This is a genomic window from Blautia glucerasea (assembly GCF_020537505.1).
Classification (GTDB): domain Bacteria; phylum Bacillota; class Clostridia; order Lachnospirales; family Lachnospiraceae; genus Blautia_A.
Map to the genome: position 1 here is coordinate 1 of NZ_JAJBMO010000011.1, position 57671 is coordinate 57671.

Annotated in this window: 55 protein-coding genes, 2 pseudogenes and 1 other annotated feature; of the genes and pseudogenes, 45 read left to right on the forward strand and 12 right to left on the reverse strand. The window is 43.2% G+C overall.

Annotated features, from left to right (window positions below):
• The first annotated feature begins 238 nt into the window (after positions 1–238).
• From LIQ05_RS10455 to LIQ05_RS10545, 19 genes are all read left to right on the forward strand, one after another.
• Complete coding sequence (locus LIQ05_RS10455; protein WP_226820485.1) at positions 239–1651, forward strand: MATE family efflux transporter; 1413 nt, start codon at positions 239–241, stop codon at positions 1649–1651.
• A gap of 146 nt (positions 1652–1797) precedes the next feature.
• Positions 1798–3348 (forward strand): sensor domain-containing diguanylate cyclase, encoded by a 1551-nt coding sequence (locus LIQ05_RS10460; protein ID WP_226820486.1) that lies wholly within the window; start codon positions 1798–1800, stop codon positions 3346–3348.
• A 16-nt stretch (positions 3349–3364) separates the two neighbouring features.
• The gene (locus LIQ05_RS10465) at positions 3365–3619 is read left to right on the forward strand and encodes a kinase (protein WP_226820487.1); all 255 of its coding nucleotides are present in this window, start codon (positions 3365–3367) and stop codon (positions 3617–3619) included.
• Between the two features lie 8 nt (positions 3620–3627).
• Positions 3628–4500, forward strand: coding sequence for an aldose 1-epimerase family protein (locus tag LIQ05_RS10470; RefSeq protein WP_226820488.1), 873 nt, complete (start codon positions 3628–3630; stop codon positions 4498–4500).
• A gap of 19 nt (positions 4501–4519) precedes the next feature.
• A complete protein-coding gene (locus LIQ05_RS10475) occupies positions 4520–4708 on the forward strand; it encodes a DUF6472 family protein (RefSeq protein WP_226820489.1) in 189 nt (62 codons plus the stop codon).
• 131 nt (positions 4709–4839) lie between these two features.
• Positions 4840–4975, forward strand: a sequence feature (ribosomal protein L10 leader region).
• A gap of 31 nt (positions 4976–5006) precedes the next feature.
• A complete protein-coding gene (gene rplJ, locus LIQ05_RS10480) occupies positions 5007–5519 on the forward strand; it encodes a 50S ribosomal protein L10 (protein WP_226820490.1) in 513 nt (170 codons plus the stop codon).
• Positions 5520–5585: 66 nt separating this feature from the next.
• Positions 5586–5957 carry a 50S ribosomal protein L7/L12 gene (gene rplL / locus LIQ05_RS10485; RefSeq protein ID WP_226820491.1) on the forward strand — a complete coding sequence of 124 codons (372 nt, stop codon included), beginning with the start codon at positions 5586–5588 and terminating at the stop codon, positions 5955–5957.
• A gap of 88 nt (positions 5958–6045) precedes the next feature.
• Positions 6046–8370, forward strand: coding sequence for a right-handed parallel beta-helix repeat-containing protein (locus LIQ05_RS10490; protein WP_226820492.1), 2325 nt, complete (start codon positions 6046–6048; stop codon positions 8368–8370).
• Positions 8371–8521: 151 nt separating this feature from the next.
• Positions 8522–12376 carry a DNA-directed RNA polymerase subunit beta gene (locus tag LIQ05_RS10495; protein ID WP_226820493.1) on the forward strand — a complete coding sequence of 1285 codons (3855 nt, stop codon included), beginning with the start codon at positions 8522–8524 and terminating at the stop codon, positions 12374–12376.
• Positions 12377–12393: 17 nt separating this feature from the next.
• Positions 12394–16122, forward strand: coding sequence for a DNA-directed RNA polymerase subunit beta' (rpoC, locus tag LIQ05_RS10500; RefSeq protein ID WP_226820494.1), 3729 nt, complete (start codon positions 12394–12396; stop codon positions 16120–16122).
• Between the two features lie 602 nt (positions 16123–16724).
• Complete coding sequence (locus LIQ05_RS10505; RefSeq protein ID WP_226820495.1) at positions 16725–17960, forward strand: glutathione S-transferase C-terminal domain-containing protein; 1236 nt, start codon at positions 16725–16727, stop codon at positions 17958–17960.
• A gap of 46 nt (positions 17961–18006) precedes the next feature.
• On the forward strand, positions 18007–18864 hold the full coding sequence (locus tag LIQ05_RS10510) for a transporter substrate-binding domain-containing protein (RefSeq protein ID WP_226820496.1): 858 nt from the start codon (positions 18007–18009) through the stop codon (positions 18862–18864).
• Positions 18865–18965: 101 nt separating this feature from the next.
• Positions 18966–19493 carry a GNAT family N-acetyltransferase gene (locus LIQ05_RS10515; protein WP_226820497.1) on the forward strand — a complete coding sequence of 176 codons (528 nt, stop codon included), beginning with the start codon at positions 18966–18968 and terminating at the stop codon, positions 19491–19493.
• Positions 19494–19615: 122 nt separating this feature from the next.
• Entirely contained in the window at positions 19616–20359 is a 744-nt protein-coding gene (locus LIQ05_RS10520; RefSeq protein WP_226820498.1) for an amino acid ABC transporter permease, read from the forward strand.
• Positions 20356–21114 (forward strand): amino acid ABC transporter ATP-binding protein, encoded by a 759-nt coding sequence (locus LIQ05_RS10525; protein ID WP_226820499.1) that lies wholly within the window; start codon positions 20356–20358, stop codon positions 21112–21114. The genes LIQ05_RS10520 and LIQ05_RS10525 overlap by 4 nt, the downstream gene beginning before the upstream one ends.
• 138 nt (positions 21115–21252) lie before the next feature.
• On the forward strand, positions 21253–22362 hold the full coding sequence (locus tag LIQ05_RS10530) for a M20/M25/M40 family metallo-hydrolase (RefSeq protein ID WP_226820500.1): 1110 nt from the start codon (positions 21253–21255) through the stop codon (positions 22360–22362).
• Positions 22363–22661: 299 nt separating this feature from the next.
• Positions 22662–24398 carry a serine/threonine-protein kinase gene (locus LIQ05_RS10535; protein WP_226820501.1) on the forward strand — a complete coding sequence of 579 codons (1737 nt, stop codon included), beginning with the start codon at positions 22662–22664 and terminating at the stop codon, positions 24396–24398.
• 32 nt (positions 24399–24430) lie between these two features.
• Positions 24431–25234 carry a PP2C family protein-serine/threonine phosphatase gene (locus LIQ05_RS10540; RefSeq protein ID WP_226820502.1) on the forward strand — a complete coding sequence of 268 codons (804 nt, stop codon included), beginning with the start codon at positions 24431–24433 and terminating at the stop codon, positions 25232–25234.
• A gap of 62 nt (positions 25235–25296) precedes the next feature.
• Positions 25297–26526 (forward strand): hypothetical protein, encoded by a 1230-nt coding sequence (locus LIQ05_RS10545; protein WP_226820503.1) that lies wholly within the window; start codon positions 25297–25299, stop codon positions 26524–26526.
• A gap of 118 nt (positions 26527–26644) precedes the next feature.
• On the opposite strand, the gene LIQ05_RS10550 is transcribed toward LIQ05_RS10545, so the two are convergent.
• On the reverse strand, positions 26645–28048 hold the full coding sequence (locus tag LIQ05_RS10550; protein WP_226820504.1) for a serine hydrolase: 1404 nt from the start codon (positions 28046–28048) through the stop codon (positions 26645–26647).
• Between the two features lie 51 nt (positions 28049–28099).
• On the reverse strand, positions 28100–28897 hold the full coding sequence (locus LIQ05_RS10555; protein WP_226820505.1) for an N-acetylmuramoyl-L-alanine amidase: 798 nt from the start codon (positions 28895–28897) through the stop codon (positions 28100–28102).
• A gap of 420 nt (positions 28898–29317) precedes the next feature.
• On the opposite strand from LIQ05_RS10555, the gene rpsL reads away from it, so the two are divergent.
• From rpsL to tuf, 4 genes are all read left to right on the forward strand, one after another.
• Entirely contained in the window at positions 29318–29737 is a 420-nt protein-coding gene (rpsL, locus tag LIQ05_RS10560) for a 30S ribosomal protein S12 (protein WP_117854826.1), read from the forward strand.
• 158 nt (positions 29738–29895) lie between these two features.
• Entirely contained in the window at positions 29896–30366 is a 471-nt protein-coding gene (gene rpsG / locus LIQ05_RS10565) for a 30S ribosomal protein S7 (protein ID WP_207664929.1), read from the forward strand.
• 17 nt (positions 30367–30383) lie between these two features.
• The gene (gene fusA / locus LIQ05_RS10570) at positions 30384–32507 is read left to right on the forward strand and encodes an elongation factor G (RefSeq protein WP_226815287.1); all 2124 of its coding nucleotides are present in this window, start codon (positions 30384–30386) and stop codon (positions 32505–32507) included.
• 155 nt (positions 32508–32662) lie between these two features.
• Positions 32663–33856, forward strand: a complete 1194-nt coding sequence (gene tuf, locus LIQ05_RS10575; protein ID WP_226820506.1) for an elongation factor Tu — start codon at positions 32663–32665, stop codon at positions 33854–33856.
• Between the two features lie 212 nt (positions 33857–34068).
• Here tuf and LIQ05_RS10580 read toward each other — a convergent pair whose 3' ends face one another.
• A complete protein-coding gene (locus LIQ05_RS10580) occupies positions 34069–34683 on the reverse strand; it encodes a helix-turn-helix domain-containing protein (protein ID WP_070100139.1) in 615 nt (204 codons plus the stop codon).
• 159 nt (positions 34684–34842) lie between these two features.
• Here LIQ05_RS10580 and LIQ05_RS10585 point away from each other — a divergent pair, with 159 nt between their 5' ends.
• The 8 genes from LIQ05_RS10585 (at position 34843) to LIQ05_RS10620 (ending at position 40278) form a co-directional block, all read left to right on the forward strand.
• Positions 34843–35037 carry a hypothetical protein gene (locus LIQ05_RS10585; protein ID WP_055053915.1) on the forward strand — a complete coding sequence of 65 codons (195 nt, stop codon included), beginning with the start codon at positions 34843–34845 and terminating at the stop codon, positions 35035–35037.
• Positions 35038–35051: 14 nt separating this feature from the next.
• A complete protein-coding gene (locus LIQ05_RS10590) occupies positions 35052–36269 on the forward strand; it encodes a site-specific integrase (RefSeq protein WP_117468400.1) in 1218 nt (405 codons plus the stop codon).
• Positions 36241–37242, forward strand: coding sequence for an AAA family ATPase (locus tag LIQ05_RS10595; RefSeq protein WP_173770107.1), 1002 nt, complete (start codon positions 36241–36243; stop codon positions 37240–37242). The genes LIQ05_RS10590 and LIQ05_RS10595 overlap by 29 nt, the downstream gene beginning before the upstream one ends.
• A gap of 127 nt (positions 37243–37369) precedes the next feature.
• Positions 37370–37591 carry a complexin-2 gene (locus tag LIQ05_RS10600; RefSeq protein ID WP_117468423.1) on the forward strand — a complete coding sequence of 74 codons (222 nt, stop codon included), beginning with the start codon at positions 37370–37372 and terminating at the stop codon, positions 37589–37591.
• A 150-nt stretch (positions 37592–37741) separates the two neighbouring features.
• Positions 37742–37969, forward strand: a complete 228-nt coding sequence (locus tag LIQ05_RS10605; RefSeq protein WP_055053912.1) for a DUF5348 domain-containing protein — start codon at positions 37742–37744, stop codon at positions 37967–37969.
• 219 nt (positions 37970–38188) lie between these two features.
• Complete coding sequence (locus LIQ05_RS10610; RefSeq protein ID WP_118224604.1) at positions 38189–39610, forward strand: plasmid recombination protein; 1422 nt, start codon at positions 38189–38191, stop codon at positions 39608–39610.
• A 3-nt stretch (positions 39611–39613) separates the two neighbouring features.
• On the forward strand, positions 39614–39988 hold the full coding sequence (locus LIQ05_RS10615; protein ID WP_117468397.1) for a TnpV protein: 375 nt from the start codon (positions 39614–39616) through the stop codon (positions 39986–39988).
• 98 nt (positions 39989–40086) lie between these two features.
• Positions 40087–40278: a DUF6019 family protein gene (locus LIQ05_RS10620; RefSeq protein ID WP_008373533.1), complete on the forward strand. Its 192-nt coding sequence runs from the start codon at positions 40087–40089 to the stop codon at positions 40276–40278.
• A gap of 138 nt (positions 40279–40416) precedes the next feature.
• Here the strand turns inward: LIQ05_RS10620 and LIQ05_RS10625 are convergent, their stop codons facing one another.
• Both LIQ05_RS10625 and LIQ05_RS10630 read right to left on the reverse strand, forming a co-directional pair.
• Positions 40417–41712: a tyrosine-type recombinase/integrase gene (locus LIQ05_RS10625; RefSeq protein WP_003505396.1), complete on the reverse strand. Its 1296-nt coding sequence runs from the start codon at positions 41710–41712 to the stop codon at positions 40417–40419.
• Positions 41713–41798: 86 nt separating this feature from the next.
• Positions 41799–42428: a helix-turn-helix domain-containing protein gene (locus LIQ05_RS10630; protein WP_003505395.1), complete on the reverse strand. Its 630-nt coding sequence runs from the start codon at positions 42426–42428 to the stop codon at positions 41799–41801.
• Positions 42429–42602: 174 nt separating this feature from the next.
• Here LIQ05_RS10630 and LIQ05_RS10635 point away from each other — a divergent pair, with 174 nt between their 5' ends.
• From LIQ05_RS10635 to LIQ05_RS10670, 8 genes and pseudogenes are all read left to right on the forward strand, one after another.
• The gene (locus LIQ05_RS10635) at positions 42603–42833 is read left to right on the forward strand and encodes a helix-turn-helix domain-containing protein (RefSeq protein WP_003505382.1); all 231 of its coding nucleotides are present in this window, start codon (positions 42603–42605) and stop codon (positions 42831–42833) included.
• A 144-nt stretch (positions 42834–42977) separates the two neighbouring features.
• The gene (locus tag LIQ05_RS10640; protein WP_014080633.1) at positions 42978–43292 is read left to right on the forward strand and encodes a hypothetical protein; all 315 of its coding nucleotides are present in this window, start codon (positions 42978–42980) and stop codon (positions 43290–43292) included.
• Positions 43292–43597 carry a hypothetical protein gene (locus LIQ05_RS10645; protein WP_005345966.1) on the forward strand — a complete coding sequence of 102 codons (306 nt, stop codon included), beginning with the start codon at positions 43292–43294 and terminating at the stop codon, positions 43595–43597. The genes LIQ05_RS10640 and LIQ05_RS10645 overlap by 1 nt, the downstream gene beginning before the upstream one ends.
• Positions 43573–45294 (forward strand): MobA/MobL family protein, encoded by a 1722-nt coding sequence (locus tag LIQ05_RS10650; protein WP_173685576.1) that lies wholly within the window; start codon positions 43573–43575, stop codon positions 45292–45294. The genes LIQ05_RS10645 and LIQ05_RS10650 overlap by 25 nt, the downstream gene beginning before the upstream one ends.
• A complete protein-coding gene (locus tag LIQ05_RS10655; RefSeq protein WP_138344492.1) occupies positions 45272–45982 on the forward strand; it encodes a DUF6040 family protein in 711 nt (236 codons plus the stop codon). The genes LIQ05_RS10650 and LIQ05_RS10655 overlap by 23 nt, the downstream gene beginning before the upstream one ends.
• Before the next feature lie 88 nt (positions 45983–46070).
• Positions 46071–46664, forward strand: coding sequence for a type IV toxin-antitoxin system AbiEi family antitoxin domain-containing protein (locus LIQ05_RS10660; protein WP_003505367.1), 594 nt, complete (start codon positions 46071–46073; stop codon positions 46662–46664).
• Positions 46665–47528: a nucleotidyl transferase AbiEii/AbiGii toxin family protein gene (locus LIQ05_RS10665; protein ID WP_003505363.1), complete on the forward strand. Its 864-nt coding sequence runs from the start codon at positions 46665–46667 to the stop codon at positions 47526–47528. It begins immediately after the preceding gene.
• A 148-nt stretch (positions 47529–47676) separates the two neighbouring features.
• Positions 47677–47955 (forward strand): annotated as a pseudogene (locus LIQ05_RS10670) (response regulator); the annotation flags it as partial.
• Between the two features lie 10 nt (positions 47956–47965).
• Here LIQ05_RS10670 and LIQ05_RS10675 read toward each other — a convergent pair.
• The 6 genes from LIQ05_RS10675 to LIQ05_RS10700 all read right to left on the reverse strand — a co-directional run bounded on the left by LIQ05_RS10675 (position 47966) and on the right by LIQ05_RS10700 (position 52668).
• A complete protein-coding gene (locus LIQ05_RS10675) occupies positions 47966–49639 on the reverse strand; it encodes a recombinase family protein (protein WP_069989194.1) in 1674 nt (557 codons plus the stop codon).
• Between the two features lie 77 nt (positions 49640–49716).
• Positions 49717–49890 (reverse strand): transposon-encoded TnpW family protein, encoded by a 174-nt coding sequence (locus tag LIQ05_RS10680; protein WP_002604472.1) that lies wholly within the window; start codon positions 49888–49890, stop codon positions 49717–49719.
• A gap of 455 nt (positions 49891–50345) precedes the next feature.
• On the reverse strand, positions 50346–50588 hold the full coding sequence (locus LIQ05_RS10685; RefSeq protein WP_002604473.1) for a helix-turn-helix domain-containing protein: 243 nt from the start codon (positions 50586–50588) through the stop codon (positions 50346–50348).
• Entirely contained in the window at positions 50572–51009 is a 438-nt protein-coding gene (locus LIQ05_RS10690) for a sigma-70 family RNA polymerase sigma factor (protein ID WP_003502131.1), read from the reverse strand. Before LIQ05_RS10690 ends, LIQ05_RS10685 begins: the two co-directional genes overlap by 17 nt.
• 473 nt (positions 51010–51482) lie before the next feature.
• Entirely contained in the window at positions 51483–52466 is a 984-nt protein-coding gene (gene rlmN, locus LIQ05_RS10695; RefSeq protein ID WP_002584956.1) for a 23S rRNA (adenine(2503)-C(2))-methyltransferase RlmN, read from the reverse strand.
• 16 nt (positions 52467–52482) lie between these two features.
• Complete coding sequence (locus tag LIQ05_RS10700; protein ID WP_003431289.1) at positions 52483–52668, reverse strand: cysteine-rich KTR domain-containing protein; 186 nt, start codon at positions 52666–52668, stop codon at positions 52483–52485.
• A gap of 398 nt (positions 52669–53066) precedes the next feature.
• On the opposite strand from LIQ05_RS10700, the gene LIQ05_RS10705 reads away from it, so the two are divergent.
• The 4 genes and pseudogenes from LIQ05_RS10705 to LIQ05_RS10720 all read left to right on the forward strand — a co-directional run bounded on the left by LIQ05_RS10705 (position 53067) and on the right by LIQ05_RS10720 (position 55193).
• Complete coding sequence (locus LIQ05_RS10705) at positions 53067–53423, forward strand: helix-turn-helix transcriptional regulator (protein ID WP_002584957.1); 357 nt, start codon at positions 53067–53069, stop codon at positions 53421–53423.
• A gap of 201 nt (positions 53424–53624) precedes the next feature.
• Positions 53625–53954: a plasmid mobilization protein gene (locus LIQ05_RS10710; protein WP_002584958.1), complete on the forward strand. Its 330-nt coding sequence runs from the start codon at positions 53625–53627 to the stop codon at positions 53952–53954.
• Positions 53915–54118, forward strand: a pseudogene (locus LIQ05_RS10715) (endonuclease); the annotation flags it as partial. The gene LIQ05_RS10710 and the pseudogene LIQ05_RS10715, both read left to right, overlap by 40 nt.
• On the forward strand, positions 54117–55193 hold the full coding sequence (locus LIQ05_RS10720; RefSeq protein ID WP_226820507.1) for an ABC transporter permease: 1077 nt from the start codon (positions 54117–54119) through the stop codon (positions 55191–55193). The pseudogene LIQ05_RS10715 and the gene LIQ05_RS10720, both read left to right, overlap by 2 nt.
• A 209-nt stretch (positions 55194–55402) precedes the next feature.
• On the opposite strand, the gene LIQ05_RS10725 is transcribed toward LIQ05_RS10720, so the two are convergent.
• The gene (locus LIQ05_RS10725; protein WP_003505342.1) at positions 55403–55642 is read right to left on the reverse strand and encodes a DUF6061 family protein; all 240 of its coding nucleotides are present in this window, start codon (positions 55640–55642) and stop codon (positions 55403–55405) included.
• 323 nt (positions 55643–55965) lie between these two features.
• Here LIQ05_RS10725 and LIQ05_RS10730 point away from each other — a divergent pair, with 323 nt between their 5' ends.
• Positions 55966–56286, forward strand: a complete 321-nt coding sequence (locus LIQ05_RS10730; RefSeq protein WP_008373534.1) for a DUF3784 domain-containing protein — start codon at positions 55966–55968, stop codon at positions 56284–56286.
• Positions 56287–56436: 150 nt separating this feature from the next.
• Positions 56437–57378 carry a helix-turn-helix domain-containing protein gene (locus LIQ05_RS10735; protein ID WP_226820508.1) on the forward strand — a complete coding sequence of 314 codons (942 nt, stop codon included), beginning with the start codon at positions 56437–56439 and terminating at the stop codon, positions 57376–57378.
• Positions 57379–57671 lie beyond the last annotated feature (293 nt).

The window sequence follows — 57671 nt, forward strand, 5'->3', positions numbered from 1 at the left end:
TGGAAGTGTGGTAACACATGGAGCTGACTGTTACTAATAGGGTGAGGGCTTGACCAATAATCGCAAGGTTAAAAAATGATTCCATTAGGATGTAACATGTATGTAGTTTTGAAGGTACAGAACCTAAACGGTAGCCGGTTGGTTATCGTTTTTTTTTGCTTTTTCCCATTCCCTCTACCTTTTTCTTCTATATTCTGTTAAAATAAAAGTAATTTTTCACATAACAGGAAGATATAAGATGAAACTAAATAAAACCAAATTGAATCTGGCAGATCAGGAAACAAAGAAAATGCTGCCAGTAATTTTTTCCCTTGCGTGGCCGACCATGTTGGAGCAGCTTATGCAGACTGCTGTGCAGTATATGGATACAGGCATGGTGGGAGTCCTTGGAACAAGCGCCACTGCAGCTGTTGGGGCTACCAGCACCGTAAACTGGCTGATCGGAAGTACCATTTCTGCAATCAGTGTAGGCTTTCTGGCCTATATTTCCCAGTCTATGGGAGCTGGAAAGAAAGAACAGGCAAGAAAAGCCTCCGGCCAGGCGGTACTGGCTGTTCTTGTAGTAGGAATCTTTTTTACCATACTTACTATGGGACTTAGCAGTAAGGTTCCGGTGTGGATGCAGGTGGATCCTTCTATTCAGAAGCTGGCATCCAGCTATTTTCTTATCCTGTATGCACCAATGCTTTTTCGAACCGCAAATATTATTTTTGGAACAGTGCTGCGTGCAGTTGGAGATACCAAAACACCTATGCAGGTGGGAATTGCCTTTAACGTTATCAACATTGTTCTGAACTTTTTTCTCATTTATTCCACCAGAAGCGTGCTGATAGGTGGAAAAGAGCTGCTGGTCCCAGGTGCGGGATGGGGTGTGCAGGGAGCCGCAGCAGCAAGTGCGATTGCCTATACCATTGGCGGAATTGCCATTACATATAAATTGTGGAAACATACAGAGATTTCCCCGAAAGGCCAGAGCCTCAGGCCGGATCTGGCAGTACTGTGTCCCTGCCTGAAGGTAGCTGTTCCAAATATGTTTCAGCGCTTTGCCACATCCCTTGGATACGTAGTATTTGCATCTATGATTAATTCACTGGGCGAGACAGCTACAGCAGCCCATACCATTGCAAATACAGTGGAGTCAGCCTTTTATATTCCAGGATATGGAATGCAGACTGCGGCAGCCACACTGGCAGGAAACGCACTTGGTGCCAATGATAATAAGAAACTGAACAGTCTTGCAAGGGCAATTATTCCGTTGGAAGTAGGACTGATGATCATTTCCGGAAGTCTTTTGTTTATTTTTGCGCCGGTACTGATCAAATTGTTTTCCTCAGATGCACAGGTGATCAGCCTTGGAAGTACAGTGCTTCGTATGGTGGCTGTATCAGAACCATTTTACGGGGTACCGATCGTGATCGAGGGAATGATGCAGGGTGTGGGAAAAACAATAACTCCTTTCATATTCAATGTAGCTGGAATGTGGGGGCTCCGGATCCTGGGAACTTTTATTTGTATTCATTTGCTGGGACTGGGACTTGTTTCTGCATGGGGATGCATGATCGGGCATAACATGCTTTTGTTCATTCTGTTTACAGTGCACTATATAAGTGGAAAATGGAATCCAATGAATAAACAAAAAAGGCTTCTATGAACTTTGTTCACAAAAACATCTGGGGGAATATTACCTGCGGACAGTAAAAAAGCGCAACTTGACAGAGCATAACCAAGAACTTATACTGGAAATTGACGAAAAATGTACAGAACTTGGAATGGATGTTGATTACCATGGAGCAAAACATGAAAGCTAATCCGGAAAACAAAATGAAACGGCAATGGATCGCAGTAGTAGGGATCTGCCTTGCTGTAATGGCTTTCCTGACGGTGTTTCTTATGAAAAGATACCAGGTGAGAACAGAGAGCATTTTTGCAGAGCTGATGGAAGAATCTCTGTTATCTTCCCATTCAGAAGCACTGGCAGAGATGGAGAATTTTCTGAATGCACCAGATGATCCTGATGATGTGGAAGCAGCATGGGAAGCGCTTTCAAAAGACGAGAGCAATATTTTTCACTATGTATGCAATTCGGAAGGCGAGATCCTGGCTGGCGATATGAGGATTTTTGATATCAAATATACGGTGGCTGCAGAATTACGTTCAGCGAAGGTGAAGGATAAGAGGATTTCTGAGGCGTTAAAGGCATTGAAGAATCTGACCTCCGGAAGTCCTTATATTTTCTATGAACTGGAGAAATCTGATGTTTATCTGGTTGCATCCAAATTGGAGGACAGAGATTGTATCCTGATCTCAGGTTACCGGTCTGGCAAGATGAAGAACTATAAAGGTGTGATCATTAAGGGAAACCGTATGCTGATCTTTACTCTGCTGGGGTGTGTGGCGATCATGATCTTCCTGACCGTACGTTTATACATGAAGCAGCAGAAGCGGGTGATGAAGGGACAGGCCAGATACGATATTTTGTCAGAGTTTTCGGATACTGTACTTTTTGAGTATGACTGTCTGGATAAAACACTGGTATTTACGCCGAATATTACCACTCTGTTTGGTCTAAAGGAGATCGGGCAGATCCGTCCGTTTGATAAAGAAACAGATTTTACCATGGTGCATCCTGATGATGTTCCTAAAGTAAAAACTCTTCTTTCCACCATTGGAGATAATAAAGATGAAGTGGACGATTTTGTGATCCGATTCAAGGACAAAAACGGCAATTACCGCTGGGTACGCTGGATGGGACGACTGGTAAGAGGGCGTCTTGGCACTCCCCAGGTATTTCTCGGCAAGATCTCAGATGTACAGGATGAGATGACCAAGGAGCAGGATCTTCTGGAAAAAGCCTCTATAGATGGGCTTACAGGTGCACTTAACCGGAAGTCCGCAGAACAGAGAATCGCAGCTCTCATGCAGAATCGAGACTGCAAGGGTTATCTGTTCATGCTTGACATTGATGATTTCAAGACGGTAAACGATACCATGGGACATGCCATCGGAGACCTTGCACTGATCACTCTTGTGAAGTATTTGAAAGAGCATTTTCGCAGGGACGATATTGTGGGACGTCTTGGAGGAGATGAGTTTATTGTGTTTATGACCAATACGGAAGCAGCCGCTGTAGCGCAGGCAAAGGGGGAAGAAATCCTGAAGATCCTTGCAGCGGCAGAGACTACCCCTCATTTTACCGTGAGCATTGGTGCTGCCGCTTATCCAGCAGCAGGTAAAGATTACGAAAGTCTGTATCTGGCTGCAGATCATGCCATGTATGTGTCAAAGAAATCAGGTAAAAACAGGATTCATGTAGATGATGGTACTACTGTGACAGAAAAAGAAGTCTAAAAGGAAGGTGACAAAAATGCGGTTGCAGATTGTACAGGAGGCATTAAAAAAGAAAAATATTAAATATGAATACACAGAAATTGACGGTTGCGGAAGTCTTGATTTCCTTTTCCGCGGACTGAAATTTCACGTGTGGGAGTATGAAGACCGTGACTGGGGGGCTGAGACGAACATTTATGAAGCCGGACGCAGTCAGGATATTGAAGGCAATTACGAAGAAGTGATCGCGAAAGAAATTCTGTCATGGCCAGATATGATGCCAGGAAGTTGAGGAATGGGATGAGACACGAGATCAGCAATGAATTTCTTACAGTGCAGGCGGATACAGCAGGTGCTGTTCTATGGTCTGTGAGGGACCAGGACGGATTTGAGTATATCTGGCAGGGAGATGAAAGATACTGGAATGAACATGGCGCCAATCTTTTCCCTTATATTGCAAGAATGTGGGAGAAATCCTATACATTTCAGGGAAAAACTTATCATATGGATATCCACGGTTTTGCTAGGAATTCTGAATTTAAGTGTGTAAAAGCAGAGAATAAAGAAATGATTTTTGTACTTAAAGACAGTGAGCAGACGCTGGAACAGTATCCTTTCCATTTTTCTCTGGAGATCCGGTATCTGCTTGAAGGAAAAGCACTGAAGGTCCTCTATTCGGTGAAGAATAAGGATGAAAAGACCATGTACTTTGGAATCGGCGGACATCCGGGCTTTAATCTTCCCATGGAAGAGGGACTTTCCTTTGACGATTATGAACTGAAGTTTTCGGATTGCTGTGAGCCCAAGAGGATCCTTTTTTCCCAGGAGTGTTTTGTGGAGGGAAAGAAAGCTTACGAGCTTACAGACAGAAACCGTATTCCTCTTCAACATAATATTTTTGATGAAGATGCCATTGTACTGGAAGAAACCTCTGGACAGGTGCTGCTTCATAGCTTAAAGGGGAAAAAGGGTGTAAGGGTAGATTACCCGGATATGCCGTATATTGGTTTCTGGCACATGCCTTGTACCGATGCACCTTATGTGTGTATCGAGCCCTGGTGTTCCCTTCCATCCAGACAGGGGATTACAGAAGACCTGGAAAAACAGGAGAATCTTCTTTCCCTGGAGTCCGGTAAAGAGCGCCAGGTTTCCTGGACAATGGAAATTATTTAGGAAGGCAGGTCATTGGATCATGAAAAAGAAGCAGGGTGCAAACTGCGAATATTGTGTAAACTATTCTTATGATGATGATTATGAATGTTATACCTGTGAGATGAACCTGGATGAAGATGAAATGTACCGCTTCATCACAGGAACCTACCATGACTGCCCATATTTCCGTATAGGAGATGAGTACAGGGTAGTCCGGAAACAGATGTGATATTGTTTAAGGAAAGTAACATTCCTTGAAGAAATTAATGATCACGATTTGAACAGTAATACAGTGATACAGATGTAGAAAATTTTTGAAAAAATAAAAATAATAGTTGACAAATAAAATCGAACGTGGTATTTTATTATAGAACGCTGCCGAAGACAGTAGGTGCCGCAAGGCATAAGGATTAAAACGCCTACCGAGGACTAAGTATTCTTAAGTAAGAATTACGTTAAGCCTTGCTGTCTTACAGCAAGGTTTTTTTTGGCGGTATATCAAATTCTATAAGGAGGTGTACCATTTCATGGCAAAAGTAGAACTTAAACAACCAATCGTAGAAGAAATCGCTAACAACATTAAAGACGCTCAGGCTGTTGTTCTTGTAGACTACAGTGGTCTTACCGTTGAGCAGGATACTATTTTACGTAAAGAGTTAAGAGAGTCCGGCGTACAGTACAAGGTTTACAAAAACACTTTAATGCGTCGTGCATTCGAAGGTACTCCATGTGCAGATCTTGACAAGCACTTACATGGAACAAACGCTATTGCAATTTCTGCAACAGACGCTACTGCTCCTGCAAGAATTCTTGCAAAATTTGCAAAACAGTATCCGGCGCTTGAGTTAGTAGCTGGTATTGTTGAGGGTAACTACAACGATCAGGCAGGAATCCAGGCACTGTCCCAGGTTCCATCCAGAGAAGAACTTCTTGGCAAACTGCTTGGAAGTATCCAGTCTCCTATTACCAACTTTGCTCGTGTGCTTAATCAGATCGCAGAGCAGCAGGGCGGAGAGACTGAGGCACCAGCTGCAGAATAATTTAAGGATCTGTCGCTGAATCGAATCATTGATTCCACAAAATAATTTAAATGGAGGAAAATTATAATGGCAAAGTTAACAACAGCTGAGTTTATCGAAGCAATCAAAGAGTTATCTGTATTAGAGTTAAATGATTTAGTAAAAGCTTGCGAGGAAGAGTTCGGTGTATCCGCAGCAGCAGGCGTTGTTGTAGCAGCAGCTGGAGCAGCTGAGGCAGCAGAGGAGAAAGATGAGTTTGACGTAGAGCTTACAGAAGTAGGTCCTAACAAAGTTAAAGTTATCAAAGTTGTTCGTGAGATCACAGGCTTAGGTCTTAAAGAAGCTAAAGAAGTTGTTGATGGTGCTCCGAAAATGGTTAAAGAGGGCGCTTCCAAAGCTGAGGCTGAGGACATCAAAGCTAAACTTGAGGCTGAAGGCGCTAAAGTTACTCTTAAATAATTTAAGCGTATTTAAGCGAACCAAGCTCCCCGCAGAAGTCTGTCTGACAGGCCTCTGTGGGGATTTTTTTTGTAATAGGGATCTGAATATGAAGAAGATTTTTATTGGAACATTGCTGGGAATCGCGCTGTGTCTGGGAGGTGGACAGACCGTATTGGCAGAAGGGGATATTGTGGAAGAGGTAACCGCAAACGAAGATTTTGCCACAGACGAAACAGATGAATGGGAAGCAACGGATGATCCAGAGGGGAGCTTCCAGGGAGACGCTTCGTTTGGAACTGTGGAAAATGACGGAAACTCTACTGAGAACGCAGATGTGCTTCCCCAGGAAGCGGAAGACGGCTTTTACAGCGGGACCGAAGAATTAGCATTTTTTTTGTCAGAAGATTCTGAAAACGCCCAGGAGAATACGCAAGACGAAGAACCAGATCCATCTTCCGATATGAGGAGCATTCTTGACGCGCTTCCGTCGGATGCAACCAGTGTTACGCTGAATGCGCAGGATGGAAGCGACATTACAGATAGCCTGAACCTGGCTCTTAAGTTTATGGGAGAGCGGGCAAGTGATACCGCTCTGTGTTCAGTGATTATTCCACCTGGAAGCTATACAGTATCAGATATCATTCATATGTACGGCAATCTGACACTTTATGCCCGCGGTGCGGTTATCACCAAGGCATGTACAGATAAGCATGTGATATTGCGGTTGGGAGACCAGGATACTTCCGCAGGTGGTTATGATGGCTATCGGAATGTTACCATTGAAGGCGGAACCTGGGACCTGAATTATCCGGTTGTAGAGGATAAGGAAGGTGAGGGCGGTTATGTTGGATTCAGAATCGGTCATGCCAGCCATGTAATGATAAAAGATGTGACCTTTTTGAATAATCTGAAGTCCCATTTTCTGGAATTTGCAGGTGTAAAAGATGTAACCGTCACGGGTTGTACCTTTAAGGGTTACTGGCAGAAATACGAGGGTGGCGGACAGGAGTGCATCCAGCTGGATGCCTGCCTGGACTATATTTTTCCCGGGTATCCCCCCTTCGATGGCGCTGTCTGCGAAGACGTGAGGATTGAGAACAATACCTTTCAGGATGTTTTTGCAGGGGTGGGAAGCCATAGCATGGTCTATGACCGCCCTTACCAGAACATTGTGATAAGGGGAAATACTTTCCGAAATATTCGAAAGAGAGCAGTCTGGTGCCTGAATTATATAAATGGGACAGTAGAGAATAACCAAATGGAAAATGTAGGCGGCGGAGTGTTGGTGAGCAATCTGTATCTGCCAAATACACATCTGGTGCCGGGAACAATTTACGGAGCATCTGCGAATCATCAGGCAGCAGGTATTCTGGTAAAAGGAAATCAGATTTCCATTTCCTCGGTTTCCAGGGTGAATGGAGACAGCTGGAACGGCTATGGAATACAGGTTCAGGGTGCCAGGGTGAGCAACTCTGCAAATGGTATTCCGTCTGATCTGTATCAGGAAACGGCTGTCACGGTTTCCGGGAACAGGATCACAGGAACTGGAAACGGAATCCGCCTCTATCTTGCTGATAATTGTAAGGTAAGCGGCAATGAACTGGCTTTGTCCAGGACCACTTGGTTTTCCAATATGGGAATCTATCTGAGCGCATCGTCTGGCAACAGCATCTGCAATAATAAGGTGTCAGGCTGCAAAAACGTAGGAATCTATGCCTATAATGGCGGTAGTCTGAAGATTCCCTCCAGTCAGAACCAGATTACGGGAAACATAGTTTCCGGAACTGGTGGGGATGGAATTTACATTTCAGCCGACAGCACAGGTACCCTTCTTTCCAGAAACCGGGTTTTGTCTGGGAAAAAGAACGGAATGGTAGTTCTGGGGAGCAAGAGCTGCCAGATCACGTCTAATCAGGTATCAGGCTGTGCCCTGGATGGAATATACATGGAAAATCTTGGAAATGCTGTTGTTAAGTCAAATAAGATCAGCAGCGTAAAAGGCAGGGGAATACAGGTGATATCCAGCACCACCAAAAGCCTTTATGGGAATGTTATTACAGGAAGCAGAAAATGCGGTCTGTATGTATACAAATCCAAGATTAAAGGAAACAAGAAAAACCAGCTGGAAAATAATGGAAGCACCTATGCCATATATGCAAAAGGCAGTTCCGGCATTACTGCCGTGAAGCTTCCAACCTTTTCGAAGATCACCAAAAAGACAGTGAAGATCACAGGAAAGGCAGCTGGCGGAAAAACACTTACTGCATACGTGGTGAGAAAAGCCGGGAATAAGAAGATTGGCAGAGGGACCATTAACGCAAAGAAGAAATACCGTATTACCATAAAGAAACAGAAAAAAGGAACGGTACTCCGGTTTGTATTAGCCGACAAATACGGAAACACTTCCTATACAAATAAAAAAGTAAAATAATTTAAAAAAATAACGGGGAATTTGCTTGACAGGCTTTTTTTGTTGTGCTATAGTGAAGAATGCTATATTATGGCAAGATATGCCTACTATGCGTTGCCCGCAAAGCAGGCTGATGTTGTAATAAATAAAATAAAACAGGGGTGAAACGTCAATGGAAAAAAACAGAATTCGTTCTGTAAAAACTGGAAAAAGCATGCGAATGAGCTACCAGAGACAAAAAGAAGTCCTGGAAATGCCGAATTTGATCGAGGTCCAGAAGGATTCTTACCAGTGGTTTCTCGACGAAGGATTGAATGAAGTATTCGACGATATTTCTCCAATCGCAGACTACGGCGGAAAGCTCAGTCTTGAATTCATCGGCTTTACATTTGATGAAAAAGAGGCCAAATACACCATCGAGCAGTGTAAAGAACGTGACGTAACTTATGCCGCACCTTTGAAGGTTAGAGTGAGACTGATTAACAAGGAAACAGAAGAGATCAAGGAACACGAGATTTTCATGGGAGACCTGCCGATCATGACTGCGACAGGAACTTTCGTCATTAACGGTGCTGAGCGTGTTATTGTCAGCCAGTTAGTACGTTCCCCTGGAATCTATTATGCCATTGCACACGATAAAATTGGTAAAAGACTGTTTTCCTGTACAGTAATTCCTAACAGAGGAGCATGGCTGGAATATGAGACCGACTCCAACGATGTATTTTATGTACGTGTGGACAGAACCCGTAAGGTTCCGATCACTGTGCTGATCCGTGCGCTTGGTGTTGGTTCCAATGCAGAGATCATTGATCTGTTTGGTGAAGAACCGAAGATCCTTGCAAGTTTTACAAAAGATACTTCTACAAATTATGAAGAAGGTCTTCTGGAACTGTATAAGAAAATCCGTCCAGGTGAGCCGCTTGCAGTTGAGAGCGCAGAGAGCCTGATCAATGCGATGTTCTTTGATCCGAGAAGATATGATCTTGCCAAGGTCGGACGTTATAAATTTAATAAGAAACTTCATTTCAATAAACGAATTGTTGGTCATAAGCTGGCTGATGATGTGGTTGAGGGCTCTACAGGAGAAATCCTTGCAGAGGCAGGTACCATCGTTACCAGAGAACTGGCAAATGCCATTCAGAACGCTGCAGTTCCATTTGTATGGATCCAGGGTGAAGAAGACCGCAGAATTAAAGTTCTTTCCAACTTAATGGTAGACATGCATCATTATCTGCCGGAGATCGAGAACCTGGAAGAGCTTGGTGTTACAGAGTTAGTATACTACCCTGTACTCGAAAAAATTCTGGAAGAAAATGACTCACTTGAGGACAGAATTGCTGCTATCCGCAGAGATATCCATGATCTGATTCCGAAGCATATTACAAGAGAAGATATTTTTGCTTCTATTAACTACAATATGCATCTGGAATACGGTATTGGAAATGACGACGATATCGATCACTTAGGAAACCGTCGTATCCGTGCGGTTGGTGAGCTGCTTCAGAACCAGTACCGTATCGGTCTTTCCAGACTTGAGCGTGTGGTTCGTGAGAGAATGACAACACAGGATGTGGAGACAATCTCCCCACAGACACTGATCAATATCAAACCAGTAACAGCTGCAGTGAAAGAGTTCTTTGGTTCTTCCCAGTTGTCACAGTTCATGGATCAGAACAACCCTCTGGGTGAGCTGACCCATAAGAGACGTCTTTCCGCACTGGGACCTGGCGGTCTGTCACGAGACAGAGCCGGATTCGAGGTTCGAGACGTTCATTATTCCCATTACGGAAGAATGTGCCCGATCGAGACACCTGAGGGACCTAACATCGGTCTGATCAACTCTCTTGCATCTTATGCGAAGCTGAATCAGTACGGATTTGTTGAGGCACCTTACCGTAAAATTGATAAGACTGATCCTATGAATCCGCGTGTAACCGAAGAAGTTGTTTACATGACAGCAGATGAAGAGGATAACTACCATGTAGCACAGGCGAATGAGGCTCTGGACGCAGAAGGACATTTCGTTCGTAAGAACGTTTCCGGTCGTTACCGCGAAGAGACTCAGGAGTACGAGCGTCAGATGTTTGATTACATGGACGTATCTCCTAAGATGGTATTCTCTGTAGCTACAGCCCTGATCCCATTCCTTCAGAACGACGATGCGAACCGTGCGCTGATGGGATCTAACATGCAGCGTCAGGCTGTTCCGCTTCTTACTACAGAGGCACCAGTTGTTGGTACAGGAATGGAAGCTAAGACCGCTGTTGACTCCGGTGTTTGTGTGGTTGCAAGAAAGTCTGGTACTGTACTTCGCTCCACATCTACCGATATCAGCATTAAGAATGATGACGGAACGAAAGATGATTATCATCTTACCAAATTCATGCGCAGTAACCAGAGCAACTGCTACAACCAGCGTCCGATCGTAAATCAGGGCGAGCATGTAGAAGCAGGTGATGTGATTGCTGACGGTCCGTCCACTTCTCAGGGAGAGCTTGCTCTTGGTAAGAACCCACTGATCGGATTTATGACCTGGGAAGGTTATAACTACGAGGATGCTGTACTGTTAAGTGAGAAACTTGTACAGAACGATGTTTATACATCTGTTCACATTGAAGAATATGAGGCAGAATCCCGTGACACCAAGTTAGGACCGGAAGAGATCACCCGTGATGTTCCAGGCGTTGGTGATGATTCCCTGAAGGATCTTGACGAGCGCGGAATCATCCGTATCGGTGCAGAGGTTCGTGCCGGTGATATCCTTGTTGGTAAGGTAACTCCTAAGGGAGAGACAGAGCTTACTGCAGAGGAGAGACTCCTTCGTGCGATCTTTGGTGAGAAGGCCCGTGAAGTACGTGATACTTCTCTTAAGGTACCGCATGGTGAGTATGGTATCGTTGTGGATGCCAAGGTATTTACAAGAGAAAATGGTGACGAACTGTCTCCAGGAGTAAATCAGTCTGTACGTATTTATATCGCACAGAAGAGAAAAATCTCCGTTGGTGATAAAATGGCTGGTCGTCATGGTAACAAGGGTGTCGTTTCCCGTGTACTTCCGGTTGAGGATATGCCATTCCTTCCGAACGGACGTCCTCTGGATATCGTGCTGAACCCTCTGGGTGTACCTTCCCGTATGAACATCGGACAGGTCCTGGAGATCCACTTAAGTCTTGCTGCTAAGGCACTTGGCTTCAATATTTCAACACCGGTATTCGATGGTGCAAACGAGAATGATATCCAGGATACACTGGAGCTTGCAAATGATTATGTAAATACAGAAGACTTTGAAGAGTTCCGTGAAAAATACAAAGATATTCTGGCACCTGATGTAATGCAGTATCTGGATGAGAACAAAGCCCACAGAGCACTGTGGAAGGGAGTTCCGATCTCCAGGGATGGTAAGGTACAGCTTCGTGATGGACGTACCGGAGAGTTCTTTGACGGCCCGACCACAATCGGACACATGCACTACCTGAAGCTGCATCATCTGGTTGATGATAAAATCCATGCCCGTTCCACAGGTCCTTACTCTCTGGTTACACAGCAGCCTCTGGGTGGTAAAGCCCAGTTCGGTGGACAGCGTTTCGGAGAGATGGAGGTTTGGGCTCTGGAGGCATATGGTGCATCCTATACGCTCCAGGAAATCCTGACAGTTAAATCCGATGATGTAGTCGGTCGTGTGAAGACTTATGAAGCGATCATCAAGGGAGACAACATCCCTGAGCCTGGTATTCCGGAATCCTTTAAGGTACTTCTTAAAGAGCTCCAGTCCCTGGCGCTGGATGTACGTGTTCTCAAAGATGACCAGACAGAAGTTCAGATCATGGAGAATGTAGATTACGGCGAAACCGATCTTCGTGCAGTTATCGAGGGAGATTCCCGCGGACACAGAGAAGAGGAAGCCTTCAGCAAACACGGCTATACAAAGCAGGAGTTTGACGGTGAGGAACTTGTAGATGTGGACGAGGACGAAGAAGAGGATTATGAATCCGAAATCGACGATTCCTACGATGATAACGAAGAGTAGAAAGGGGAAAAGAATACATGGCAGAATCAACCAATACCAATGAAACATATCAGCCAATGACTTTCGATGCCATTAAAATCGGACTGGCGTCCCCGGAAAAGATCAGAGAGTGGTCAAGAGGTGAGGTTTTAAAACCGGAAACCATCAACTACCGTACCTTGAAACCGGAGAAAGACGGACTTTTCTGTGAAAGAATTTTCGGACCGAGCAAGGACTGGGAGTGCCACTGTGGTAAATACAAGAAAATCCGCTTTAAAGGTGTTGTCTGCGACAGATGTGGTGTTGAGGTTACCAAGTCTTCTGTTCGTAGAGAGCGTATGGGACATATCGAGCTTGCTGCTCCTGTTTCCCATATCTGGTATTTCAAGGGTATTCCGTCCCGTATGGGACTTATCCTGGATCTGACTCCAAGAACACTGGAGAAAGTCCTTTACTTTGCAAATTATATCGTACTGGATCCGGCAGATTCCGGACTCCAGTACAAACAGATCCTGACTGAGAGAGAATATCAGGACGCCCGTGAATCTTATGGAAACAATTTCCGTGTAGGTATGGGTGCTGAAGCTATTAAGGAGCTCCTTATGGCTATCGATCTTGAGAAGGATTCTGCTGAATTAAAGGCAGAGCTGGTTAAGGCAACAGGTCAGAAGCGTGCAAGAATCATCAAACGTCTTGAAGTTGTTGAGTCTTTCCGTGAGTCTGGAAATCGTCCTGAGTGGATGATCCTGGATGTTGTTCCTGTAATCCCGCCAGATCTTCGTCCTATGGTACAGTTGGATGGCGGACGTTTTGCAACATCTGACCTGAATGATCTGTACAGAAGAATCATTAATCGTAACAATCGTCTGAAAAGACTGTTGGAGCTTGGTGCTCCGGATATCATTGTCCGCAATGAGAAACGTATGCTTCAGGAAGCTGTTGACGCCCTGATCGACAATGGCCGTCGTGGCCGTCCAGTAACAGGCCCTGGAAACAGAGCACTGAAATCCCTTTCTGACATGCTGAAAGGTAAATCCGGACGTTTCCGTCAGAACCTTCTTGGTAAGCGTGTTGACTATTCCGGACGTTCCGTTATCGTCGTTGGACCTGAGCTGAAGATTTATCAGTGCGGTCTGCCGAAAGAGATGGCAATCGAGCTGTTCAAGCCTTTCGTTATGAAAGAGCTGGTAGCAAACGGTACCTCTCACAATATTAAGAATGCCAAGAAGATGGTAGAGAAGCTTGAGCCAGCTGTATGGGATGTTCTGGAAGATGTTATCAAAGAACATCCGGTTATGCTGAACCGTGCACCTACACTGCATCGTCTGGGTATCCAGGCGTTTGAGCCGATCCTTGTAGAAGGTAAGGCAATTAAGCTTCATCCACTTGTTTGTACCGCATTCAACGCTGACTTCGATGGTGACCAGATGGCTGTCCATCTTCCGCTTTCCCAGGAAGCACAGGCAGAGTGCCGTTTCCTGCTTCTGTCTCCGAACAACCTTCTGAAACCTTCCGATGGTGGTCCGGTAGCCGTTCCTTCACAGGATATGGTCCTTGGTATCTACTATCTGACCCAGGAAAGACCTGGAAACAAGGGTGAAGGCAAGTTCTTCAAGAACGTTAACGAAGCAATTCTGGCATATGAGAACCAGGTAATTACCCTGCAGTCCAAGATTCTTGTCCGCTGCAGCAAGGTTATGCCGGATGGAAGTACTTTCACAGGTAATGTACAGTCTACACTGGGACGTTTCCTGTTCAATGAGATCCTGCCGCAGGATCTTGGATTTGTTGACAGAAGCATTCCGGGAAATGAGCTTCTCCTTGAGGTTGACTTCCTGGTTGGTAAGAAACAGCTGAAACAGATCCTTGAAAAAGTTATTAATACTCACGGGGCAACCAAGACTGCTGAGGTTCTGGACTCTATCAAGGCTATGGGGTACAAGTATTCTACAAGAGCTGCCATGACCGTATCTATTTCCGATATGACCGTGCCGCCGCAGAAGCCTGAGATGATCAAGGCTGCACAGGATACTGTAGATAAGATCACCAAGAACTACAAACGTGGTCTTATTACTGAGGAAGAGCGTTACAAAGAGGTTGTTGATACCTGGAAGAAGACTGATGATGAGCTTACTCATGCACTTCTTTCCGGACTTGATAAATACAACAATATCTTCATGATGGCTGACTCTGGTGCCCGTGGATCTGATAAGCAGATCAAACAGCTTGCAGGTATGCGTGGATTGATGGCAGATACAACCGGACATACAATCGAGCTTCCTATCAAGTCAAACTTCCGTGAAGGTCTGGACGTACTGGAATACTTCATGTCCGCTCATGGAGCCCGTAAAGGACTTTCCGATACCGCTCTTCGTACAGCCGATTCCGGTTACCTGACAAGACGTCTTGTTGACGTATCTCAGGACCTGATCGTACGTGAGATGGATTGCTGTGAGAACAGAGCAGAGATTTCCGGTATGTATGTAAAAGGTTTCATGGATGGCAAGGAGGAGATTGAGAGTCTTCAGGATCGTATCACAGGCCGTTTCTCCTGCGAAGATATTAAGAATAAAGATGGCGAAGTTCTTGTAAAAGCAAACCACATGATCACTCCGAAGCGTGCTGCCCGTATTATGAAAGAAGGCGTGGATAACATTACCGGAGGTCCTGTAGAGCAGGTTAAAATCCGTACCATCCTGAGCTGTAAGTGTAAGGTTGGTGTGTGTGCGAAGTGCTATGGTGCCAACATGGCTACCGGTGAGCCGGTACAGGTTGGTGAGTCCATCGGTATCATCGCTGCACAGTCTATCGGTGAGCCTGGTACACAGCTGACCATGCGTACCTTCCATACTGGTGGTGTTGCCGGTGGAGATATTACACAGGGTCTTCCTCGTGTCGAGGAGCTTTTCGAGGCAAGAAAGCCAAAAGGACTTGCTGTTATCACTGAGATTCCTGGTGTTGCTACAATTAACGACACCAAGAAGAAGAGAGAAATCATCGTAACTGATTCGGAGACAGGCGATTCCAAGACTTACCTGATCCCATACGGTTCACGTATTAAGATCATGGACGGACAGATTATGGAAGCCGGTGATGAGCTTACAGAAGGTAGTGTAAACCCGCATGATATCCTTAGAATCAAGGGCGTTCGTGCTGTTCAGGATTACATGATCCGTGAGGTTCAGCGTGTATACCGTCTCCAGGGTGTTGAGATCAACGATAAGCATATCGAGGTTATCGTTCACCAGATGCTGAAGAAGATCCGTATCGAGGATAACGGAGATTCTGAATTCCTGCCAGGAACTCTCGTTGACTTCCTTGATTACGAGGAGGTAAATGAGAAACTTGAAGCTGAGGGATTACGTCCGGCGGTTGGAAAACAGGGAATGCTTGGTATCACTAAGGCTTCTCTGGCAACTGATTCCTTCCTGTCTGCTGCTTCCTTCCAGGAGACCACTAAGGTTCTGACTGAGGCTGCAATCAAGGGTAAGGTTGACCATCTGATCGGTCTGAAGGAGAACGTAATCATTGGTAAATTGATCCCGGCTGGTACAGGTATGAAGTGCTACAGCGATGTGGAGCTTGATACTGGAATGCCGGAAGAGCCAGAAAAAATCGAATTCGATGAAATGGACGACGGGGATCAGGACGTGTTGGATGTAGCTGAGGATTCCGAAGAGCTGGAGGCTGAAGAGGCTCTGGACGAGGCTGAGGATGCAGAGGACACATTCGAGGACGAAGACTCCGCTGACGACAGTGAAGAGTAATCAATAAAATATATGAAATTAATGATCCCCTGGGGTGACAGAGATGTTGCCCTGGGGGATTTTTTTTACGTAAGCCACGAGCGAAAGTTCGCAGAGTATGTTTTAGCCTGCTAAGGTAGATATAGCCTTAAACTATAACTGGCTCTATAAAACTGCAATTCCAAAATGTGCATTTTAGGGTTGCATATTGGAAAGTTCTGGTCTATAATAAGCAACATCAAGAAAAACATATAAAACATATCGAGCTACTAGGAAAAGGAGAAACCGAGATGACAGTATCAGTTAGAACAATGGAAATGTGTTGTACCATGAAGATGGAAAAAGAGGTCATGTGTTGTTACTGTTGTTGCGGCTCTATGATGATAGATAGAAAATAGAATAGAATTTCAGACATATGCGTTTATGTGATAAGAACAAAGAAGTTTTCTGAAGCAGGTATTCGGATATGAACCTGTTATTTTTTTACCCATTTTTACTATGAAAGTCCCGGACGGCAGCAGAAGGAGCGCCAAAGGCGCGTAACCGCTGACTTTCATATATAGGGATGTTACCAGAATGTGACATGTCCTTTTAGAGAATATAAGAATTCGGAGGAAAATAAAATGAGTGGATGCGGATGCAGTTTTTCAGCAGCAGAGGATGTTAAGGAAGATGTAAAATATACAGATGAGCTTGCAGATCAGTTTGCAAAAGAAGTTGGAGTTGATCCAAGACCAAATGAAACTTTAGTAGAGATTGATGAGCGGGGTGCATTTATCAGACAGCCAAACGCATTTATCCAGCCATTCGGCGATGAAGAGGGCGACTTAAAAGCAGAGGCAGGGCGTTACGGAATCTACTGGGCTACAGGCTGTAACTGGTCAAACAGACCGATCATTGTAAGAGATCTCCTTGGACTTCAGGATGTGATCTCAGATACCAGGGTAACTCATTCCGGTGAGACAAACAAATACGGACATGCTTTTGGTGATCAGCCAGGATTCAAGGATCCGAAGACAGGAGCTTACTTCCTCAGCGAGTTTTACAAAAGAGCAAACCCAGATTTCAAAGGAAGAGCAACAACTCCAACCCTGGTAGATATCAAAGAAAAGAAAGCCGTAAACAATGATTACCATCGTCTTACCAATTACATCGAGGTTCAGTTCCGTCCATTCCAGCCAAAGGATGCGCCAGATCTTTACCCGAAGAAATTCCGTAAGGAGATCGATGAATTTAACGACTGGCTGTTCCCACATGTAAACAATGGACATTACCGCATGGCATTTTGCCAGTCACCGGAGGCATATGATGAAGCTTACGAAGATTTTTATGAATCACTTGAAAAACTGGACAAGAGACTGGAAACCAACCGTTTCCTCTTCGGAGATTACATTACAGACAGCGATGTCCGCGCTTATGTTACCCTGGTCCGCTGGGATGTGAGCTACTATCACAACATTGGACCTGTGAAAAAGCCAATCCGTGATTATAAGAACATCTGGGGTTACTTAAGAGAACTTTACCAGATTCCGGCATTCCGCCATGGAAGTGATCCTCAGGTTCTGGCACTGGAGAGACCGAAAAAGAAACTGGGAGAAGTTCTTTTCCGTGGATACAATGAGCGGATCCTTGCCAAGGTTGATTTTGAAAAGCTTTGGGCAGATGATGGAGAGAGAAGAAAGCTGAGCAAGACTCCAGACGAAGTATTCCTTCGTCATCCGGAAGGTGAGACCTACGAGGACTACGCAGAACCGATTTCCAAGACCATCTGGAACAGTCCGGAATGGGAAGACAGAAATCCGAAGAATGGAACCTTATCCGTGGATGCGTCCATTAATCCATTGAAGGGACTTCTGTAAAAAGTGAAATTTTCTATATAAGATTAGACGAGAGAGGTAAGAGATTATGAAAAATTTAAATAACATTACAGCAGCATTATTGGCAGGCGTATTAGCGGCAAGTCTTACAGGCGGCGCAGCAACCGTATTTGCAGATTCAGATGTAACAATTGTCAAAGGTGTAACAAGCGGTTCCCTGGCTCCTTACTTTTATGTAGGAGACGACAATGAACTTACAGGTGTAGATATCGATATTGTGAAAGAGGTTTTTAACCGCCTTCCCCAGTACGAGCTTCAGATCGACACTGCAGATGCACTGCAGGGCGTTATCAGTGGTCAGTATGATATTGCAATCAACAACTATGGCTATACAGATGAAAGAGCAGAGTCCTACTATTTCTCTTTCCCATACAAAACAAGCTTTAACGAGTACATCCAGCGAGCTGATGATGAGCCGCTTACCTCTCTTCAGGATCTGGCTGACAGAGGATACAAGATCGAGCTGACAGCAGGAAGCCTGACAGCAAATGCCCTGGAGACCTGGAATGAGGAAAATCCGGATCATCAGATCGAAATCGTGTATGACAACACCAATTTCCAGGTTCGTTATCAGAACATTGTAGACGGAGTTACAGATGTGGCAATCGACGATGGCCCGCTGATCGACAACCTCCTTCCAAACTTTGGACTGGAAGGACAGCTGGTTCCAAATCCCATTGATGATGAAACCCAGGAATTTCTTTTCCCACAGAACAATACCTATTTCCTCTTTGGAAAAAATGAGGAAGGCGCAGTTCTCCGTGATGATGTAGATGCAGTTCTCAAAGAGATGAAAGAGGACGGAACATTGGCTGAGATTACCGAAAAATATCTTGGAAAAGACACCAGCCCGGATGAGAAATATTTCGAAGAGACAATTAACTGATAAGACAGAGTTCGGGAAGGAAGCAGTGTGATAATTTTCCTTCCCGAACGGACATATCGCCATATATGAAGAGAAATACAGGAAAATGAGGGAGAAAAGTCATGGTGGAAATTTACCGTATCGAAAAAGGGGCGGAGGCCTGGAAATATAAAGCTTATGATTATGTGAGGACAGACGCCTTCTGCGTGGGACAAGGGATTCCCATTGAGCTTGAGTTTTCACATGACGAAAAAGAAGAGGAACTTCAGGCAGTACTTCTTGTGGAAGACCACAAGCCAGTGGCTGGCTGCCGGATCGCTTTTCCCAACGAGAAGACCGGCAAGATCGAACGTGTCTGCGTGGTGCGGGAAAAACAAAAAGGTGGTTATGGCAGAAGCCTTATAGAAGAAGCCGAGAAATGGCTGAAAGAGTACGGCGTAAATCATATTGTGATCGGCAGCCAGGACCGCGCTGCTGGTTTCTATGAGAAGCTGGAATATAAGCTGAATCCGGATGTGAGCCCGAATATGTATGACAGACATCATGAGGACGAGGGCAAAAAGCAGGAAGCAAAAAGCCAGTCGGGAAAGCCCAGGAAGCCTATTCCAGGACTTGGTTTTACCTGTGTACTGGTTGAGAAATATTTGTAAAAGTGTGTTGCTGTGAAGGACGTGAACGGTAACAACGATCGGGCATAAATGCAATAATCGTATAGCAGTTGTTACTAAAAATTCAAGCTTTATGCTAAAATATAACTTGTAGGAGAAAAATCATGGGAAAATTATTTGACGTATCACTTGTATTCACATCCATTCCGGAATTACTGGAAAAATTACCGATCACTCTGGAGCTGGCATTGCTTTCTATGCTTCTGGGACTGATCCTGGGACTGGTGATGGCGATCATTAAAATGCGAAAAATCAAAGGACTGACACAGTTTACCAACCTTGTGATCTCCCTTTTACGAGGAACTCCTGTAATTGTACAACTGTATGTAGCATTCTTTGGAATTCCTATGATTTTTAAAGCAATCAATCAGAAATTTGGAACAAACCTTGCAGTAGCAGACATTCCCGGAATTGTATATGCAATGGTTGCACTGGGACTGAATCAGGCCGGATTTATGGCAGAGATCATCCGGTCAGCTCTTCAGTCTGTGGATAACGGACAGATTGAAGCAGCACACGCCCTTGGAATGACTTATCCACAGGCACTTCGCAGAATCATTCTTCCGGAGGCAATTGAGGTGGCACTTCCCACATTAGGAAATTCTCTGATCAGCATTATTAAGGGAACTTCACTGGCTTTCACCTGCGCTGTTGTGGAGATTACTGCACAGGGCCAGATCATTGCAGGAAAAACATACCGCTATTTTGAGGTGTATATTTCACTGGCAATTATTTACTGGGTGATCACCCTGATCATTGAGCAGGGCATCCGCATTATTGAGAATAAAATCCGCATTCCGGATCAGGTAGAGCTGGTAAACGTGGACGGGGAGGACAATACAAAATGATACAGATCGATCATTTATCCAAAAAATTTAATGAAAATGTTGTTCTGGATGACATCAGCCTGAATATTAAGAAAGGTGATGTGGTAGGAATCATTGGTCCTTCCGGAACTGGAAAATCCACACTTCTCCGCTGCGTGAACCGCCTGGAAACACCGGAAAAAGGAATCGTCACAATCGGAAAGAAAACCATTGACCTGTCTGAGAAAAAGCCGAAAGATCTTCTGTATCTGAGACAGAATACAGGAATGGTTTTCCAGAGATTCAATCTCTTTGAGAAAAAGACAGCTCTTGAAAATGTAATGGAGGGGCTGATCGTAGTTAAGAAAATGCCGAAGGAGCAGGCAAGAGAGATTGCTGTAGAACAGCTGAAGATGGTTGGAATGGCACCATGGGCAAACCATTATCCGAAGCATCTTTCAGGCGGACAGCAGCAGCGGGTGGCTCTGGCCAGAGCCCTTGCAATGAAGCCCCAGATCCTGCTTCTGGATGAGCCAACATCTGCATTGGATCCAGAGCTGGTAGGAGAAGTGCTGGACGTAATCCGTAAGGTTGCAGCCCAGGGATACACCATGCTTCTTGTTTCGCATGAGATGAACTTTATCCGTCATGTGTCCAACCGGGTGATCTTTTTAGACAAAGGACATGTGGTGGAGGATGGCACACCGAAGGAAGTATTCGAAAATCCCCAGAATCAGCGTACGCAGGAATTCTTCAGAAAAATGAACATCATGGCTCAGCCAGAATACATTATCTAAGCGGGCGTAGCACGATTAGATAATGTCTACGCAAACGTAGCGTAAGCGGAGTTCGCGGTTCCCGTCTTACACAGGAAGTTTGAAAATCTAAAAGGAGAATAAAACAGCTGTGATAAAGCAGCTGTTTTTGCAGTTGATATGAGAAAAAACGAAGAAATCACAAAAGTATTTAAAAAACTGGTCTCTATCGATTCCCCATCATTAAAAGAGCGGGAAATGGCAGATTATTTAAAAAAATTGTTTGGAGAAATTGGCGTTGAAATGGAGGAGGACAATAGCCAGAACATAACCGGTTCCAATGCTGGAAACCTTTTTGCAAGACTAGACGGAGAAATTGGCTCCACACCTCTTCTTTTGGGGGTGCACATGGACACGGTAGAGCCATCCAGAGGGAAAAAAGCTGTTTTTCATCCAGATGGTACTGTTACAAGTGACGGAACTACAGTCCTCGGTGCAGATGACCTTGCAGGCGTGACTGCAATCTATGAGGCTGTCCGTTACCTGAAAGAGCAGAATATTCCGCACCGAACCATAGAAATTCTCATTACAACTGGTGAAGAACTATATTGCAAAGGTGCCAATGCTTTCGATTACAGCAAAATTCAGTCAAAAGAAGCCTACGTCCTGGATCTTAGTGGAAAAATCGGCGCAGCTGCCTATGCAGCTCCTACGCTGATTTCGTTTGAAGCAAGCGTACAGGGAAAAGCAGCTCACGCCGGTTTTTATCCGGAAAAGGGAATCAACAGCATTCAGGCGGCTGCCAGAGCCATTGCCCGTCTTTTCCAAGGCAGGATCGACGAAAATACAACAGCCAATATTGGTCTCTTTTCCGGAGGTACCGGAACCAATATTGTGCCGGAAACCTGCACCGCGGCAGGTGAGATCCGCAGCCTGGACCATGAAAAAGCCATGAAGATCTTAAGCGAATACCATCAGGTTTTCCAGGAAGAGGCTGAGAAATCTGGTGCAGATTTAAAATGGGAAGAGAAGCTGAACATTATCGCATACGAAACCTCTCTCAATGGAAAAACAGCTGGGAATTACCGAAAGGCGGTGGAAAAGGCCGGGCTTCCAACGAAATATGAGAAAACCTTCGGAGGAAGCGACAACAATGTATTTGCCCGGCATGGAATCGAAGGACTGGTGATTGCAACGTCCATGAATCAGGTGCATAGCTGCTGCGAATATTGCAGCATTCCGGAAATCAGACAGGTATCGGAAATCCTGGTGAATTTGTGTGAAATATAAATTGAGAAAAAATAACTTTACGTGATACCCCTTGTGCAGAGCCAATGAATAAGGAAAATCTGCTTAAGGGGTATTTTAAAAATTAGAGATATAGATAGCCTGGAGAGTATGGGAAAATATGGATAGAGAAAAATACAATCCGGACTATTATTTGTGGTAAGATTCTTGTATAATATTATGAAAGTCAGAACTGTTGCGTGAAATTATGGAAAATTGTGATTCTTGAGCAACATGAAGGGTACTGCTAGGGAGGACGTGAACAGCAGTGCATCACTCTATAGGGGAGGAGGAACATACATATGGATAAAGATGTTCCGGTTTCCGTCTGGCCAGAATGGAAACTTGTAGAGAAAATAGGGGAAGGTTCTTTTGGAAAAGTATATAAAGCGAAGCGGACAGAACGGGGCCGTTCTTTTTATTCCGCCATCAAGATCATATCAATTCCAGGAAATAAAGGGGAACTGGACAGCGTACGGTCTGAGATGAATGACGAACAGTCTACCAGAGAGTATTTTCGCAATCTGGTGGAGGACTGTGTCCAGGAAATATACACCATGGAGCATTTTTGCGGAAATTCCCATGTGGTTTCATTTGAGGATTTCAAGATCGTGGAATACTTAGATGAAATTGGCTGGGATATCTTCATACGAATGGAATATCTTACCAGCTTTATGGATTACTGCACAGGCAAGGAACTTACGGAGAAGGAAGTGATCAAGCTTGGCTGTGATCTTGCCATGGCGTTGATCTACTGTCAGAAGTTGAAGATTATCCACCGGGATGTGAAGCCGGAGAATATTTTTGTATCCAGATTTGGAGACTTTAAGCTGGGAGATTTTGGAATTGCCAGGGAACAGGCACACACCATGAGTAATATGTCCAAGAAGGGAACCTATTCCTACATGGCGCCTGAGATCTACAAAGGGGAGAAGTACGACAGCAGTATTGATATCTATTCCCTTGGAATTGTGCTATATAAGCTGATGAATCAGAACAGGTTGCCATTTCTTTCTCTGGATAAGCAGTTGATCACATACCGTGATAAGGAGGCTGCACTGGCAAGGAGGATGGCAGGGGAGAAAATGCCTGCACCATCTAAGGCAAGCGCCGCTTTTTCCCATATTATACTGAAGGCATGCGCATTTGATCCGAAGAAACGCTACAGAAGACCGGAGGATATGCTTCATGATCTGGAGAGTCTGCGGATCGCTCCTGTGAATGCAGCAAAGGAATGGGAGAAATCCCAGTGGGAGCTGGCAAATGCAGGAGAGCTTGAACGGGATCAGCGCAGGTATGCACCCATGGAGTCAGGGAAAGATGAGATGGAGCGGACCCATGTGGCAGCAGAGCCGCAGATTGAGAAAATTGTCCGGGAAGAGGAAGCACAGAATAACAATAATGCAAAGGCTTCCGATGTAAAATCCAGACCAGTCAGGGCAGAGACTCCTGATAGGAAGCGCCCAGAGTGGGAAACTAAGGAACGGGAGCGGCGGATTTCGCCTTGGACGGTTTCCCTTACCGTTGTAGCACTGGCGGCGTGTATTATCCTGGGTGTTTATATGAAGCTGATCCATGATGAGGAACGCAAGGCGCAGAACTCGGAGGCGGTTATGGAAGTGCTGGAGGCAAATGACAACAGTACGGCCCAGATCGACGAATTTTCCACCGCTATTCAGACCATTAAGGAGCAGGCAAACACCATTGTAAGTGAACTGTCTGACTGCAGGGAGGTTGGCAAGGAAGGCGACCGTTTTCGCTACTATGACAGCGATGGCAAGCTGGTGAAAGCATTGATCTATCCGGAGACTTCAGAGGACGGCGTTTACGAGGAATACTATTACTGGGATGAGCGGCTGTTCTTTGCATATGTATGGACTGGTAATAAGAAGGAATTGTATTACTACGATAAGCGTGGCAAGCTGATCCGATGGATCGATACAGATGGAACTGTCCATGACAAAGAGAATGACAGTACCGAATATACTAAACGAGGCGAGAAATACTGGAAGAATGCGCTGGAACAGCTGGATGAATAAACACGCTCTGGTGACAGGCGAAGAGGGATGGAATGACATATCACATTAACTATGCATATACCTGCCATGTAGGTAAAGTGCGACCAAATAATGAAGACAATTTCTGGTGCTGTGGGGAGCGGCTTCCTGTCAGTAATCAGGGAATAGCGGAAATCCGTGCAGGAATCCGGCTGCGGGAGAGCCTTCCAGTGCTGGCTGTTTTTGACGGCATGGGAGGGGAAAGCCAGGGAGAAATGGCAGCAGGGCTTGCTTCTGAGGCTCTGGAGAACTTCTATAAGGCAAATAAGGGCATGCTGCGCAAGACACCGGAGCTTTTTCTGCGGGAAGCCTGCAGGGAGATGAACCAGGCAGTTTGTACCTATGGACGGGAACAGCGGATCAGTGCCATGGGAACAACAATAGCTATGATCGCTTTCGGGAATAAGGAAGCTCATATCTGTAATCTGGGTGACAGCAGGATCTATCAACTGTCTGGAACTGATTTTTCCCAGATTTCCAGGGACCATGTGTTAAAGAGCTATCGGTTTGGAAAGGCACCTCTGACACAGTTCCTTGGAGTGGAAGAGACGGAAATGAAGCTGGAACCGTCTATAGGGACACTTCCCTATCTGGATGGCGACCGCTATCTGCTTTGTTCGGATGGAGTGACCGATATGCTGTCTGACAAGGAAATAAAAGAAATTTTGCAAATGGAAGGCACGGTGAGGGATTTGGTTCAGACTCTTCTGGAAAAGGTTTTGGAGAAAGGTGCCAGAGATAATACCACGATCATTCTCTGTGAGGTAAAGCAGGATGAGCGGCCTTTATTGACCTGGCTTTTACAGAACCGAAAATAATGTAACGGTCGGATGGATGGACTGTTATAAGGTAACAAGAATAGAAATGGCGGTGAGTTGTGATGAAAAATCGTATGCAGGATCTTGATTTTGAACAGACAGTGGCATTTGACTCGGTAAAGGATTTTGAGTTTACCAGAAGGGCTGCACAGAGATTTCGGCAGGTGGTCAGCCTGGATGGGTTTGAGGACGAGGATGCGGATGTAATTTTTCATTATTTATACAAAGAAATGGAGTTGGTTTCGTTTGGAGACCATCTGAAACGATATATTTATGAGAGAGCCGGACTGGAGGAACCTTTTGGGGAGGTGCCACAGGAGGTTTACCGGGATATTGCGGTAGATTCTTTTAAGGAAACGTACACCCCGAAGTCTATGAATCCTACCTCCACCAAGCTCCCAGCACTTGTGAACAATTGGCTTACCCAGGCTTCCGTGAAGCGTGAGACTGTATTTTTGCTTGGCTTCGGGCTTCGGATGAACGCGGAGGACGTTTCAGATTTTCTAACCCGGGTACTGAAGGAGCAGGATTTTGATTTTCACAATCCGGAAGAGGTGATCTACTGGTATTGTTATACCAGACAGCTGCCTTACAGCAAGGCAGAAGAGTATAAAGAGATGTACAAAACCATGGAACCAGCCGGGGACAAGGGCAAAGTAGAGAAAGTAATCAGCGGTGATTTTACCATTGACACGGAGGAGAAGCTTCTGCAGTATCTGGCGTGCCTGAAGGCTGGCTGGGATGATCCCATGAATGAGAAAAGCCAGGCGTTTCAGGAGTTTTCGAGACTTCTGGGGCATGCGAAGAGGATTATTGCTGCTATGTACCAGAAGGATGAAGAGGAGAAGGGCAGGGATAAGATCTGGAAGCCGGAGAATATTACGCCTTCGGATATTGAGAAGGTTATCTGCAATGGCATCCCTATCAATCAGATGGGAAATCTGAAGAAGATGTCTGCATCTATTCTTGCCAAACATTTCAGCCAGAAACGGTTCAGTAGACAGAGAATTACGAATATTCTGAATCATAAGTTCCCGGTAGAGCGGTTTGATCTTCTGACTTTGGAGTTTTTTATTGTGTCCCAGGAGATGGAGGATGATGATCCTTATGACAGATATCATCATTTTATTGAAGAAGCGCAGGGAATTTTGAAGAAGTGTGGGATGAGCGAGATTTATATTGTGAATCCTTATGAATGTTTTCTTCTTATGTGCCTTCTTACGGATTGCCCGTTGGCAGTTTTCTCGGAAATATGGGAAATGTCCTACGAAGAGAACGGGGACGAGGAGTAAATTGGAGCCATGATATTGTGAATTGGTACCGCATGTAAGGGCGTGAATTCCTACTTCACTGATATCATGGCTCTTTTGTTTGGAATAAAATAATTTGTTAATTGATTAACGGCTAAGTTTAATCATTGTAATATAGGTAAATACTGCGGCTGAGCTGGGCGATGGTAGATTGGGCGTCGCCGGCGCTGGTGAGATTTTGGGAGAGGAAGACGATAACCAGATCGTTTCCGCCCTGGGTGTTGTACAGGATTCCGGCATCGTTTTCTACATCGGAAAGCTCTCCAGTCTTGTTGGCCACGCTGACACCCTCTGGCAGGGCTGCGGGAATCTTGTTGCTTCGCTGCTGCTGTTTCAGAAGAGCGTACATATCTTCTGCGTGGGAAAGAGACTGGGACTGGGCTGTGCCAGTGCAGATCTGGTAGATCTCTTTCAGGAATTTTCCACAATCATAGGCAGAAGTGTAATTATCCCCAAATTCATTGCTGGCCAGGAGCAGGCGCCCCATAGAAGTGCTGGTGTAACCGTGAGCCTGGCAGAAGCTGTTTACTTTCTGCATACCAGCTGTGCTGTCCCCACTGCCCAGGCAGGAAACCAGGCTGTTGGCAGCGTCATTGTCACTGACGGTGATCATAGGTGTGAGATAACCGTCTAGTGCAGCAGAACCATACTGCTGGGAAAGCGCATCGTAATTCTCATAGACAGCTCCCATAATAAAAAGCTTGATCAGGCTGGCAGCCTGCATTGGTGTATCGTTAATGGAAGCTTCGGAACCGCCTGCAAGATCACAGATATAAACACTCCAGGAACCGTTTCCGGTGGGAAGCTGGGAATTGATCTGGGAGATCAGGGTGTCCATTTTTTCATCTGATCTGTTGTCAAATGCAGAGCTTCCGTGTGAAGGGGAGATTACTCCGTCATCAGAGATTTCAGGAGTTGTGTCCGCTTTGGCAGTGGAGACGGAGGAAGCACCTTTCCCATGGGAATTGTCCTGTTCCTTGGAAGAAGCAGCTTTTTTGGAATCATCTGTTTCTGAGGGAGAAGCTTCAGAACCTTTGGAATGAAATTCTGTGGACTGGGAAGAACCAGCCTGTTCTGCTTCAGGGGCTTGGGAAGGTCCAGCTACTTCTGGATCAGAAGATTGTGAAGGTCCGGCTGTTTCTGAATCAAAGGAAGCCTGAGCCGGACCGGCGCTTTTCTTTTGGGAAGGTCCCTGAACGGAAGTATCCTCATTGGAACTTTTACTGCCAGAAGATTCAGCCGCAGAAATTTCATCTTCGGAAATAAAACCATCCTGCTCAGAATTATTGAGATCTTCGTCTCCTGAAGTAAATCCGGCGATTTCACTGCTGTCGGAGTCCAGGGGCTGGGAGACAGCAGGATCATTTTGGGCTAGCTGTGTACTGCGCTGCCTGCTATGGGCAGAGAATGTGAGATAAAGAATGATGAGAAGCAGTATCACCGCAACAATGCTGAGGAAGATCAGCAGATAAGAAGAGGTGCGCTTCTTTTTTTTATTTTTCATGAGTTCTCCTTTCAAATAAACGAGACGTCTGATAAGACGTAAATTTCGTAACTATTGCACAGCATTTTTTTCTGCAAAGTATTGGTCAATGCCATCTGCAATTCCAGATGCCATAGTTTCCTGAAAATCGGAATCACTCATTTTCAGATCGTCCGACTCGTTGGTCATAAATCCCATCTCTACAATTGTTACAGGAATGGTACTCCAGTTGATCCCGGTCATATTGTCAGCGTAAGTTACCCCACGGTTATCGAATCCGGTTGCATCACAGTAAGCGTCCAGAATGCACTGGGAAAGCCTGTCTGATTCCTCGTAAAGCTGCGGTACATAAGGGTTGGAAGAAGAGGGAGAGATGGTGAGGGCACCGGCAGCAGAGGAAGATTCTGCACCGTTGGCATGAATTCGCACATATATTTCTGCCCCCTGGTCAGCGACATATTCTGCCCGCTCCTTATTGCTAATAGCAGTGTCATTATCGGTTCTGGTGAGAACGGTCTCATAGCCTCTGTCCTCCAGGATCTTCTGCAGCTTCAGGGAAACATCCAGGTTCAGCTGATACTCCGGCAGTCCGGAAAAAGTCCCCTGGGTTCCGGTGGAGGCCTTCGCCTTCATCTCTGTGGAACCTGGCCCAAGGGGCTCCAGGTCGCTCATGTCTACGTTCGGTCCCTGATGACCGGGATCAATGCCAATGATGTGTGCGGATGGTGTCTGGGACACCTGAAGCTGGCCAGAAGCCTCCGCCTTGACTATAGAAACACCTGTCAGACTGGCAGCAGATAAAAAAGTAAGAACCACAGCGGCTGCTCTGGTTGAAAAATTCCATTTATCACATAGTTTTTTGAAATGCATATACATGCTCCTGTTCGTGGTAAGTCTTTTTTCTTATTATAATAATGCCAGGAGTGTAATGCAATGTAAAATTCGGTTTTCACAAAAAGGGGGAATCGCTATTACTATAAGCAGGAAGTGTTTCTATGGCAATCGTAAAAGAAGAGTGATACCAGAAAATAGTTTGGGTTTGGAATGGCAGTGATAAAAATGTATTATAATAAGAAGTAACGTATTTTTAGTTCACCGTGATAAATTGTAAAAACCTTGAAAAAATAAGGAAAAATTGCAGAAAAACACCTTGACAGAGATATGCAGACAGGATATAATCAAAAAGCGTGCGAAATAAGGCATTTTTTTCCGCGCTTACTAAGATAATAGCAACCGCAAGGAAACCCCATAGAAGAATCTATGGAGAAATAAATCGGGAGGTGAAATGGAATGCCAACATTCAACCAGTTAGTAAGAAAAGGACGCCAGACAGCTGTTAAGAAATCTACAGCTCCGGCTCTGCAGAGAACTTATAACTCTTTAAGAAAGAAAGCAGTTGAGCAGTCTGCACCACAGAAACGTGGCGTTTGCACAGCTGTTAAAACAGCTACTCCTAAGAAGCCTAACTCAGCTCTTAGAAAAATCGCCAGAGTTCGTCTTTCCAACGGAATCGAAGTAACAAGCTACATCCCAGGAGAAGGTCACAACCTTCAGGAGCATAGCGTTGTTCTGATCCGTGGAGGAAGGGTTAAGGACTTACCTGGTACAAGATACCACATCATCAGAGGTACTCTTGATACCGCAGGTGTTGCTAACAGAAAACAGGCCCGTTCTAAATACGGCGCTAAGAGACCGAAAGTTAAAAAATAATCCATCCGTATTGCTGCGGAGACTATAGAGATTTGTACGGTATTCCATATACCCTGTCGGTTGCGGGTTAAATATAGGACCATTACCAGTGCGAACATGCAATAGTTTACTGCGTGAGTACCGATGAGATAATCAGGATGATTAAGGAGGGAAGTAACGTGCCACGTAAAGGACATACTCAGAAAAGAGACGTTCTGGCAGACCCGATGTACAACAATAAAGTTGTTACAAAGCTTATCAATAACATCATGTTAGACGGTAAGAAAGGTGTTGCACAGAAAATTGTTTACGGAGCATTCGCCAGAATGGAAGAAAAATCTGGCAAGCCAGCAATTGAAGTATTTGAAGAGGCAATGAACAACGTAATGCCTCAGCTTGAAGTTAAAGCAAGACGTATCGGTGGAGCTACTTATCAGGTTCCGATCGAGGTAAGAGCTGACAGACGTCAGGCTCTGGCTCTTCGCTGGATCACCATGTTCTCCCGCAAGAGAGGCGAGAAGACCATGGAAGAGAAACTGGCTAACGAGCTTATGGATGCAGCCAATAACACCGGAGCATCTGTAAAGAGGAAAGAAGACATGCACAAGATGGCTGAAGCAAATAAAGCATTTGCTCACTATCGCTTCTAATCAAGGAGGAAAATCCATTGGCTGGAAAAGAAGGTAGAGAATACCCGCTCGAGAGAACCAGAAACATTGGTATTATGGCTCATATCGATGCAGGTAAGACAACTCTTACAGAACGAATTCTGTACTATACAGGTGTCAACTACAAGATTGGTGATACTCATGAAGGTACTGCTACCATGGACTGGATGGAGCAGGAGCAGGAGCGTGGTATCACAATCACATCCGCTGCAACAACATGTCACTGGACACTGGAAGAGAACTGTAAACCGAAGCCAGGCGCTTTGGAGCATCGTATCAACATCATTGATACCCCAGGCCACGTAGACTTTACTGTTGAGGTTGAGCGTTCCCTTCGTGTACTGGATGGCGCTGTCGGCGTATTCTGTGCAAAGGGTGGTGTTGAGCCACAGTCTGAAAACGTTTGGCGTCAGGCTGATACCTACAATGTACCACGTATGGCATTCATCAATAAGATGGACATCCTTGGTGCAAACTTCTACGGCGCAGTAGAGCAGATCAAGACTCGTCTTGGTAAAAATGCAATCTGCCTGCAGCTGCCAATCGGAAAAGAAGATGACTTCAAGGGAATCATCGACTTATTCGAAATGAAAGCTTACATCTACAATGATGAGAAGGGCGATGATATCACTATCACCGATATCCCTGAAGACATGAAAGAAGATGCTGAGCTTTATCATACAGAACTGATCGAGAAAATTTGTGAGCTGGACGACGATCTCATGATGGAATATCTTGAGGGAGAAGAGCCAAGCACAGACAGACTGAAAGCAGCCCTGAGAAAAGGTACATGCGAGTGTACAGCTGTTCCGGTATGCTGCGGTTCTGCATATAGAAACAAAGGTGTTCAGAAACTTCTGGATGCTATCCTGGAGTACATGCCTGCTCCAACAGATATCCCGCCAATCGATGGTGTTGACATGGATGGAAACCCGACCGTGAGACATTCTTCTGATGAAGAGCCGTTCTCCGCTCTGGCATTCAAGATCATGACAGACCCATTCGTTGGAAAACTTGCATATTTCCGTGTATATTCAGGAACAATGAATTCCGGATCTTATGTATATAACTCTACAAAGGGCAAAAAAGAGCGTGTTGGCCGTATCCTTCAGATGCATGCTAACAAGCGTATGGAACTGGATAAGGTTTACTCCGGTGATATCGCTGCAGCTATCGGATTCAAATTCACCACAACTGGTGATACAATCTGTGACGAGCAGCATCCGGTAATCCTTGAGTCCATGGAGTTCCCGGAACCAGTTATCGAGCTGGCTATCGAGCCTAAGACAAAAGCAGGACAGGGTAAACTGGGTGAGGCTCTTGCAAAACTTGCAGAAGAGGACCCGACCTTCCGTGCACATACAGATCAGGAAACAGGACAGACCATTATCGCTGGTATGGGTGAGCTTCACCTTGAGATCATCGTTGACCGTCTTCTTCGTGAGTTCCACGTAGAGGCTAACGTAGGTGCTCCTCAGGTTGCTTACAAAGAGACAATCACCAAGGCTGTTGATGTAGATAGCAAGTATGCTAAACAGTCCGGTGGTCGTGGACAGTATGGTCACTGTAAAGTTAAATTCGAGCCTATGGATGCCAACGGCGAAGAACTGTACAAGTTCGAGTCTACTGTTGTCGGCGGTGCTATTCCGAAGGAATATATCCCGGCTGTAGGAGAAGGTATCGAAGAGGCTATGAAGGCTGGTATCCTTGGTGGATATCCGGTTGTTGGTGTACATGCAAATGTATACGATGGATCTTATCATGAAGTCGATTCTTCTGAGATGGCATTCCACATTGCAGGTTCTCTTGCATTCAAGGATGCTATGCAGAAGGCAGCTCCAATCCTTCTTGAGCCTATCATGAAGGTTGAAGTAACCACACCAGAGGATTACATGGGTGATGTTATCGGTGATATCAACTCCCGTCGTGGTCGTATCGAAGGTATGGATGATATCGGCGGCGGTAAGATGATCCGTGGATATGTTCCGCTTTCCGAAATGTTCGGATATGCAACAGATCTTCGTTCCAGAACTCAGGGACGTGGTAACTACTCCATGTTCTTCGAGAAATACGAGCCAGTTCCAAAGAGTGTTCAGGAAAAAGTTCTGGCAAAGAAAGACTGATTTAACTACAAGTTGAATTAGGATTTTATATAAAACAATAAAAAGCTTGCAAATATCCTTGATTTGCAATATAATCAAGGATAGCAAGTTTAAAATCGATATGGCGCTCTATTTTTATAGAGAATGAGCCAACTAATCAAGGAGGACATTTTAAAATGGCAAAGGCTAAGTTTGAGAGAACAAAACCGCATTGTAACATTGGTACTATTGGACACGTTGACCATGGTAAAACAACTTTAACAGCAGCTATCACAAAAGTTCTTGCTGAAAGAGTTCCAGGAAACGTAGTAGAGAACTTCGAAGATATCGATAAAGCTCCAGAGGAAAGAGAGCGTGGTATCACAATTTCTACAGCACATGTTGAGTATCAGACAGAGAAGAGACATTATGCACACGTTGACTGCCCAGGACATGCTGACTACGTTAAGAACATGATCACTGGTGCAGCTCAGATGGATGGTGCTATCCTTGTTGTAGCAGCTACCGATGGTGTTATGGCTCAGACTAAAGAGCACGTTCTTCTTGCTCGTCAGGTTGGTGTTCCTTACATTGTTGTATTCATGAACAAATGTGATATGGTTGACGATGAAGAGCTTCTTGAGCTGGTTGAGATGGAGATTCGTGAGCTTCTTTCCGAGTATGACTTCCCAGGAGATGATATCCCGGTAATCAAAGGTTCTGCTCTTAAAGCTCTTGAGGATCCAGCTGGTGAGTGGGGCGACAGAATCATGGATCTTATGGATGCTGTTGACAGCTATATCCCAGATCCACAGCGTGACACAGATAAACCATTCGTTATGCCTGTAGAGGATGTATTCTCTATCACAGGACGTGGAACAGTTGCTACTGGTAGAGTAGAGGCTGGTGTTCTTCACGTATCTGATGAGGTTGAGATCGTTGGTATCAAAGAAGAGACTCGTAAAGTAGTTGTAACTGGTATCGAGATGTTCCGTAAACTTCTTGATGAGGCTCAGGCTGGTGATAACATCGGAGCACTTCTTCGTGGTGTTCAGAGAAACGAGATCGAGCGTGGACAGGTTCTTGCTAAACCAGGAACAATCACATGCCATACAAAATTCACAGCTCAGGTTTACGTTCTGACTAAAGACGAGGGTGGCCGTCATACACCATTCTTCAACAACTATCGTCCACAGTTCTACTTCAGAACAACAGACGTTACAGGTGTTATCAACCTTCCAGAAGGAACAGAGATGTGCATGCCTGGAGATAACATCGAGATGACAATCGAACTGATCCACCCAATCGCTATGAGCCAGGGTCTTACTTTCGCTATCCGTGAAGGTGGACGTACTGTAGGATCAGGACGTGTTGCTACAATCATCGAGTAATTTTAGCATAACATCTTAAATTATATATATTGAGTACCGCAAGGTACATGTGTCCAAACGTAAGATACCCCGGAACCGCAAGGTTTCCGGGGTTTTTCTGTTGAACAGAAGATTAAAATAAGGCTGTAAAGAATAGCGAATAAATTAAAAACAGGCAGGTATAGGAAGAAAATGAAAATCTTCGCATATCTGCCTGTGATACTGTTATGATACTATTTCTGTTCGTTATTGGAAAATTTCTGTGTTAAAAGTTCATCTCGTTTACGGATTCGTGTCTCAAAATCCAGTTCTTCAATTTCTTTATGGGTGACAGGTTTGGAAGTGTAGTATTCCAACGTCTGCTTTTTCCACATATCAAACATATCTTTGCCTGTGAAATAAGATTCCAGGCTTTCTCTGTTCTCCTGCAGATCAGCAAGAAAATTACACATATCTGCGTTTAAAGAATGTTCAGGATCATTTCCATAAAAGCGAAGTCCGGCATACCATTTCTGTGTTTCTGTTTCTATATCACCGGGAAGTTTATTATTTATATCCAGTTCATACCGGAGTTCATTGGATTCATTCATCTGCAGTAAAACCCAAAGAATATCGCTGAGAGTAGAAATCTGTACTTTATTTTCAGATAATCCAAATAACCAGTCCAGTGAGACATGAAATTTCTGAGCAATAGTCAATAACACATCATTGGAGGGAGTAACCACACCATTTTCATAACTGGATAAAGTTGACTGACGTATACCAATAGCTGCGGAAAAGTTTTTTTGATTCATCTTCAGATCAGTTCGCAGCTCTTTTATTTTTTCTGAAATAGATGATTCCTGCATATTATCCACCTCCTTAAAAGCTATGATTAGTATATCACAAATGATAAAAATCAACAATATAGAAAAATATCATTCATGATGATAAAAATTATTGACAATGATTATTTAAAATGATATAGTATCAGTGAAAATGATAATTATAGACAAGGAGGAAATGATATGCAGAGACAGAACTATATGATTACAGCGGAAGAAGTTGCAGAGAGCATGGGGATTTCACTTGGATATGCTTACAAGCTGCTTCGCAAACTGAACAAAGAGCTTGCAGATCAGGGATATGTAACCGTTGCGGGCAAGATACCGAGGGCATTCTGGGAAAAGAAATTTTATGGATATTCCCAGATTGCAATGTAAGGGGGTGAGAAAGTATGGCAGCATACAAAGATGAAGAAAGAGGAACCTGGTATGTTTCATTTTATTATGAGGACTGGACAGGAGCCAAAAAGCGAAAAGTAAAAAGAGGATTCCGCACTAAGAAAGAAGCATTAAATTTTGAAGCGGAGTATAAAAGAACAGCGAAAGCAGACATGGATATGACAATGGGAGAGTTTGTAGAAGTCTACTTCCGAGACAAGTCTCAGTCATTGAAGGACAGGAGTATCAAGAACAAAAGAGATACGATGAATGCTCAACTGTTACCGTATTTTAAGGACAGACCGATGAACAGTATCACACCAGCAGAGATTATCCAGTGGCAGAATACGATTATTGAAAAAGGATATTCAGATGATTATCTGAAAACAATACAGAATCAGATGACGGCATTGTTTAATCATGCGAAGAATATCTACAATCTGGCAGATAATCCTTGTGACAAAGTAAAACGTATGGGAAAGACTTCAAAAAAGAAAATGAAGTTTTGGACAATTGAAGAATATCGGCAGTTTATGACCGGAATAGAACCGGGAAGCAAATATTATGTGCTGTTTGAATTATTATTCTGGACAGGAGCGAGAGAAGGCGAAGCACTCAGCATTACACCTGCTGACATTGATTTTGAAAAGAATCTACTTCATATCAATAAAACTTACTACCGTATGCATGGAGAGGACGTGATTACATCTCCCAAAACAGAAGAATCGAACCGTACGATTTCCATACCGGAATTTCTGAAAAAAGAGATTCAGGACTATATTAGCAGACTGTATGAGTTGCCCGAAGATGAACGGATTTTTCCAATGGTTCATGAAGCGGTACAGCATAAGTTAAAACAGGTGGTTCAAAAGACCGGAGTAAAAAAGATAAGAGTACACGACATTCGTCACAGTCATGCGGCATTTCTGATCAATAAGGGAGTGCAACCATTGATGATTAAAGAAAGGTTTGGACATACGGACATTCGCATTACATTGAATACTTATGGGCACTTATATCCAGATCAGCAGAAAGTGGTGGCAGATATGCTGGATGATGAAAATATAAAAAGCTCCGGAAGTACGAACAACCGGAGCAATGTGACAAATGGGGACGAATCCACAAATGTCAACCCTAGACAAGTTGATTATATCAGGGATTCTTCCAGAGAACAACAGATAATTGGCGAGAATAGTTTGAAAAATGGAGGAATTTATGGAACAGAGAAATGAGAATAAAACAGAATTGAAAATGATAAAGATGTCAGATGTCCAGTCCCAGACAGTGGACTGGCTCTGGTATCCATTTATCCCTTATGGGAAATTAACGATCATTCAGGGTGATCCGGGCGATGGAAAAACTACGCTGATATTAAATATTGCAGCGAGATTGTCTAAAGGAGAAGGTCTGGATAACGATATGAAAGTAACAGAACCAGTAAAGATTATTTATCAGACAGCGGAAGATGGGCTGGCAGATACGGTAAAACCCAGACTGGAGCTGGCAGAAGCGGTCTGTGAAAGAATCATGGTTATAGATGAAACAGAAAAATCACTTTCCATGATAGATGAGAGACTGGAAACTGCTATCAAACGGACTGGTGCGAGAGTGCTTATTTTAGATCCGATTCAGGCATACCTTGGAGGAACAATGGATATGAACCGGGCAAATGAAGCAAGGGATATGACAAAAAGATTGAGCTTGCTGGCAGAAAAGTATAAATGTGCAATTTTATTAATCGGACATATGAATAAAGCTGGTGGAAATAAAGCTGCATATAGAGGAATGGGTTCGATTGACTTTTTTGCAGTAGCCAGAAGCGTATTACTGGTAGGAAGAATAGAGGGAGAACCGGACTTAAGAGCAGTGGTTCAGATTAAAAATAATCTGGCTGCATTTGGACATTCCAAAGCATTTCGCCTGACAGAAACCGGATTTGAGTGGATAGGTGACTATGAAATCACAGCAGATGAGGTGCTTGGTGGAATTGCTCCAAAGGTAAATAAACTGGAACAGGCAAAAAAGATGCTGAGGGAACTGGCAGAAACATCAACTTCTGTGCAAAGCAGTGAAATCTTTGATATGGCAGAAGATTTGAATATTTCTAAAAGAACACTGGAAAATGCAAAAAAGGAACTTGGAATTAAGGCAAGACGAATCGGTAATTCCTGGTATTGGGATTTAAATAAAGTTAAGCCGGAATAAATTAAGGGTGCAACATTGCAGAGTATATAGAAAATGCGGAATTAAAATGCAAGGTTGCAATCTGTAAAGACATTGCAGTGTTGCGTCCTTACATAAATTGTAAGAAGGTGAGAGCTTGAAAAACGTTATGATTCCAGAGGAGTTATTTGGAAAGATTATAAAATATCATTTACTGGATCAGGAACAGGAAGCAGATGATATAAGAAAAGGTCTGGAAAAAAAGCTGGATGCAATGGTAAATCGTGAGGCATACAGTAAATTCAAAACTGCGCCAACAGAAGAAGAACGGGAAAAGTTCCGGCAGGAGTATCTGGACAGAAAAGGAATGCAAGAGAGCTTTCGATGGTAACAGTTCGTGTTGATTACCTTTTTACAGGAGCGTGTCACGCCCCTGTGAGAAGTAAACAAGAAGAAAGTTGGTAAGGCGCATACGGAAAGCTGAGGCTGGACGGTGAGGTTGCTGTAAATTTGATAGTTGTGAAGAAGGGAGAACGATTCGATGAAGCAGGGAAGATTAGGATATAACAGTAGCAATGACAGATATGGGTTATTAGCCTCGGACTTATGGATTGATACGGGATTTCACTGTGGAGAAGGTCTTGAGGTGCTGGTCGATGATAAGTGGGTAAGGACAAGAATGGAGATGAATCCAGCAAGAGAATGGTATCTGGTTGGAACGCCATACTGTGGAGATCTGGAATATGTGCAGGCAAGAATACCGGAATAATTTAGTCGAGAGAGTAACGAAAGAGATAAAATAGCCCCCGGCAGGGCGCAAGGGTACTTTTGATGGACGGAACGGCTGTCGAAAGTGCTTTTGCGTTACTTTTGACAAAAGTAACAAAACCGCCGTATCCGGCGAAGATTTCTTTTTATACTATAGCTGGTAAAGATACAAATTTATGTGCCATGTCTGGCACTGGTTTTAGAAAGTGGAGTGACGAACATGACGCTGAAACGAACAATTAGTGGTATGATCGGGACAGGTTCTCTGGCTCATAACAGAAGGGAATTTATAGCAGAAAATGTTGATTCAGACAGAGTGCAACTAAATATTTGCTATCAGAATGAGAATTTAAAAGAAGTTTATAAAGAACTGTTTGATGAAGCTGTAGAACGATATAATATCGGGAAAAGAAAAGATAGACAGATTACAAATTACTATGAAAAAATCCGGCAGGGAAAACAAGAGAAGTTGTTCCACGAAGTAATTTTTCAAATTGGAAATCGAGAAGATATGGCTGTCGGAACAGCAGAAGGAGATCTGGCTGTAAAAATACTGGATGAATATGTAAAGGACTTCCAGAAGCGGAATGCAACGTTACGGGTATTTGGGTGTTATCTACATCAGGATGAGTCTACTCCACATTTACATATTGATTTTATTCCTTATGTGACTGATTGGAAAGGAAAAGGAATGGACACCAGAGTTTCGTTGAAACAGGCATTAAAAAGTCTTGGATTTCAAGGTGGAAATAAGCATGATACAGAGTTGAACCAGTGGATGAACCATGAAAAAAAGGTCCTGGCAGAGATTGCAAAACAGCATGGCATTGAATGGGAACAGAAAGGTACTCATGAGGAACATTTGGATGTTTATAACTTCAAGAAGAAAGAGCGAAAAAAGGAAGTACAGGAGCTGGAGCAGGAGAAAGAGTATCTAACTGCAGAAAACGAAGAACTGACAGCACAAATTGCGGAATTCAGAGCAGATATCCAGATTTTAAAAGACGATAAGGAACAGGCAAGCAGGGAGAAACAAGAAGCAGAACAAAGGGCAGAGGACGCAGAAAAAGAAGTAAAAAGTCTGGAAGAGCGTCGAGATGTGCTGCAGCCGATTATGGATAATGCCAGTAAAGAAATAAAAGAATATGGAATGATTAAGACGTTTTTACCGGAGGCAGGAACATTTGAACGTGCAGTACCTTACAGAGAAAATAAAATCAAGCCATTGTTTATCAAGATGAAGAATCAGATTGCTGCATTAGCTGGAAAGGTTGTAGAACTTAACAAAACGATAGAAAGCTGGAAAAACAAATATCAAAAATCTACGGAGAAATGTGATGATATCCAAACGCAGTTAGATGATGTGCGTAAAGAAAATGGAAAATTATCAAATGATAATCAACGTTTACAAGAGATTTCGGACAGATATGACAGAGTGGTGCGTATTCTGGGAATGGAAACTGTAGAGGATGTGGTGCAGCAGGACATTAAAGAACAAAGGGCACTGGAAGAAAAACGGCGAATGGAGCAAATGCCAAAGGGAAGCGTTCTGAAACAGTTGGAATGGGCAACTCAAAAGAGCCAGATTGAAAACCAACAACGTAAGAAAAATAAAACAAAATACAAAGGATTGGAGATTTAGACTATGAAAAAACAGATTTATGATGAGAAAAATGGAATGAGCTATACGTTGCATGGAGATTACTATTTGCCGGATCTGGTTTTAAGAGAAGAAGAACCGACATATGGAAAATATGGAATGTTACGAAAGCAGTTCTTAAAAGAACACAGATCAGCAAGATATCAATACATGTTATTGACCGGAAAATTGAATGAACATCTGAATCAGATCGATCAGGAAGTCAGAGAACAGGTGGAAACGCTTATGGAACAGATGATAGAAAAACAGGGTGTAACTGAAGAATTAAAGGCACAGGATCAGATGAAGTGGGTTAGGTTAATGAATAATATAAAAGCCAGTGCAGAAGAGATTATATTGAAAAACATGGTATATGTGTGAGATCGTTCTTTTACACTTTTGTATATATTAGAATAGCACTTTAGAAAGCACTATGGTAAAATAAAGTGAAGGTAAATCGGAATTTGGAGGATTGAATTATGTGGAATGAATTAGGTATAAGTGGAGGAACCGCAATTGTTATTTTGATTGCGCTGTATTTCGTTATCAAATGGGCAGTGAAAAATGGCATCAAAGAAGCCTACAGTGCAATCACTGGAAAGAAAACTGTTGAAGATATCCAAAACGAAAAAGAGCTGAAAGAACTTGGATTGGATTCAGAAGATCAATAACTTCAAGTTTGCCGAAATATATTTCTAACTTTCCCTATTTTACAGGCTTTCCAGCCTGTGCATTAGCGAAACGATATGTATTTTCCCTTATTTTTGCCCTTATGAGATAATCGTAAGGGAAATAAGGGAAAGTTTTATTTAGTCATTGCCTGCCACTTTATCAAGTAACCTTGCAGATTCCCGCTTGGCTTTTCTTGTAGAGTGTGCATAGACATTCATGGTGGTACTGACATCTGAGTGCCCTAACAGTTCCTGCACATCCTTTGGTGCTGCTCCATTTGCCAGAAGGTTGCTTGTGTAGGTGTGTCGCAACTGGTGAAAATGAAATCCTTCAAATCCATCCAGTTTCTGAGCAATCTTCCTGCAAACAATTCCTAACGTGCTTGGCAGTTCCAAACTTCCATCCGGTCTTAAGCAGACAAAGGATATTTCCTTATAATCTTCTGGAACATTCTCTGTTCCGTCCAGATGATAGAACTCATAGTAAACTCTGTTTTTGTCTTTTACTTCTCTGTAGTAGTTTTTATGGTAAAGTTCTCCGTACTGCATTCGGTTTTTAAGTTGTTCCTTTCGGGCATTGCGAAGAATCTCTGCCAGTGTATCTCCAAAATCAACAATCCTTACCTTTTTTCGTTTGGTTGGTCCGATGATATTCTTGTGCCTTGAACCATCATATCGGATACTGCGTCTGATTGTAAGGCACTGTTCTTCAAGATTCACATCCTGCCATGCCAGACCACAGGCTTCACCGATACGAAGTCCTGCATAATAAGCTATCTGGATTGGAAGTATTGCCGGTGGATTGTAATTCTGTAGAAATTCAATCAGTCTTTCATAATCCTCTCGTGGAATTGGCTGTATATCGCCATCCATGTCATCATCGGAAAACAGGTCAACCTCATCCGTCTGGTATTTCAGCTTAATATACTGCATCGGATTGAAAGTGATATATTGCTTTGGTGATACTGCAAATCGGAATGACTGCTGTAATACTGCCGAGAAAGAACGAATGTAATCTTTGCTATAACCTTTTCTTTCTGAACCATCTGGATAAGTGCCACCAAAGGAAAGCAGATCGAAGAAGGCTTGTAAATGCTCAGATGTTACATTTTTCAACTTTCTCTCTGAAATTGGATGCTTCTTGATGTTGGTAATGGCACCGAGGTAATTCTGGACTGTCCCATTACTGAGCGTACCGGTCTTTAATTCTTCCTCTGCCCATATATCAAGTAATTCTCCAATTGTAATATTTTCCGACTTTGCAATGAATTTCTTGCTTTCGTAATCGTCCATTGCCTGACGGAGCAGTTTTTCCGTTTCACTTTTACTTTCTGTTCCAGCGTATTCTTTCTGAACCAGATTGCCGCTTGCATCTTCTACATAGAAGCGGTAGTACCATTTCTTTCCTTTTTTTCTTACAGATCCTTTTGCCATAATCGTGTGTCTCCTTTCGATATCAGACAATCGGAACTGATGAAATGCTTCTTGCGTGTAAGTATATCATAACTCCGGTTGTCGTTCTATACCGAATCGGAATCCTCATACAAAACTTCTGATAAAAGATTTTCAAGCCTTTGTTCTGCCATTTCCGGTTTCTTGGAATAAAGCCTTACGATATCTGCCATGTCGTTAAAGGCATTAACAGTGTGGGTGATCTCCCGGAGAAACATAATCTCGTTATATTCATCATTCGATTCAAACCCCATTACTTTTGCAATATCAGCTTCATTCGTGTTGCCCTTGTAATTCTTGCAGGCAAACTGGAATGATTCCAGAAACAGGTTATATTGCTTTAACATCAACAGCAGTAAATCTTTGGAAAAAGCATCTTCCTTTTTACTAAGGTCGAGAGGTAACTGTTTGAGAATATCGCCCATTGCATCACGAATCTGTAATTCTTTCTTATCCGTAATATCGGTTTCGTATTCATCGGTTTCCCCTCTGAGCCATTCAATAGATACATGAAGTGCTTCCGAAAGACCTTCCAGCACCATCTTTTTGGTATTGTCAATCGAACCATTCTCATAACGCAGGATTGTGGAAGCTGTAACTCCCATCTTCTCTGCAACATAAGGCTGTGTCAGATTTAATTCCAGACGACGCTGTTTTGCCCTGCTGCCTATCAGCTTGCGTAGTTCTTTATCTTTCATGCTGATTGCCTCCTTTTTCGGTATGTATGAATTATAGCATGTACCTCACATAATTGCAATATGCAATATAATAATTATTTTTAAAATTTCATAACGCTTGACAACACAATATAAAACCGCTATACTAACAGCACAACAAAAATTGCATAATGCAATTTATAAGGAGGTGACAAGATGACGGAAAGAAAGATTGCATTATCCATCGAGGAAGCAGCCGACTATACAGGAATTGGCAGAAACACTTTGAGAAAGCTGGTTGAATGGAAGAAGCTTCCGGTATTAAAGGTCGGAAGAAAAGTCCTTATTAAAACTGACATTCTGGAAAAGTTCATGGAAGCCAACGAGGGGCGTGATCTGAGGGATAAAGGAAATGTAAAAGCTGTCACAAGAAATGTGGCAACTTAAAAAGGCGGCTTCCTAAGAAACCGCCAAAGGTTCTATCAGACCGAAGCCATGATATACCTACACGCAAGAGGATTATACCATGTGCTTCTCCTGATATGCAACCGGAAACTGTTGTTTATCGGAAAAAGAAAGGATGAAGACGATATGGCGAAATCAACAAAGACTTATGAAGAAAGAATACGTGCATTAGAGAAAAAGGAACAGGAAAGCATTGAAGCTACAAAAAAGCTCATTGCACAGCGGAAGGAACTGGAAAAGCGAAAGAAAGCAGAGGAAAGTAAAAAACGAACCCACAGGCTCTGTCAGATTGGTGGCGCAGTGGAATCGGTTCTTGGCTGTCCGATTGAGGAGGAAGATTTACCAAAGTTGATAGGCTTCTTAAAAAGGCAGGAAACAAACGGAAAGTTTTTCTCAAAGGCGATGCAGAAAGAGCCACTTACAGATATGGAGGAAGTGTAATGGCGGAGGGAGTGGTTTTTCCATTCCCTTCATTGCCTTTGAATGAAGGGCGCACTTATGGACAACCAGAGGTCGTCCTTATAAGTTTGCCACAAGTGGCAACCGGTCTGCGCTTACGCTTGCCGGGCTCGTTCCGTCGGCGGGGCTTTCAGCCAGACCTGCTCATGCCGCAGGGGGCACTCTTGCGCAGAGGGCGTTCCGACAGCTTCACTTCTGCCAAACCAGAAGAAGATGCTGTCGGAAATCAATGCCGGATACGGCAGAAAGGGGGAATCGTATCATGGCGATATTTCACTTTACAGTAAAGATTGTCGGGCGCAGTAAAGAAAAATCTGTCATATCCGCATCGGCATATCTTAATGGAGATGTGATGAAGAATGAGGAAACAGGCAGAATCAGTTACTATACTTCCAAAAAGGAAGTCGTCTACACCAGTCTGATGATGTGCGAAAATGCACCTCCTGAATGGCTGCATGTACCGGAAGAAAATATAAAAAGGTTTCAACAGTCTATCCGTTATAAAAGAGCGGATGATAAAGATGCCGCACTGGAAAAGTTTAAAATCACATTTCAGAAACAGCGTCTATGGAATGAGGTATTGAAGATAGAAAAAAATGCAGATGCACAGCTTGGACGCTCATTTGAATTTTCCCTGCCGAAAGAATGGAGCAGACAGGAACAGATTGATTATACAACCGAATATATTCAAAAGACTTTCGTGGATAAGGGAATGTGTGTCGACTGGAGCATACACGATAAGGGCGATGGAAACCCACATGTGCATTTACTTGTAACCATGCGACCATTCAATCTGGATCATTCATGGGGCAGCAAAGAAGTCAAGGACTGGGATTTTGTCAGAGATACTGACGGAAATATCGTGGTTGATGAATCCCACCCGGACTGGTGGCAGGATAAGAAAAATCCTGACCGGCATGGAATCCGCATTCCGGTACTTGATGAAAACGGAGTACAGAAAGTCGGGGCAAGAAACCGAAAACAATGGAAACGGGTTCTGACCGATGCTACCGGCTGGAATAATCCAAAGAATTGTGAGTTATGGCGAAGCGAATGGGCTGGGATGTGTAACCGGCATTTATCCATAGACAATCAGATTGACCACCGCTCTTATGAAAGACAGGGCAAATTAAAAATCCCTACGATTCATGAGGGTGCGGATGCAAGAAAGATTGAGGAAAAATATCTCACCGGACAGATATGGAATGGTTCATGGAAGGTAGAGGAAAACCAGATGATTAAAAAACAAAATGCACTACTGCAAAAGGTAATCACAACCTTTGGTAAGGTATCCGGTGCATTGTCAATATGGAAGGAGTGGTTGAATGACATTAGAAGAAAGCAAAGAAGTAATTCCCATGATGGAAGCAATGATTACACAGATAGAGGAACAGCAGAATATCATGGCAGAGATGCTTCAGGAAATACAGGAAAAGGACGAGAAGCTGATGTGCTTTCAGGAGAAGGAAGAACGATTGCAGCAATTAGAGAGCGAATTATCAGAACTGCTTCAAATCTTGCCGGATACAGAAGAACTGTTGATACTTCTGGAAGAAAAGACAGACCAGATACAGAAGCTTACAGACGAAAATCAGCAATGGCAGGAATTGGCACAGAAATTAAACAGCGAGAACCGGCTATTGCAGAAACAGAACAGCGAATTACTGAACTTGAACAGCAATTAGAGAAAGGAAGGTCGATTGATGAACGAATTAAGAAACTCAAAGAGCGACGATCAACTGGAAGAGTTGCTTCTGCTGACAGAGCAGATGCAGGAAGAACTCGACCAGAAAGACAGGACTATCCGGGAACTGAAAATGCAGCTCGACGAATCGCTGACCTTGAACGAGAGGTTAAACAGCGAGAACAGAGCAGGGAACATTCAAGCCTTAAAGAACGACTTGAGGAAAACAAAAGAATTGTTGCAGAGAGAGAAAGAGAAAACGCACGCTGCCGAAATCATGACAGAGGAATGTCAAGATAAGCTAAGGCAGGCAGAACAGGAACGGGACTATGCACTCTCTCATCAGAAAAAAGTAGAGATACCGGTTGAAAAGCCAGTACTCTATCAAAAGTGTGGGAACTGTAACCTGACAGCTTATCTGAAAGCCAAGGAAAAGTATGATACGCAGAGAGAAAAACTGGCAGGCAGATATAAAACAAAAACAGCCATGTATGAAGCATTGATGTTTCTGCTGATATGGTATTCCGTATCAACTACTCTTTTTCAGATGATACGGTCAAAAATATTTATTTCTGATTGCGTGGTATTCTTTGATACAATCGCCACTTTTATACAGACCATTGCAGGGTGGATTATACTGACAGGAAAGAACATGGCACAGATTAGTAATGGAATATCCAATCCTGTCGTTGCCGGAATTGTATATTGGCTGATAAGAATACTGATCTGCGGTGGATGTTTGGTGGGTGCTGGAATACTTGTAGCATTTATAGAGATAAAGATTGCAGAGTTATATAAGAAGTGCTGTTGGGATATGATTACCATAATGGTAATACTTATAAGCATGGCAACAGCTATCTACTTTGGGAAGTGGATAAAGATAACATTGCCAATCAATCTGCTATTTCTCTTATTATTCGTGCAACTGGTATATGTTGGAATCAGGTGGTATGTAAAGGGATGGCGAGAAACAAGGGGATATCATTAAAACAAAAATACCGATATTTTATTGGTACTATATGTCTTTACTTTCGTGCTAATATATATTATCATATTAGCACGAAAGGAGAAAGTATATGACTCAGTTTGAAAAATTAGATTTGTTGTTGCGTGAATGTGGAGGGACAATTCAGACATTTCAAGTTCTAAATAATGGAATTAGTAAGTCTGTGTTTTATGCATATGTGAAGGAACGAGGATTAGAACAAGCTGCTCATGGTGTGTATGTATCGCCGGATACGTGGACAGATGCAATGTACCTTTTGCATTTACGTTGTGGTCAAGCTGTATTTTCTCATGAAACTGCATTGTTTTTTCATGATTTAACGGACAGAGAGCCTTTGAAATACACCATAACAGTAAGAACTGGATATAATCCAAGTCGTTTGCAGGAAGACGGTTTTCAAGTGTACACAGTAAAAAAGGATTTACATGAAATAGGAATCATAGCTATGCAGACATCATTCGGACATTCCGTTCCCGTTTATGACATGGAGAGAACAATTTGTGATCTGCTTCGTAGCAGAAAAAATGTTGAAATGCAGGTCTTTCAAGACGCATTGAAACAATATGCAAAACGTAAGGATAAAAACTTACGGATGCTTATGAAATACGCAGCTATGTTTCATGTTGAAAACATACTTAGACCATATTTGGAGGTGTTACTTTAGATGATAACAACGGCAAGACAATTAAAGGATTTAATTCGTAATATGTCAAAGAAAAAATCCGCAGATGCACAGATTTTGATGCGGAATTATATGATGGAACGTTTTTTAGAACGAATTTCTTTATCAGAGTATAAAAACCAGTTTATATTAAAAGGTGGAATGCTTGTGGCGGCAATGGTTGGTCTGGATGCCAGAGCTACTATGGATCTGGATGCTACCATAAAAGGCACTAATGTTAGTGTGGAGGATGTAGAAATGATTATATCCCAAATTATATCAATTCCACTGGACGATGGTGTTTCATTTCGGGTCAAACGGATATCGGAAATCATGGAAGAAGCAGATTATCCTGGTGTTCGTGTAAGCATGGAAACGAAATTTGATGGTGTAATCACACCATTAAAGATTGATATTTCTACAGGGGATGTAATTACACCAAGAGAAATCAAGTACAAATTTAATCTTATGCTTGAAGACCGCACTATTGAGGTATGGGCATATAATCTGGAAACGGTATTGGCTGAAAAATTGGAAACTGTTGTTAGTCGAAACGTTACAAATACACGAATGAGAGATTTTTATGATATTTATATTTTACAAAAGTTGTATGGAGAACAACTCCAAAAACAAGTTTTATGGACTGCACTTGTGGCTACAGCCAAAAAAAGGGGAACATTAGACCTGATAGAAGCTGAGGATATAAGAGAAATATTTGATGAAATTGAATCAAGTCCGGTTATGGAGACCTTATGGAAAACATATCAAAAAAATTATTCTTATGCTGCTGATATTTCATGGCATGCAATTGTGAAGTCAATCTGTGCATTATATGGAAGTATATTGGAGAATATGTATGACACATAAAAAACTGATATGTAAATTACGTTAGCATTTTGAGTTGCCTAAATTCGAAAGTTAGGAAAATCTTAATAATTTCTCAGGCAATCCATTGTGAATTTAGATGTTGTATTTGCTATACTTAATTGGAAATATGAGCAAAGGAGTTGAAAATATGTCTGAAAAGATATTGATTATAGATGACGAGCAAGATATAGCGGATCTGTTGGAGGTCTACTTGAAAAACGAAAATTACGTCGTTTATAAATTTTACTGCGCAACGGATGCCATGTCGTGTATTGAAAGCGGCGACATTGATCTTGCCATTCTGGATATTATGCTCCCGGATATGAACGGCTTTTCACTTTGCCAGCTTATCCGAAAGAAATACACTTATCCAATCATAATGCTAACGGCTAAAATTGAGGAAACGGATAAAATAACGGGGCTGACATTTGCTGGGGTTAGATAGCGATACTTTTTACATCTACCATGTTACGGCGGTCATGGTTGACAACTTGCGTCGGCTCCTGCTCGGTATCAACCTGTCCGACAAAGCTGTAATGGATTTCGATTTTCCGGGTGTTGGTTTCCCGGTCTAATTCATGTATCAAAATACGGTCGATAAACTCATGGACGTTTTCATAGGTCAATTCCTGTATGTCGCTGTATTTCCCGACAATCTGAATAAACCTTGATATATCCCTTTTTCGCTCGGTAACGGTTGCGATCTGCTGTTGTAACTCGTCTATCCTTGCGGCAAGGGATTTCTTTTCGTCCTCGTAGCCGGAAGTTAGAAACACAAACCGTTCATCTGTCAGTCTGCCTAATGCGTTGTCCTCGTACAGCTTGCGGAAAAGCGTGTCAAGTTCGGTCATACGCGCCTGTGCTTTGGAAAGTTCCTTTTGCTGCTGCGCTAATGCCTTTCTCGCTTCCATGTCGCCGTACTCGGTAGCTTTACAGATAAAGTCCTGTTCGTGTTCCTTAACATACTGCAAAACCCGCCGCATATCTTCCAGCACTAAATCAAGAAGTACGTTTTTGCGGATATAATGAGAGGTACACTCGCTGCCTGTCCTTGCCCTGTTGCGCCATGCGCCGCAAGAATAGGAAAACCTGCGCGGCTCGATATTTACGCCCTGTTGGTAATACATCTTATGTCCGCAACCAGCGCAAAACAGCAAGCCGGAAAAAATATCAATCTCCGCTGCTTTTGTCGGGCGGTGGCGGGTAGCAATCCGCTTTTGCGCAAGTTCAAAGGTTTCCTCGTCAACAAGCGGCTCATGGGTGTTTGGGAAGAAATAGCGTTGTTCTTCTTCGTTCTTCCGGGTCTTTTTCGACTTGTAGGATACCTTGTGAGTTTTCGCGGTTATGGTATGCCCTAAATATTCCTGCCTTGCTAATATGTCATAGAGCGTTTTGTCCGGCCAAGTATAGGGGGCGATCATTGCCCGCTGATACCGCGCCTGTCCTGTGCGCTGATAGCGCAACGCTCCAATCGTCAAGACTTTGTTTTCCGCAAGCCATTTTTGGATTTCGCACATACGCACGCCGCTAACAAACATAGCGAAAACCTGTTTGACAATCGGCGCGGTTTCCGGGTCGGGTATAAGGTGGTGGCGGTTGTTCGGGTCTGGGATATAGCCGTATGGATATTCCCCGTTGACACGCTCGCCTTTTTGCGCCTGTGCCTGTTTAACTGCACGGATTTTCTTGCTTGTATCGCGGGCGTAAAACTCGTTAAACCAGTTCCGCAAGGGGGTAAACTCGTTATCCTCCCGCGCTGTGTCAACTCCGTCGTTAATCGCGATATAGCGCACTCCGTTTTCGGGAAATACAATCTCTATGAGTTCGCCCGTTTTCAGATAGTTTCTGCCAAGACGGGAGAGGTCTTTGGTAATAACCGTCGCCACTCGTCCGGCTTCCACTTCCTGCAACATCGCTTGCAGCCCCTCGCGCTCAAAACTCACGCCGGAAAATCCGTCGTCCACAAAAAACTTTGTGTTCAAAAAATGGTGTTCGTCCGCATAGCGTTGAAGTATCATTTTTTGGTGCTGTATGCTTCCGCTTTCTCCGGCCTGCATATCCTCTTGACTTAAACGGCAGTAAAGGGCGGTGATTTTATTCGACTGTAACATTAGTCCTCCTTTCCGACAGCCGAATAAACAGGTATAATGTGTTGCTATCATTATACCATATCCCGCCGCCTAATGCACTACTCGGACGCTAAAAAGCCCGGATTTCCGGGCTTTTTCTGCAAATCCTTTACAATGAGTTTTTCAATCTTTTTATGGATTGTATCGGTTGCCTTTTCACTCGGCAACGCTTGAACAAGATAGGTGATTTTCCCTATTTTGCGTTCGGTTGTAATTGTCTGTTTTTTATCCATTAGAAAAACCTCCTTTTCCTGTATGGATAAACTATATTCGTCAAAAGGCAAAACGGGCGGTTGTTAGCTGCAACCTCACGGGAGTTTCACCCCGGCCCATGCTTATGGGTGCGCCGCGCAATACTTTGAGGGTGTTCAACGCGGGAGTATCATTGTGCCGCCTTGTATGTCGTCGCCCACAAGCTGCTAAACTTGTTTTACGGCGCGGTAGTTCTCGCTCGACTTTTCCCCAACGGGGAAAAGCGGTCATGGCGTACCCGCCGCCCGGCTCGGTACAGACGGAATGTACCCGTTGCCTGTTATGCTGCGCACCAAAGGCCGCTTTCTTTGTCAAGGAACAATAGGCTTTGTCGGCCTGTAACAGTACACCGTTTCCGATGTGCTGTTACGGAACGACAAATAGCCCATAACGGGAAGCGTGGAAAGGGGACACGCTCCCCGCATGGGCTAAAAGATTATCCTACATGAAAAGCAAGGGTGCGGGTAATAAGGCGCACTTGCAGCCTGTTACGCATTTCCTCGTCCACATAGGAATAGGTATTGCCCGCGTCGTCTTTCAGCGTGCGGGTACAAAGTTTCGCTATGTAACCCTCGTAATGCTTCAAGATCGCGCACATGGCGGTTGTGTCGCCGTTTGCCGCTGCGGAAATGACAGGGAACGGCAACAGATTTTCAGATTTCCTAACGGTATTCATCATCTGCTTTTCCCTCCAAATACTGTTTGATTTTCGCAAGCGCGGATTTCCTGTGCCGGAAAACCGTCGTGCGTACAACATTCAGCAGTTCAGCAATTTCCGCGTCGCTCATGTCCAAGAAGTAGGACAAAAGGATAATGTCGCGTTTCCTTTCGGGCAAAGCGTTAAGGGCTTCGGCAAGCAGTTCATTTTTGACGAGTACATCAAAGCCGGACACTTGAAAACGGAAATAATCGCTTTTGTATTCGTCCGTTGTGAAAAGCTGCGCGAGTTCGCTTTCGCTCAAATCCGAAAAAGGTACTTCGCGTGCTGCGCGTTTCGCAAGAGTGCGGCGGTGGCTTTTCGCTTCGCCAACCAAAGTTTTCTTTGCTAATGCGTCGTACTGATGTTGTATTCTTTCCTTGTCGGAAGAAGATAGCTCCATAGAGTTCACCTCCTTCCCGCGTGGAGTAGAGGACGGGAGTTAAGGGCTTGTCCTCTCTGCCCCTTTCGCTCCGTACCCGTTCGGGAGATGGCTCTTGAGTGCGTTTTTCAGAAAAAAGTTGAAAAAAGCAAAATGCGCCCGTCCGCAAGACGCGGACGAGCGCAAAGGAAATGTAAGAAGTATTTAGATGTATTGACAGTTCATACTCATAGCCGGAATATCCCGCTTGCGGAGCATAGCTTTTTTTGACCGCAAAGCATTAGGCGGGTTACAGTAAATAAAAATGGACACGGCGATACCTCCCCGATACCGCCGTATCCTTAAAAAAGGGCGACTTTAATACACTACCCGCAATCCATTCTATAATAGGGAACAGCGGCTTTTGCGCAATATTAAATAAAAAAGCCGATAACACATAGGTTTTTTGACCTAATGCGTTATCGGCTCTGCGTCTATGCGTCTGGCACTTTTAATCATTTTTTTTTGAATTTATTATATGTGTTAGCTAACTGTCCACAAGCCGCGTTAATCTCTCTGCCATGAGAAACTCTCATAGTAACTTCAAGTCCTGCTTGCTCTAATTGATGTTTGAATGCAACTATTTCCCGTTTCTGTGGTGCTTTAATTCTTGAATTGCTTGTTGGGTTGTATTGTAACACGTTAATCATAACTTTTTTGCCCCGAAACCATTTTGCAAGTTGTCTTACATCTGAGGGCCGGTCATTTATACCCGGTAAAAGCAAATACGCAAAGACAATTTTGCGATTATGCCTTTCAGAATAGGATAAGGCTTGCTTAACAACATCTTCAATAGCATATATGCGCATGTGAGGAATAATACGATTTCTTGCAGATTGTGTTGCTGCGTGTAAAGATATTGTCAACTGAATTTTAAGATGTTCCTCGCGCAATTTTTTTAATTGATCGACCGGACCAACTGTTGATATGGTAATGCCGTCGGTTGGAAAGTTGAGCCCATATCTATCTCGGAGAATATGGATTGCTTTTATCAAGTTGTCATAATTGAATAAAGGCTCTCCCATACCCATAAAAACGATACGGTTTACTTTTCGACGCAACAATATAATCTGTTGTACGATTTCTGACGATGTTAGATTACGAACAAAGCCATTTCGCCCGGACTCACAAAAAATACAACCAACAGGACAACCGACTTGTGTGCTCACGCAAACAGTTCCACCATCTCGCCGCTTGATAAAAACCGTTTCAATGTATTTGTTGTCTTTCAGTTCGTAAACATACTTTTCAGTATCACTGCTTTTGCAAATATTTTTTACCAACATTGATAGATTTTTTTTGCGTGGTAATTGCTTATATAATTCTTCATATAAGGCTTTTGCTTCATTCTCGCCAATAACTTCCGACATTTCTTTGTAAGTAAATCCGTATGGATCATTCCGTACTTCCGCAGGCGTATATTTAGGTAAACGTTTCATTTTTATATCCTTTCTTCTAAATAATAAAAGTTTGTTTTTCTGTATTTTTGATTACAATCTCTAATTTTTCTACATCAATGATATGCGTCAATTTGCATTTAGGGCAGAAAAGAGGAAAATCTTTTAATACAGTATTATGAAATACTTGAACTCTCGTCTTTCCGTTACAAATCGGACATTTTATCCAATATTTTTTAAGCATTATATTTCACTCGTCCTTTTTACACAAAAAAATGCAGGTCAATCCTCAACATGAGCATTGACCTGCATTTATAATGCACAGAGCAGTACAACAAAACTAAGGCATAGCTTGCACTATGTCTATACTATATCTATACGTCGTTAGTTTTTTGTATAGCATCCGCAAAATAAGCATGACAAAAAAGCCCATGTTGAAAATGGGAAAATCCTTTTTTTCAATGCTTATCTAATACGCATGCTATGCAACATAAACGCCGCCTCCTTTTACATAAATTTTATTTTATCAGAAAATCAGTCTACTGTCAATACACAACAGGAAGTATTTAACCTAATGATATGAATTGTGTGGACATATCCAAAAAGAAAGGTGAACTGTAAAATGTAACAGGGTGAATGAAAATGGCAAAAAGACCCGTACCATTGTACGACTTTAAGGCTTTCGGGGCAGCTATAAAAGCCGCGAGAAATGAATACGGCGAGAGCCGCAAAAAGGTAAGCGACGAGTTATATATTTCCCCGCGCTACCTTGCGAATATCGAGAACAAGGGACAACAGCCGAGTTTACAGGTATTCTATGACCTTGTAACCCGGTATCATATTTCGGTAGATCAATTTTTCTTCCCGAACAGCAATGCGGAGAAATCCACCGGGCGGCGGCAGCTTGACGCGCTGCTGGACGGTATGAGCGATAAAGGCATACGGATTGTAACCGCAACAGCAAGGGAGATAACGGAAGTCGAAAAAGCAGAGGATTAACCTCACAATATGAGAAATCGGGAGATTGCAGCGCATGGCGGCTGCAATCTTTTTTTGCGTCCAAAATCAAAGGAACGCGCAACAAATACCGCCTTTCGGTGGGGGTATGGAGTAGATAGCAAGCACAGCAAACGAGTACCCGTTTGCGGAAAATGCTTGTTGGGATAATCCCAAACCCTTATACCGAAAGGCGGTGCGGAAATGGAAAACCGAAAGAGAAATATACAGATGAAGTTTTACGTTACGGAAGAAGAAAAGCGGCTGATCGACGAGAAGATGAAGCAGCTTCCCATAAAGCAGTATGGGGCATACTTCCGTAAAATGGCGATAGACGGGTATATTCTTGTCGTTGACCGAAGCGACACAAAAGCATATATCCGGGAACTGCAAGCGGTGAGCCGGAACATCAACCAAATTGCAAAACGCGCCAATGCGACGGGGACGGTTTACAGGCAGGATATAGAGGACATTAAAAAGGCGGTGGACGAGATATGGCGGTTACAAAGACGCACCCTATTAAATCAACCTTAAAGGCTGCGATAGACTATATCTTAAATCCCGAAAAGACAGACGGGAAGCTGCTTGCGTCCTCTTTCGGCTGCGGGCTGGAAACCGCCGATATTGAGTTTGCATGGACGCGGGAAGCTGCCGGAGATCGCGGTACACATTTAGGGCGGCACTTGATACAATCCTTTGGCAGCTATCAAGTACAAACAAGATTTATATAAAACATCCGCTGGTGAAGTGACCCCGGATAGGATCAAATCGGCTTTGGAAACTTATCAAAGCTGCGTTCGAGAATATGGGCCAGTCGAGGAAGAGGGCTTTCCTCTGGCTGTATTTATTGAAAAAATCGTCCCGTTCCGTCACTTGCTGATGGGTCTGTCCGAAGCGTTTGCTGATCCAGTAACAGGCATTGGTGCTGATTTAATGGATATTGACCCGAATGACATTGACGGAGCCTATTATGAAAAGTGCGCAGAACATTTACAGGATGTCATGCGGAATGAGCAAAGAGAAAACGAAACCGCACAGCAGAAAGCTCTTGAAAAATATTCAGAACTTGATACGCCATTTTATCTTCATTCTGGAATTTCAAAAGATGCATTTGATTATATTGAGTTTTATATTTTGTTCCTTGCTATTTTGTGTGTGGCAATCGCAGCATCTACTTTCGCCGGAGAATATCAAACGGGCGGTGACAGCATCCTGCGAACCACCAAATACGGGCATAAACAATTAGCAATTACCAAAATTCTGGCGGCATTTACACTTTTCGTTGTTACTTTCCTTGTCGGGATCACGATACACATTCTGATTTTAGATGCAGCGTTCGGGACGGATTGCTTAAAAACATCGTTTCAGATGCGATACTCTATCATTAATCTGCCAAACATCAATCTGGGGCAGTTGCAGATAATTCTCGCAGCAGCGGGCTTACTTTCTGTATTAGCAACGGTTAGCTGTACGTTGTTCCTGTCTGCAAAATGTAAAGACACATTGACAGTTTTGCTGATCTCTATTGTAGTTCTTCTCATGCCGCTTTTTGCTTATGTAGCGATGGGAGCAACATGGCTCTCTACCATACTTCCATCTGCCGGAATTGGTATGCAGAACAATTTCCTTTCTCAGCTTGCAGATTTCAATTATCTGAATATCGGTGGAATGAGTTTCTGGACACCGCATGTTATTTTGATTTCGGCAGGAATTGAATTATTTGTGTTTACATTCTTGGCGATTCATTCCTATTGCAGACATCAGGTAGCATAAAAGAAGTTCAAAATAGAACGAATAGGTTATCTGCAGCGCGACGGCAAAAGAAAAAAAGCCGTCGCAGAGCAGACACATTTTCACGCGCCTATGAAACGGCGGCTTTGATTTTCAGAGCCGCCGTTTCTTTGCATTTGCACAAACCTATGATGAATTTTCCGGAAATATTGTGGTTAATAGCGATTTAAACTGTTGTATTTGTTTAAAAATTAAAAAATATCTAATGAGTCTTCCGCATCTACCCACATCTGCAAATTTCCATCAAGATATAATTTGGCATATTCAAGAGGTTCATCAATGGCGAGTGCGTTTAATGCACAGTCTGATCCTGGTGTGGTTTTTAAGTTCTTTTCAGCTTCCCAACAGTCAATGCGGAGCATATAGCCAACAGAGGTGTAAACATCAATACTGTTGCGCTTGGGATTGTATTCTGCAAATATTGTTCTCATCGTATCAAATCTCCTTATCGTTAAATCAATCATTTGTTGCAAAAATCAGAAGCATTTCAATCAGTTCACAATGTCACTTTTATTTTGTGTTATACTGTTTTATATAATTTTCTTGCCCTTGTTTTTGCCCTTATCAGAGTTCGTAAACACTGGTGGGACGATATAACGCAAGGGAAACAATAAGGGAAAGCTCACCTGCGATAAACTTTGTGTTTTCAAGGGATTGAGAGATATTTGATAATAAAATATAACAGTTATTAAATCCCTTGGAATATATGAAATCTCAATTCAAGTTTGTGGAATCGACTGAAAGGAAGCATTATATGTTCTATATTTATATTATTTTTGATTTTGCAATGGCAGTAATTATGCTTTTATTTGGAATATGGTTTTATAGGTCAAAAGGACAAGCATCCAACTTCTTGTCTGGTTATAATATGAAATCTGCAGAAGAACGAAAAAAATATGATGAAAATGCTATGTGTAAGGCATATGGGAAGAGAATGATGCTTATGTCACTTCCTTTTATTGCTGGAATGATTATAGATATTTGGTATATAGGAACTGGTTGTTTAATTGCATGGGCGATATGGTTTGTTATGTTTATTCTGTTGCTTATAGATAGACATAAAAGAGAAAGTTAATTTATAGAAAAATAGAATGTTTTCGGGGTGAAAATACCGTTTATTTGTTTTAGACATATGATGTCCGATTGAAAATTAGCGGATTCTCGTTTTATGTCGTGGTAATTTTGCTATATATTGGTAAGCTGTAAGTGGAAGAGAGGTAGAGACATGGATACAAAAAAGATTGGAGCTTTTTTAAAGCAATGTCGTAAAGAAAAGAATCTTACGCAAGAGCAGCTTGCCGAGAAGTTTGAGGTATCTGCAAGAACAGTTTCCAGATGGGAAACAGGAATAAATATGCCAGATCTCAGTATACTTGTTCAACTTGCTGAGTATTACGATGTTGAGATAAGAGAGCTCCTGGATGGAGAAAGGAGCCAGACTATGAATAAAGAGATGAAAGAAACACTGGACAAAGTGGCGGTGTATGAAGAATGGGTGAAACAAAAAGCATTAAAGGCTGGAAATCTTGCATTTGCATCAATGTTTGTGATTAGTGTGTTAGCGATTATTATTCAGATGTTATTAACGGTGGATATTCGCTTGGTTTTAGGAGAGACAGCAACTGCTTTGGTAGGAGGAATTCTGTATGCTTCTATTATGGTGTACAATGGAATATGGGATAAATGTTTGCCCAAAAGTGCTACTATATGGCGCGATTTTTTCACCAGTGTGATATGTGCAGGAATTTTTACAGTCATCTATGGCATATGTTTATTTAGAATGGGAGCTACAGAAACACAGGTAACACGATTAGCAGTGGGATTTCTGATTGGTATTACTATTGTGGCATTTATTGTTCTTAGGCTCTTGGCATTTATTAATCGAAAAAGAAACCAGAATTCGTCAAATGTTCAGGAGAAAAAGGAAACTTCCATATCTAAGGCAGAATGGACAAAAACTTATAATGCACAGAATATAGTAGAGACAGAACAACTCGTAGAAATGTTAAAGCAAAATGGAATAGCAGCTTTTTCACAGGAAGCAGGTGCGAATGTTGCAATGCATGGGGCACCTGGATTTGGAATATATGGTGTGGATATATTCGTGAAAACCGATGATGCAGAGAAGGCAGTACAGTTGATCAAGGAGATTAATAACCAAGAATGAAGAAAATTTTTGACATTTTCACACATGCGTGCTAATATGATTATAGAAAAAGAGTGCTACCGATAGACGGTTAGTCCGATATATGTTTTGACAAAAATTGCCGCTTAGTTTACCAGACCAGGGCGGCTATTTTTGTGGTTTATTATTATCCTTGCCAAAGGTATATCCAAGACCAAAGCAGGTTAAGCCGAAGCTCACTACTGCAATAAAATCAACAATACTCATGGCTTAGCCCTCCTTTCCAGTGGATTCTCTTTCGAGTTTCTATGTAATCAGAGGGTCACAGTCCCTCT

What these genes read in the sequence shown, in the direction of transcription:
- LIQ05_RS10640 (WP_014080633.1), top strand. Translation starts at nt 42,978, where the DNA reads ATGGCGAAATCAACAAAGACTTATGAAGAAAGAATACGTGCATTAGAG.
- LIQ05_RS10605 (WP_055053912.1), top strand. Translation starts at nt 37,742, where the DNA reads ATGAAGCAGGGAAGATTAGGATATAACAGTAGCAATGACAGATATGGG.
- rplJ (WP_226820490.1), top strand. Translation starts at nt 5,007, where the DNA reads ATGGCAAAAGTAGAACTTAAACAACCAATCGTAGAAGAAATCGCTAAC.
- LIQ05_RS10515 (WP_226820497.1), top strand. Translation starts at nt 18,966, where the DNA reads ATGGTGGAAATTTACCGTATCGAAAAAGGGGCGGAGGCCTGGAAATAT.
- LIQ05_RS10525 (WP_226820499.1), top strand. Translation starts at nt 20,356, where the DNA reads ATGATACAGATCGATCATTTATCCAAAAAATTTAATGAAAATGTTGTT.
- LIQ05_RS10620 (WP_008373533.1), top strand. Translation starts at nt 40,087, where the DNA reads ATGTGGAATGAATTAGGTATAAGTGGAGGAACCGCAATTGTTATTTTG.
- LIQ05_RS10510 (WP_226820496.1), top strand. Translation starts at nt 18,007, where the DNA reads ATGAAAAATTTAAATAACATTACAGCAGCATTATTGGCAGGCGTATTA.
- LIQ05_RS10555 (WP_226820505.1), bottom strand. Translation starts at nt 28,897, where the DNA reads ATGCATTTCAAAAAACTATGTGATAAATGGAATTTTTCAACCAGAGCA.
- LIQ05_RS10650 (WP_173685576.1), top strand. Translation starts at nt 43,573, where the DNA reads ATGGCGATATTTCACTTTACAGTAAAGATTGTCGGGCGCAGTAAAGAA.
- LIQ05_RS10465 (WP_226820487.1), top strand. Translation starts at nt 3,365, where the DNA reads ATGCGGTTGCAGATTGTACAGGAGGCATTAAAAAAGAAAAATATTAAA.
- LIQ05_RS10660 (WP_003505367.1), top strand. Translation starts at nt 46,071, where the DNA reads ATGACTCAGTTTGAAAAATTAGATTTGTTGTTGCGTGAATGTGGAGGG.
- LIQ05_RS10730 (WP_008373534.1), top strand. Translation starts at nt 55,966, where the DNA reads ATGTTCTATATTTATATTATTTTTGATTTTGCAATGGCAGTAATTATG.
- LIQ05_RS10690 (WP_003502131.1), bottom strand. Translation starts at nt 51,009, where the DNA reads ATGGAGCTATCTTCTTCCGACAAGGAAAGAATACAACATCAGTACGAC.
- LIQ05_RS10585 (WP_055053915.1), top strand. Translation starts at nt 34,843, where the DNA reads ATGCAGAGACAGAACTATATGATTACAGCGGAAGAAGTTGCAGAGAGC.
- LIQ05_RS10625 (WP_003505396.1), bottom strand. Translation starts at nt 41,712, where the DNA reads ATGGCAAAAGGATCTGTAAGAAAAAAAGGAAAGAAATGGTACTACCGC.
- LIQ05_RS10495 (WP_226820493.1), top strand. Translation starts at nt 8,522, where the DNA reads ATGGAAAAAAACAGAATTCGTTCTGTAAAAACTGGAAAAAGCATGCGA.
- LIQ05_RS10685 (WP_002604473.1), bottom strand. Translation starts at nt 50,588, where the DNA reads ATGATGAATACCGTTAGGAAATCTGAAAATCTGTTGCCGTTCCCTGTC.
- LIQ05_RS10665 (WP_003505363.1), top strand. Translation starts at nt 46,665, where the DNA reads ATGATAACAACGGCAAGACAATTAAAGGATTTAATTCGTAATATGTCA.
- LIQ05_RS10535 (WP_226820501.1), top strand. Translation starts at nt 22,662, where the DNA reads ATGGATAAAGATGTTCCGGTTTCCGTCTGGCCAGAATGGAAACTTGTA.
- LIQ05_RS10630 (WP_003505395.1), bottom strand. Translation starts at nt 42,428, where the DNA reads ATGAAAGATAAAGAACTACGCAAGCTGATAGGCAGCAGGGCAAAACAG.
- LIQ05_RS10530 (WP_226820500.1), top strand. Translation starts at nt 21,253, where the DNA reads ATGAGAAAAAACGAAGAAATCACAAAAGTATTTAAAAAACTGGTCTCT.
- rplL (WP_226820491.1), top strand. Translation starts at nt 5,586, where the DNA reads ATGGCAAAGTTAACAACAGCTGAGTTTATCGAAGCAATCAAAGAGTTA.
- LIQ05_RS10680 (WP_002604472.1), bottom strand. Translation starts at nt 49,890, where the DNA reads ATGGATAAAAAACAGACAATTACAACCGAACGCAAAATAGGGAAAATC.
- LIQ05_RS10675 (WP_069989194.1), bottom strand. Translation starts at nt 49,639, where the DNA reads ATGTTACAGTCGAATAAAATCACCGCCCTTTACTGCCGTTTAAGTCAA.
- LIQ05_RS10645 (WP_005345966.1), top strand. Translation starts at nt 43,292, where the DNA reads ATGGCGGAGGGAGTGGTTTTTCCATTCCCTTCATTGCCTTTGAATGAA.
- rpsL (WP_117854826.1), top strand. Translation starts at nt 29,318, where the DNA reads ATGCCAACATTCAACCAGTTAGTAAGAAAAGGACGCCAGACAGCTGTT.
- LIQ05_RS10635 (WP_003505382.1), top strand. Translation starts at nt 42,603, where the DNA reads ATGACGGAAAGAAAGATTGCATTATCCATCGAGGAAGCAGCCGACTAT.
- LIQ05_RS10520 (WP_226820498.1), top strand. Translation starts at nt 19,616, where the DNA reads ATGGGAAAATTATTTGACGTATCACTTGTATTCACATCCATTCCGGAA.
- tuf (WP_226820506.1), top strand. Translation starts at nt 32,663, where the DNA reads ATGGCAAAGGCTAAGTTTGAGAGAACAAAACCGCATTGTAACATTGGT.
- LIQ05_RS10705 (WP_002584957.1), top strand. Translation starts at nt 53,067, where the DNA reads ATGGCAAAAAGACCCGTACCATTGTACGACTTTAAGGCTTTCGGGGCA.
- LIQ05_RS10735 (WP_226820508.1), top strand. Translation starts at nt 56,437, where the DNA reads ATGGATACAAAAAAGATTGGAGCTTTTTTAAAGCAATGTCGTAAAGAA.
- LIQ05_RS10505 (WP_226820495.1), top strand. Translation starts at nt 16,725, where the DNA reads ATGAGTGGATGCGGATGCAGTTTTTCAGCAGCAGAGGATGTTAAGGAA.
- LIQ05_RS10545 (WP_226820503.1), top strand. Translation starts at nt 25,297, where the DNA reads ATGAAAAATCGTATGCAGGATCTTGATTTTGAACAGACAGTGGCATTT.
- LIQ05_RS10595 (WP_173770107.1), top strand. Translation starts at nt 36,241, where the DNA reads ATGGAGGAATTTATGGAACAGAGAAATGAGAATAAAACAGAATTGAAA.
- LIQ05_RS10590 (WP_117468400.1), top strand. Translation starts at nt 35,052, where the DNA reads ATGGCAGCATACAAAGATGAAGAAAGAGGAACCTGGTATGTTTCATTT.
- LIQ05_RS10580 (WP_070100139.1), bottom strand. Translation starts at nt 34,683, where the DNA reads ATGCAGGAATCATCTATTTCAGAAAAAATAAAAGAGCTGCGAACTGAT.
- LIQ05_RS10470 (WP_226820488.1), top strand. Translation starts at nt 3,628, where the DNA reads ATGAGACACGAGATCAGCAATGAATTTCTTACAGTGCAGGCGGATACA.
- LIQ05_RS10615 (WP_117468397.1), top strand. Translation starts at nt 39,614, where the DNA reads ATGAAAAAACAGATTTATGATGAGAAAAATGGAATGAGCTATACGTTG.
- LIQ05_RS10460 (WP_226820486.1), top strand. Translation starts at nt 1,798, where the DNA reads ATGAAAGCTAATCCGGAAAACAAAATGAAACGGCAATGGATCGCAGTA.
- LIQ05_RS10540 (WP_226820502.1), top strand. Translation starts at nt 24,431, where the DNA reads ATGACATATCACATTAACTATGCATATACCTGCCATGTAGGTAAAGTG.
- LIQ05_RS10600 (WP_117468423.1), top strand. Translation starts at nt 37,370, where the DNA reads ATGATTCCAGAGGAGTTATTTGGAAAGATTATAAAATATCATTTACTG.
- LIQ05_RS10725 (WP_003505342.1), bottom strand. Translation starts at nt 55,642, where the DNA reads ATGAGAACAATATTTGCAGAATACAATCCCAAGCGCAACAGTATTGAT.
- LIQ05_RS10490 (WP_226820492.1), top strand. Translation starts at nt 6,046, where the DNA reads ATGAAGAAGATTTTTATTGGAACATTGCTGGGAATCGCGCTGTGTCTG.
- LIQ05_RS10710 (WP_002584958.1), top strand. Translation starts at nt 53,625, where the DNA reads ATGGAAAACCGAAAGAGAAATATACAGATGAAGTTTTACGTTACGGAA.
- rlmN (WP_002584956.1), bottom strand. Translation starts at nt 52,466, where the DNA reads ATGAAACGTTTACCTAAATATACGCCTGCGGAAGTACGGAATGATCCA.
- LIQ05_RS10475 (WP_226820489.1), top strand. Translation starts at nt 4,520, where the DNA reads ATGAAAAAGAAGCAGGGTGCAAACTGCGAATATTGTGTAAACTATTCT.
- LIQ05_RS10655 (WP_138344492.1), top strand. Translation starts at nt 45,272, where the DNA reads ATGACAGAGGAATGTCAAGATAAGCTAAGGCAGGCAGAACAGGAACGG.
- LIQ05_RS10455 (WP_226820485.1), top strand. Translation starts at nt 239, where the DNA reads ATGAAACTAAATAAAACCAAATTGAATCTGGCAGATCAGGAAACAAAG.
- rpoC (WP_226820494.1), top strand. Translation starts at nt 12,394, where the DNA reads ATGGCAGAATCAACCAATACCAATGAAACATATCAGCCAATGACTTTC.
- LIQ05_RS10610 (WP_118224604.1), top strand. Translation starts at nt 38,189, where the DNA reads ATGACGCTGAAACGAACAATTAGTGGTATGATCGGGACAGGTTCTCTG.
- LIQ05_RS10700 (WP_003431289.1), bottom strand. Translation starts at nt 52,668, where the DNA reads ATGCTTAAAAAATATTGGATAAAATGTCCGATTTGTAACGGAAAGACG.
- LIQ05_RS10550 (WP_226820504.1), bottom strand. Translation starts at nt 28,048, where the DNA reads ATGAAAAATAAAAAAAAGAAGCGCACCTCTTCTTATCTGCTGATCTTC.